At 64.4% G+C, this 55,917-nt stretch carries 50 protein-coding genes, 1 tRNA gene and 1 pseudogene (1 of these 52 only partly in view); 21 read left to right on the plus strand and 31 right to left on the minus strand.

Annotation, left to right across the window (positions count from 1 at the left end; genetic code table 11):
• Positions 1 to 343: 343 nt before the first annotated feature.
• Both ccrA and B6V76_RS17120 read right to left on the minus strand, forming a co-directional pair.
• Positions 344 to 1,636, minus strand: coding sequence for a crotonyl-CoA carboxylase/reductase (ccrA, locus tag B6V76_RS17115; protein WP_075773779.1), 1,293 nt, complete (start codon positions 1,634 to 1,636; stop codon positions 344 to 346).
• A gap of 148 nt (positions 1,637 to 1,784) precedes the next feature.
• Positions 1,785 to 2,090 carry a hypothetical protein gene (locus tag B6V76_RS17120; protein ID WP_088719433.1) on the minus strand — a complete coding sequence of 102 codons (306 nt, stop codon included), beginning with the start codon at positions 2,088 to 2,090 and terminating at the stop codon, positions 1,785 to 1,787.
• 163 nt (positions 2,091 to 2,253) lie between these two features.
• Here B6V76_RS17120 and B6V76_RS17125 point away from each other — a divergent pair, with 163 nt between their 5' ends.
• The 3 genes from B6V76_RS17125 to B6V76_RS17135 all read left to right on the plus strand — a co-directional run bounded on the left by B6V76_RS17125 (position 2,254) and on the right by B6V76_RS17135 (position 6,693).
• Positions 2,254 to 4,236, plus strand: coding sequence for a protein meaA (locus tag B6V76_RS17125; protein WP_276206141.1), 1,983 nt, complete (start codon positions 2,254 to 2,256; stop codon positions 4,234 to 4,236).
• Between the two features lie 145 nt (positions 4,237 to 4,381).
• Entirely contained in the window at positions 4,382 to 5,926 is a 1,545-nt protein-coding gene (locus tag B6V76_RS17130) for an AAA family ATPase (protein WP_088719434.1), read from the plus strand.
• 50 nt (positions 5,927 to 5,976) lie between these two features.
• Entirely contained in the window at positions 5,977 to 6,693 is a 717-nt protein-coding gene (locus tag B6V76_RS17135) for an SDR family oxidoreductase (protein ID WP_088728017.1), read from the plus strand.
• Here B6V76_RS17135 and B6V76_RS17140 read toward each other — a convergent pair.
• The 13 genes from B6V76_RS17140 to B6V76_RS17200 form a co-directional block, all read right to left on the minus strand.
• Positions 6,690 to 7,514 (minus strand): TIGR02186 family protein, encoded by an 825-nt coding sequence (locus tag B6V76_RS17140; RefSeq protein ID WP_166504624.1) that lies wholly within the window; start codon positions 7,512 to 7,514, stop codon positions 6,690 to 6,692. The two genes, B6V76_RS17135 and B6V76_RS17140, sit on opposite strands and share 4 nt — an antisense overlap.
• The gene (locus tag B6V76_RS17145; RefSeq protein WP_075773784.1) at positions 7,514 to 8,431 is read right to left on the minus strand and encodes a sulfite exporter TauE/SafE family protein; all 918 of its coding nucleotides are present in this window, start codon (positions 8,429 to 8,431) and stop codon (positions 7,514 to 7,516) included. Before B6V76_RS17145 ends, B6V76_RS17140 begins: the two co-directional genes overlap by 1 nt.
• A gap of 78 nt (positions 8,432 to 8,509) precedes the next feature.
• Positions 8,510 to 9,310: a purine-nucleoside phosphorylase gene (locus tag B6V76_RS17150; RefSeq protein ID WP_088728018.1), complete on the minus strand. Its 801-nt coding sequence runs from the start codon at positions 9,308 to 9,310 to the stop codon at positions 8,510 to 8,512.
• A complete protein-coding gene (locus B6V76_RS17155) occupies positions 9,294 to 10,259 on the minus strand; it encodes an ABC transporter permease (RefSeq protein WP_075773786.1) in 966 nt (321 codons plus the stop codon). The genes B6V76_RS17150 and B6V76_RS17155 overlap by 17 nt, the downstream gene beginning before the upstream one ends.
• 1 nt (position 10,260) lies before the next feature.
• Positions 10,261 to 11,358, minus strand: a complete 1,098-nt coding sequence (locus B6V76_RS17160) for an ABC transporter permease (RefSeq protein WP_088728019.1) — start codon at positions 11,356 to 11,358, stop codon at positions 10,261 to 10,263.
• Complete coding sequence (locus tag B6V76_RS17165; protein ID WP_088728020.1) at positions 11,358 to 13,040, minus strand: ABC transporter ATP-binding protein; 1,683 nt, start codon at positions 13,038 to 13,040, stop codon at positions 11,358 to 11,360. The genes B6V76_RS17160 and B6V76_RS17165 overlap by 1 nt, the downstream gene beginning before the upstream one ends.
• A complete protein-coding gene (locus B6V76_RS17170) occupies positions 13,040 to 14,029 on the minus strand; it encodes a BMP family ABC transporter substrate-binding protein (RefSeq protein ID WP_075773788.1) in 990 nt (329 codons plus the stop codon). Before B6V76_RS17170 ends, B6V76_RS17165 begins: the two co-directional genes overlap by 1 nt.
• A gap of 153 nt (positions 14,030 to 14,182) precedes the next feature.
• On the minus strand, positions 14,183 to 14,608 hold the full coding sequence (rimI, locus tag B6V76_RS17175; RefSeq protein WP_088719439.1) for a ribosomal protein S18-alanine N-acetyltransferase: 426 nt from the start codon (positions 14,606 to 14,608) through the stop codon (positions 14,183 to 14,185).
• The gene (gene tsaB, locus B6V76_RS17180) at positions 14,608 to 15,258 is read right to left on the minus strand and encodes a tRNA (adenosine(37)-N6)-threonylcarbamoyltransferase complex dimerization subunit type 1 TsaB (protein WP_075773790.1); all 651 of its coding nucleotides are present in this window, start codon (positions 15,256 to 15,258) and stop codon (positions 14,608 to 14,610) included. Before tsaB ends, rimI begins: the two co-directional genes overlap by 1 nt.
• Entirely contained in the window at positions 15,251 to 15,811 is a 561-nt protein-coding gene (locus B6V76_RS17185; RefSeq protein WP_088728021.1) for a NifU family protein, read from the minus strand. The genes tsaB and B6V76_RS17185 overlap by 8 nt, the downstream gene beginning before the upstream one ends.
• Before the next feature lie 70 nt (positions 15,812 to 15,881).
• Positions 15,882 to 16,340, minus strand: coding sequence for a DUF2267 domain-containing protein (locus B6V76_RS17190; protein ID WP_088722214.1), 459 nt, complete (start codon positions 16,338 to 16,340; stop codon positions 15,882 to 15,884).
• Positions 16,341 to 16,343: 3 nt separating this feature from the next.
• On the minus strand, positions 16,344 to 16,799 hold the full coding sequence (locus tag B6V76_RS17195; protein WP_075773793.1) for a universal stress protein: 456 nt from the start codon (positions 16,797 to 16,799) through the stop codon (positions 16,344 to 16,346).
• Between the two features lie 74 nt (positions 16,800 to 16,873).
• Entirely contained in the window at positions 16,874 to 17,740 is an 867-nt protein-coding gene (locus tag B6V76_RS17200) for a branched-chain amino acid aminotransferase (RefSeq protein WP_075773794.1), read from the minus strand.
• A gap of 198 nt (positions 17,741 to 17,938) precedes the next feature.
• On the opposite strand from B6V76_RS17200, the gene B6V76_RS17205 reads away from it, so the two are divergent.
• Both B6V76_RS17205 and B6V76_RS20205 read left to right on the plus strand, forming a co-directional pair.
• Positions 17,939 to 18,556, plus strand: a complete 618-nt coding sequence (locus tag B6V76_RS17205; protein ID WP_075773795.1) for a sugar transferase — start codon at positions 17,939 to 17,941, stop codon at positions 18,554 to 18,556.
• An 854-nt stretch (positions 18,557 to 19,410) separates the two neighbouring features.
• A pseudogene (locus tag B6V76_RS20205) lies at positions 19,411 to 20,262 on the plus strand (polysaccharide biosynthesis protein); the annotation flags it as partial.
• Between the two features lie 367 nt (positions 20,263 to 20,629).
• Here B6V76_RS20205 and truA read toward each other — a convergent pair.
• Complete coding sequence (truA, locus tag B6V76_RS17215; protein ID WP_075773797.1) at positions 20,630 to 21,397, minus strand: tRNA pseudouridine(38-40) synthase TruA; 768 nt, start codon at positions 21,395 to 21,397, stop codon at positions 20,630 to 20,632.
• 332 nt (positions 21,398 to 21,729) lie between these two features.
• On the opposite strand from truA, the gene B6V76_RS17220 reads away from it, so the two are divergent.
• Complete coding sequence (locus tag B6V76_RS17220; protein WP_088728023.1) at positions 21,730 to 22,566, plus strand: DMT family transporter; 837 nt, start codon at positions 21,730 to 21,732, stop codon at positions 22,564 to 22,566.
• Between the two features lie 4 nt (positions 22,567 to 22,570).
• Here the strand turns inward: B6V76_RS17220 and B6V76_RS17225 are convergent, their stop codons facing one another.
• The 5 genes from B6V76_RS17225 to fsa form a co-directional block, all read right to left on the minus strand.
• Positions 22,571 to 23,053, minus strand: coding sequence for a hypothetical protein (locus tag B6V76_RS17225; RefSeq protein WP_088728024.1), 483 nt, complete (start codon positions 23,051 to 23,053; stop codon positions 22,571 to 22,573).
• Between the two features lie 50 nt (positions 23,054 to 23,103).
• Complete coding sequence (locus tag B6V76_RS17230; protein ID WP_088719445.1) at positions 23,104 to 23,796, minus strand: CDP-alcohol phosphatidyltransferase family protein; 693 nt, start codon at positions 23,794 to 23,796, stop codon at positions 23,104 to 23,106.
• 42 nt (positions 23,797 to 23,838) lie between these two features.
• Positions 23,839 to 24,759, minus strand: coding sequence for a tyrosine recombinase XerC (locus B6V76_RS17235; protein ID WP_088728025.1), 921 nt, complete (start codon positions 24,757 to 24,759; stop codon positions 23,839 to 23,841).
• A complete protein-coding gene (locus B6V76_RS17240; protein ID WP_240497676.1) occupies positions 24,759 to 25,481 on the minus strand; it encodes a DUF484 family protein in 723 nt (240 codons plus the stop codon). Before B6V76_RS17240 ends, B6V76_RS17235 begins: the two co-directional genes overlap by 1 nt.
• A gap of 124 nt (positions 25,482 to 25,605) precedes the next feature.
• The gene (gene fsa / locus B6V76_RS17245; RefSeq protein WP_088719447.1) at positions 25,606 to 26,256 is read right to left on the minus strand and encodes a fructose-6-phosphate aldolase; all 651 of its coding nucleotides are present in this window, start codon (positions 26,254 to 26,256) and stop codon (positions 25,606 to 25,608) included.
• A 137-nt stretch (positions 26,257 to 26,393) separates the two neighbouring features.
• Between fsa and B6V76_RS17250 the strand changes: the two genes are divergently transcribed.
• The gene (locus tag B6V76_RS17250; protein ID WP_088719749.1) at positions 26,394 to 28,583 is read left to right on the plus strand and encodes a primosomal protein N'; all 2,190 of its coding nucleotides are present in this window, start codon (positions 26,394 to 26,396) and stop codon (positions 28,581 to 28,583) included.
• Between the two features lie 63 nt (positions 28,584 to 28,646).
• On the opposite strand, the gene B6V76_RS17255 is transcribed toward B6V76_RS17250, so the two are convergent.
• From B6V76_RS17255 to B6V76_RS17270, 4 genes are all read right to left on the minus strand, one after another.
• Positions 28,647 to 29,219 (minus strand): cob(I)yrinic acid a,c-diamide adenosyltransferase, encoded by a 573-nt coding sequence (locus B6V76_RS17255; protein ID WP_075773804.1) that lies wholly within the window; start codon positions 29,217 to 29,219, stop codon positions 28,647 to 28,649.
• Positions 29,219 to 29,422 carry a twin transmembrane helix small protein gene (locus tag B6V76_RS17260; protein WP_075773805.1) on the minus strand — a complete coding sequence of 68 codons (204 nt, stop codon included), beginning with the start codon at positions 29,420 to 29,422 and terminating at the stop codon, positions 29,219 to 29,221. The genes B6V76_RS17255 and B6V76_RS17260 overlap by 1 nt, the downstream gene beginning before the upstream one ends.
• A gap of 61 nt (positions 29,423 to 29,483) precedes the next feature.
• Positions 29,484 to 30,323, minus strand: coding sequence for an SDR family NAD(P)-dependent oxidoreductase (locus tag B6V76_RS17265; RefSeq protein WP_088728026.1), 840 nt, complete (start codon positions 30,321 to 30,323; stop codon positions 29,484 to 29,486).
• Between the two features lie 121 nt (positions 30,324 to 30,444).
• Positions 30,445 to 30,972, minus strand: a complete 528-nt coding sequence (locus B6V76_RS17270) for an SH3 domain-containing protein (RefSeq protein WP_088719450.1) — start codon at positions 30,970 to 30,972, stop codon at positions 30,445 to 30,447.
• A 169-nt stretch (positions 30,973 to 31,141) separates the two neighbouring features.
• Between B6V76_RS17270 and parC the strand changes: the two genes are divergently transcribed.
• Positions 31,142 to 33,370 carry a DNA topoisomerase IV subunit A gene (parC, locus tag B6V76_RS17275; RefSeq protein ID WP_075773808.1) on the plus strand — a complete coding sequence of 743 codons (2,229 nt, stop codon included), beginning with the start codon at positions 31,142 to 31,144 and terminating at the stop codon, positions 33,368 to 33,370.
• 132 nt (positions 33,371 to 33,502) lie between these two features.
• Here parC and B6V76_RS17280 read toward each other — a convergent pair whose 3' ends face one another.
• Complete coding sequence (locus B6V76_RS17280; RefSeq protein WP_088719451.1) at positions 33,503 to 34,876, minus strand: cytochrome P450; 1,374 nt, start codon at positions 34,874 to 34,876, stop codon at positions 33,503 to 33,505.
• A 167-nt stretch (positions 34,877 to 35,043) separates the two neighbouring features.
• Here B6V76_RS17280 and tuf point away from each other — a divergent pair, with 167 nt between their 5' ends.
• The 4 genes from tuf to B6V76_RS17300 all read left to right on the plus strand — a co-directional run bounded on the left by tuf (position 35,044) and on the right by B6V76_RS17300 (position 39,087).
• Positions 35,044 to 36,219, plus strand: a complete 1,176-nt coding sequence (tuf, locus tag B6V76_RS17285; protein WP_077701325.1) for an elongation factor Tu — start codon at positions 35,044 to 35,046, stop codon at positions 36,217 to 36,219.
• Positions 36,220 to 36,362: 143 nt separating this feature from the next.
• Complete coding sequence (locus B6V76_RS17290) at positions 36,363 to 37,238, plus strand: alpha/beta fold hydrolase (RefSeq protein ID WP_088728027.1); 876 nt, start codon at positions 36,363 to 36,365, stop codon at positions 37,236 to 37,238.
• Positions 37,239 to 37,361: 123 nt separating this feature from the next.
• Positions 37,362 to 38,030, plus strand: coding sequence for a CatB-related O-acetyltransferase (locus B6V76_RS17295; protein WP_088728028.1), 669 nt, complete (start codon positions 37,362 to 37,364; stop codon positions 38,028 to 38,030).
• A 70-nt stretch (positions 38,031 to 38,100) separates the two neighbouring features.
• Positions 38,101 to 39,087: a zinc transporter ZntB gene (locus tag B6V76_RS17300; RefSeq protein ID WP_075773813.1), complete on the plus strand. Its 987-nt coding sequence runs from the start codon at positions 38,101 to 38,103 to the stop codon at positions 39,085 to 39,087.
• Positions 39,088 to 39,096: 9 nt separating this feature from the next.
• Here B6V76_RS17300 and B6V76_RS17305 read toward each other — a convergent pair whose 3' ends face one another.
• Positions 39,097 to 39,657 (minus strand): type 1 glutamine amidotransferase domain-containing protein, encoded by a 561-nt coding sequence (locus tag B6V76_RS17305; protein ID WP_075773814.1) that lies wholly within the window; start codon positions 39,655 to 39,657, stop codon positions 39,097 to 39,099.
• 162 nt (positions 39,658 to 39,819) lie between these two features.
• Here B6V76_RS17305 and B6V76_RS17310 point away from each other — a divergent pair.
• From B6V76_RS17310 to B6V76_RS17320, 3 genes are all read left to right on the plus strand, one after another.
• A tRNA-Trp gene (locus B6V76_RS17310) sits at positions 39,820 to 39,895 on the plus strand.
• Between the two features lie 269 nt (positions 39,896 to 40,164).
• Positions 40,165 to 42,495 (plus strand): glycosyltransferase, encoded by a 2,331-nt coding sequence (locus tag B6V76_RS17315; RefSeq protein WP_141104936.1) that lies wholly within the window; start codon positions 40,165 to 40,167, stop codon positions 42,493 to 42,495.
• Positions 42,492 to 43,652, plus strand: coding sequence for a hypothetical protein (locus B6V76_RS17320; protein WP_141104937.1), 1,161 nt, complete (start codon positions 42,492 to 42,494; stop codon positions 43,650 to 43,652). The genes B6V76_RS17315 and B6V76_RS17320 overlap by 4 nt, the downstream gene beginning before the upstream one ends.
• On the opposite strand, the gene B6V76_RS17325 is transcribed toward B6V76_RS17320, so the two are convergent.
• Positions 43,618 to 44,415, minus strand: a complete 798-nt coding sequence (locus B6V76_RS17325) for an ABC transporter permease (RefSeq protein WP_088719457.1) — start codon at positions 44,413 to 44,415, stop codon at positions 43,618 to 43,620. The genes B6V76_RS17320 and B6V76_RS17325 overlap by 35 nt on opposite strands.
• Positions 44,416 to 44,490: 75 nt before the next feature.
• Between B6V76_RS17325 and B6V76_RS17330 the strand changes: the two genes are divergently transcribed.
• The 3 genes from B6V76_RS17330 (at position 44,491) to B6V76_RS17340 (ending at position 49,240) form a co-directional block, all read left to right on the plus strand.
• Positions 44,491 to 45,720 carry a hypothetical protein gene (locus B6V76_RS17330; protein WP_141104938.1) on the plus strand — a complete coding sequence of 410 codons (1,230 nt, stop codon included), beginning with the start codon at positions 44,491 to 44,493 and terminating at the stop codon, positions 45,718 to 45,720.
• A gap of 5 nt (positions 45,721 to 45,725) precedes the next feature.
• Positions 45,726 to 46,379, plus strand: coding sequence for an ABC transporter ATP-binding protein (locus B6V76_RS17335; protein ID WP_075773817.1), 654 nt, complete (start codon positions 45,726 to 45,728; stop codon positions 46,377 to 46,379).
• Positions 46,380 to 46,564: 185 nt separating this feature from the next.
• Positions 46,565 to 49,240, plus strand: a complete 2,676-nt coding sequence (locus tag B6V76_RS17340) for a DUF4214 domain-containing protein (RefSeq protein ID WP_141104939.1) — start codon at positions 46,565 to 46,567, stop codon at positions 49,238 to 49,240.
• On the opposite strand, the gene B6V76_RS17345 is transcribed toward B6V76_RS17340, so the two are convergent.
• Complete coding sequence (locus B6V76_RS17345) at positions 49,237 to 50,634, minus strand: phosphomannomutase (protein ID WP_088728033.1); 1,398 nt, start codon at positions 50,632 to 50,634, stop codon at positions 49,237 to 49,239. The two genes, B6V76_RS17340 and B6V76_RS17345, sit on opposite strands and share 4 nt — an antisense overlap.
• 141 nt (positions 50,635 to 50,775) lie before the next feature.
• On the opposite strand from B6V76_RS17345, the gene B6V76_RS17350 reads away from it, so the two are divergent.
• Positions 50,776 to 51,843 (plus strand): DUF2793 domain-containing protein, encoded by a 1,068-nt coding sequence (locus B6V76_RS17350; RefSeq protein WP_088728034.1) that lies wholly within the window; start codon positions 50,776 to 50,778, stop codon positions 51,841 to 51,843.
• Between the two features lie 3 nt (positions 51,844 to 51,846).
• On the opposite strand, the gene B6V76_RS17355 is transcribed toward B6V76_RS17350, so the two are convergent.
• Positions 51,847 to 54,216 (minus strand): glycosyltransferase, encoded by a 2,370-nt coding sequence (locus B6V76_RS17355; RefSeq protein WP_166504625.1) that lies wholly within the window; start codon positions 54,214 to 54,216, stop codon positions 51,847 to 51,849.
• Positions 54,217 to 54,332: 116 nt separating this feature from the next.
• Positions 54,333 to 54,824: a DUF4405 domain-containing protein gene (locus B6V76_RS17360; RefSeq protein ID WP_088722238.1), complete on the minus strand. Its 492-nt coding sequence runs from the start codon at positions 54,822 to 54,824 to the stop codon at positions 54,333 to 54,335.
• Between the two features lie 240 nt (positions 54,825 to 55,064).
• Here B6V76_RS17360 and secE point away from each other — a divergent pair, with 240 nt between their 5' ends.
• Together secE and nusG are read left to right on the plus strand one after the other, a co-directional pair.
• Positions 55,065 to 55,250: a preprotein translocase subunit SecE gene (gene secE, locus B6V76_RS17365; RefSeq protein ID WP_075773824.1), complete on the plus strand. Its 186-nt coding sequence runs from the start codon at positions 55,065 to 55,067 to the stop codon at positions 55,248 to 55,250.
• Between the two features lie 243 nt (positions 55,251 to 55,493).
• Positions 55,494 to 55,917: the 5' portion of a transcription termination/antitermination protein NusG gene (nusG, locus tag B6V76_RS17370; protein WP_075773825.1), read on the plus strand. 116 nt of this gene lie beyond the right edge of the window; only the first 424 of its 540 coding nucleotides appear in the window; the start codon lies at positions 55,494 to 55,496; its stop codon lies beyond the right edge, outside the window.

Here is a 55,917-nt window from a genome sequence, read left to right on the forward strand (position 1 = left end):
GCCGTCGCCTTCATGACCGGCGCCAAAACCCCCGACGGCGCGACAGAGGCGGCCTGAGCGATGAGCACGACCGAGGCGCCCGGTCGGAATGGCCGGGCGTTTTCATTTGGGGTTGCGTCCTTGGCTTGGGGCGACCATCCCGGGCCTCGCCTGCCCCTTCTCCGGGAGGGCGCATTGGCGAGGACAGAGCGGACACGAGTGACCAACGGGCTTGCAAGATAAAGCGCCCGGGCACCGGCCGGACGAAGCGCCCACTCAAGGCTCTGACGCACCCGGAAGCCTCCACACCAGAACACCCGCGCCCCTCGCGAGCGCGGGTTTCTCGTGAAACATAAATGGGTCGTCAGTCGCGGCGGCCCGCTTCCAGCGCATCCTCGAAGGTGCGCAAACCGGTTCTCGGAGCCTGAACCAGCACCGCCATATTGCCCGGCTTATGCTCGTTGCGCAGCATCTTGGTATGGGCCTGCGGGATCTGATCCCACGGGAAGACTTCGGACATGCAGGGGTCCAGACGCCGCTCTACCATCAGCTTGTTGGCCGAGGCCGCCTGCTTGAGGTTAGCGAAGTGCGAGCCCTGCAGACGCTTCTGGTGCATCCACATGTAACGCACGTCGAAGGTGCAGTTGAAGCCGGAGGTGCCGGCGCAGATCACGACCATGCCGCCCTTCTTCACCACCAGCGTCGAGACCGGGAAGGTCGCCTCGCCAGGGTGTTCGAAGACCATGTCCACGTTCACGCCCTTGCCGGTGATGTCCCAGATCGCCTTGCCGAACTTGCGAGCCTCTTTCAGCCATTCGTTATATTCCGGCGTGTTGACCGTGGGCAGCTGCCCCCAGCAATTGAACTCCTTGCGGTTGATCACGCCCTTGGCGCCCTGATCCATCACGAACTGGCGCTTGCTCTCGTCCGAGATCACGCCGATCGCATTTGCGCCCGCGGTGTTCGCGAGCTGGATCGCATAGGAGCCGAGACCGCCAGAGGCACCCCAGACCAACACGTTCTGGCCGGGCTTGAGCTCATGCGGGTGGTGACCGAACAGCATCCGGTAGGCGGTGGCCAGCGTCAGCGTGTAGCAGGCGGCCTCTTCCCAGGTCAGGTGTTTCGGGCGCGGCATCAGCTGTTGCGCCTGCACGCGGGTGAATTGCGAGAACGAGCCGTCATGCGTCTCGTAGCCCCAGATCCGCTGGCTGGGCGAGAACATCGGATCGCCACCGTTGCATTCCTCGTCGTCGCCGTCGTCCTGGTTGCAGTGAATCACGACCTCGTCGCCGACCTTCCAGCGTTTGACCTTGTCGCCCACCTTCCAGACGATGCCCGAAGCGTCCGAGCCCGCGATGTGATAGGGCTGCTTGTGCCCGTCGAAGGGCGAGATCGGCACGCCGAGGCCTGCCCAGACGCCGTTATAGTTCACGCCAGCGGCCATCACGAGCACCAGCACTTCGTGGCTGTCGATCTCCCAGGTGTCGACGACTTCCTGCTGGAACGACTGCTCGGGCTCGCCATGGCGTTCGCGGCGGATCGCCCACGCGTACATTTTCGGGGGGACGTAGCCGAGGGGCGGCATCTCGCCGATCTCGTAAAGGTCCTTCTCCGGCGCGTCGTAGGGCGCGATCCCGGTTTCCTGATCAAGGGCCATGGCTCTCTCCTGTCAAAATCTCGCCGCGCCGCAGAATCGGGGCGGGTTGAGTAGGAGAGTTACGCATGGCCGAGTAACTTTGCAATAGTTGTAATGCATAGTTTTGAAATAATATGTCCCTGCCGTTTCGCGCGGCGCGGATCATAGATCAAAGTTCGGGGCAGCTGTAACTCCCGTCCTTGGCTCTTTTCGCTTTGACGAAACTGCCATCGCCGACGCTGCAGAGAAGCGCCCCGTCGGGGAAAGCTTCGCCTTCCTGGTTGCGCGCGTTCCTCACTGCGCCATAGGCTGCCTTGCCCCCTTCATAGCCAAGGTTTGTTGCTCCAACGGCGGTGTTGACCACCACCCGACCGCCGAGCTTGGCAGCATCCACGGAGTTGTCGGTGACCTGCTCTCGGGTGCAGGCGGGCAGAGTGGCAGCAAGGGCGAGGGCGGGAACGATCAGCAGTTTCAAAGGGCTCTCCTAAGGTGGTCTCCCCGTCAAAACCCCGCCCTGCTACGATGCGTTCCCTTGGGGCCGCCGCCTCGCCGCGACGCAGCGAATTGACAGGATCACAAAATTGAATTTAAACCATCCCAACGCGCAACAATATTGCGCAAGCAAGATTCGCACCCCGATGGAGGCCGCAATGACCGACACGATGCCCGCCAAAGACCGCCCCTGGCTGTTTCGCACCTATGCGGGCCATTCCACGGCTGCCGCCTCGAACGCGCTCTATCGCAACAACCTCGCCAAAGGACAGACGGGGCTCTCCGTGGCTTTCGATCTGCCGACCCAGACCGGCTACGACAGCGACCATGTCCTGTCGCGCGGCGAGGTGGGCAAGGTCGGTGTGCCGGTCTGCCATCTGGGCGACATGCGCGCGCTGTTCGATGAGATCCCTCTCGAGCAGATGAACACCTCGATGACGATCAACGCGACCGCGCCTTGGCTCTTGTCGCTCTATATCGCTGTGGCCGAGGAGCAGGGCGCGGATGTCTCGAAGCTGCAGGGCACGGTGCAGAACGATCTGGTGAAGGAATACCTGTCGCGCGGCACCTATATCTGCCCGCCGAAGCCGAGCCTCGCGATGATCACCGATGTCGCGGCCTATACCCGCGAGCACTTGCCGAAATGGAACCCGATGAATGTGTGTTCCTACCACCTGCAGGAAGCCGGGGCGACGCCGCAGCAGGAACTGGCCTTCGCGCTGGCGACGGCGATTGCAGTGCTCGACGATCTGAAAACCAAAGTACCGGAAGAGGCCTTCCCGGCGATGGTCGGCCGCATCTCCTTCTTCGTGAATGCGGGCATCCGCTTTGTCACCGAGATGTGCAAAATGCGCGCATTCACAGAGCTTTGGGACGAAATCTGCCGTGACCGCTACGGCGTCGAGGATGAGAAATTCCGCCGTTTCCGCTATGGTGTGCAGGTGAACTCCCTGGGCCTGACGGAGCAGCAGCCGGAGAACAACGTCTACCGTATCCTGATCGAGATGCTGGCCGTGACGCTGTCGAAGAACGCGCGCGCCCGCGCGGTGCAGTTGCCTGCGTGGAACGAGGCGCTGGGTCTACCGCGCCCGTGGGATCAGCAATGGTCGCTCAGGATGCAGCAGATCATGGCCTATGAGACCGACCTGCTGGAATATGGCGACCTCTTCGACGGTAATCCGGCGGTGACCGCCAAGGTCGAGGCACTGAAAGATGGCGCCCGCGCCGAACTCGAAACGCTCGACGGGATGGGCGGGGCGATCGCCGCGATCGACTACATGAAGTCGCGTCTGGTGGAATCGAACGCCGCCCGGATCAACCGCATCGAGGCCGAGGAGACCATCGTCGTCGGCGTGAACCGCTGGCAGCAGGGCGAGCCCTCTCCGCTGACCGCAGGCGATGGCGGGATCATGGTCGTCGACCCGGCGGTGGAGCAGGAGCAGATCGACCGGCTGAACGCATGGCGGGCCGAGCGCGACGAGGCTGCGGTGCAGGCTGCGCTGGCCCAGCTCAAGGCGGACGCGAAAGCCGGCAAGAACGTCATGGAAGCCTCGATTGCTGCCGCGAAAGCGGGCGCGACTACCGGCGAATGGGCGGGCGTGATGCGTGCGGTTCACGGCGAGTATCGCGGTCCGACGGGCGTCTCGCGTTCGCCCTCGAACCAGACCGAAGGGCTCGACGATATCCGCGAAGCCGTGGACGCGGTCAGCTCGCAGCTGGGCCGCCGCCTGAAATTCCTCGTCGGCAAGCCGGGCCTCGACGGCCACTCGAACGGCGCCGAGCAGATCGCCTTCCGTGCCCGCGATTGCGGTATGGACATCACCTATGACGGCATCCGCCTGACGCCGGAACAGATCGTCGCGAAAGCCATCGAGGACGAGGCGCATGTGGTGGGGCTGTCGATCCTGTCCGGCTCGCATATGCCGCTGATCGAGGAACTGATGGAGCGGATGCGCGCGGCGGGCCTCGACCATGTCCCGGTCGTCGTGGGCGGGATCATCCCGGATGAGGACGCGAAGAAGCTACTCAGCTTCGGCGTCGCCCGCGTCTACACGCCCAAAGATTTCGAGCTGAACCGGATCATGATGGATATCGTGACGCTCGCGACCCCGGCCGAGAAGGCGGCCTGAACGCGCAAGCCAATTGGGATCGGGAAGGGGCAGGCGTCTTCTTCTCGACCCAAATATCCCCGCCGGAGGCTCCCGGTGGCGGACCCCGCGAAAACCGCGCCCTTTCTCCCTTCCGCCCGCCAATATGCGCGGGTAAGGTCGCGCCATGACGACCCCCATGATCCAGTTTTCCGAGGACCAGGCCGAGGCTTGGGATGCCGTTGCTTCCGCGCTCGAGGCGGCGGGGGTCGATATTCTCGAAGGCGCGATGACGCCTGAAAGCGGCAGCAAACGCGTGCTGTCGGTGATCGGCAAGGCGGGGTCGGGCAAGACGCTGCTTCTGGCGGAACTCTACAAGGCGCTGGAGGCGGCAGGGGTCGATCTGGTCTCAGGCGATTTCGAGGGCAAGCGGCGCAAGGAGAAGCGCACGCTGGCGATCCTCGCGCCGACGAACAAGGCGGCGAGCGTGTTGCGCTCGCGCGGGGTGCCCGCGACGACGATCCACCGCATTCTCTACACCCCCGTCTACGACCCGGAATACGAACGGATCGCGGAATGGCTCACCGGTCAGGGCGAGCGTCCGAAGCCTGAATTGCTGATCGAGATGGGGCTCACCGAAGAGACGCTCGACCGGGCGAAGGCCTTCTACGATCTGCACAAATCGATCCCGGCGGCGCTGGCTTCGGCGGGGTTGCGCGGCTCGGATTTCATCAATGGCTGGAAACGTCGCGAAGACCCGCTCGATATCGGTTTTGTCGATGAAGCCTCGATGCTCGACGAGCGGCAGTTCGACGATCTGCGCGAGATTTTCCCGACGCTGGTTCTGTTCGGCGACCCGGCGCAGCTCGCTCCGGTGAACCAGTCGGGCGAGATGGTGTTCGAACGGCTGCCCGACGAGCGCAAACACATTCTGCACCGCATCCACCGGCAGGCCGAGGATAACCCGATCCTCGATCTGGCGCATATGCTGGGCGACGACAGCCTGACCTTCGAGCAGTTCGAGCGCGAGATCGAGAAGGCGGCGGCGAAGGATGACCGCGTCGTCTGGGCCGAGCGGGTGGAGAGCGATCTGATGGCGCGCTCGCCGGTACTTGTCTGGCGCAACGCGACGCGCATCCGGTTGATCCATGCCTTTCGTGCGGCCCATTCCGCGCCCGCCGACATGATGCTGCCGGGCGAGCCCTTGATCTGCGACGGGATCGAACTGCCGGTAAAGCACCGCAAGAAGCGGATTGATCTGGAAGCGCGCGGGCTGATCAAGGGCGCGCAGGTGATCTATCTCGGCCCCGGCAAGAAGCCCGGTTTCTCGCGGCTACATGTGATGGGGGCGGAAGATCCGCGGCTTTCGGCGGCCTCGATCGTGAAGATCGAGATGCCGGACGAGGAAGAGCCGTTCATTCCGTTCGCGGCCCGGATGGGCGCCACCTTCCTGCATGGGGCGGCAGTGACCATCCACAAGGCGCAAGGCTCGCAATGGGAGGATGTGCAGGTTTTCGCGCCAGATATCTACGCGGCTTACAGGGCAGGGCGCATCGAGGCGGGTATCCCGCTGTGGAAGCGGCTGGCCTATGTCGCGATCACCCGGGCGCAGCATCGCCTGCTCTGGGTGGTGCGGGCGCGGCTGGCACGGCCCTCGGCGCCGCTGACCATTGACGACCTGCCGAAAGGCGGCGGTAAGCTGGAACTGAAAGCCGAACCGCAGAACGGATAGGGCCGGAGCCTCCGGCGGGGATATTTGAGCCAAGGCGAAGGAGGGGCGAGATGGGCGTGATGGTGGTGACCGGGGCGAGTGCCGGGATCGGGCGCGCGGTGGCAGAGGCCGCGCTGGCCGAGGGCTGGCAGGTCGCCTGTCTGGCACGTTCGGAAGACAAGTTGGCGGAGGTCGCTGCGAAGGGCGACGGGCTGGCGGTGGTCTGCGACGTGAGCGATGCGGCAGCGGTGGAGCGCGCCTTCGCCGAGGTGGTCGCCAGGTTCGGCCGGATCGACGTGCTGTTCAACAATGCTGGGATGTTCCCGCCTGCGGCCTTGCCCGACGAGGTTACGCTCGAGGATTGGGATGCCTGTATCGCGGTGAACCTGACGGGGATGTTTCTCTGCGCCCGGGCCGCTTTCGCGCAGATGCGCAGGCAGGCCCCGCGCGGCGGACGGATCATCAATAACGGCTCGATCTCGGGGCAGGTGCCGCGCGCGAAATCGCTCGCCTATACGACCACGAAACACGCGATCAACGGCATGACCAAGCAGATCGCGCTGGACGGGCGCGATTTCGACATCGCCTGCGGGCAGATCGACGTGGGCAACGCGCGCACCGGGCTTCTGGCGAATATGGATGCGGCGGCGGCGAAGACGGCGGAGCCTACGATGGATGTGGCGAATGTCGCGCGCTCGGTGCTGTACATGGCGTCGCTGCCGCTGGATGCGAATGTGCTCAACATGACGGTGATGGCGAGCGGAATGCCCTTCGTCGGGCGTGGTTAACGCACGAAGCGGAAGATCGCAGCGGCGGCCCAGCCAGCGAAGACCGCAAGCGCCAGTGACAAAAGCCCGTAGAGCGGCGCGTTCTCATGGGCGAGCGAGTAGAGCCACCGCTCAAGCCCGACTTTGCGCACTTCGATCGCCGATTGGTATTTGTCCACCAGCTTGCCGCCGCGCAGTAGGAAGATGCGGGTCTTGTAATCGCCCTCGATGAGGTTCGCCGGCAGCGCGAAGTCGGCGCGGAACAGTGTGTCGTCGACGATATGCACGCCGCCCGACTCCATCTTGTAGAGGCCTTGCTGCTTGCGGATATCGACCATCGCCTCGGTGAATGGGATCGAATCCTCGACCGTGATCGGCCCGGAGAAGGCCCGCATCGCGAGCGGGATCGAGATGCGCTGCTGGATATCGGTGCGCCGCGAGAGGATGTCCTCCATCGGACCGGAGGTGGCGACGGCGTAATAACTGGGCGCGGCGGCCACGCCGACGGAGGCCGTGTTCACCCAGATGCCGAATTCGCGCGATTTGCGGCGGATCGTGACCGGGCCGAGCGGACCTTCCAGCGTCACGATCACCGCGAGTTTCTGCCCGTCGGGCTGCGGGGCCTCGCGCTTGATGGCGCCATAGATCAGGATTTGTGACCCATCGAAGGACGTTGTGATGCCGATGTTGTCACGGCTCAGCCCCGCGACGATCTGCTCGTCTGGCTCGGGGCGATTGGTGATCGGCATCCCGGGGCGCGCGGGGAGTACCTGCCGGGTCTGCGCCAAAGCGGGCAGGGCGGCTGCGCAAAGGCCGAGGACGAGAAGAGCGGCACGGATCATCATTCGCCCCCCGATGCGATGGAGTAGAGATTGGCCGGATGCAGCACGAGGTCGAGGCCGAGCTTGCCTGCGACGATGATCACGAGAAGCGCCAGCAAAATACGAAGCTGTTCCGCCTTCAGCCGCGCGCCCAGACGCGAGCCGATCTGTGCGCCGATCACGCCGCCGACGATCAGCAGCAGCGCCAGCATCACGTCGACCGTCTGATTGGTGATCGCGTGCATCAGCGTCGTGAAGGCCGAGACGAATAGAATCTGGAACAGCGAGGTGCCGATCACGACCTTGGTCGGCATGTTCAGCAGGTAGATCATCGCCGGAACCATGATGAAACCGCCGCCGACGCCCATGATCGCCGCGAGAATCCCGACCAAGGTGCCGACCAGCAGCGGCGGGATCACCGAGATATACAGGCCCGAGGCCCGGAACTTGAACTTGAAGGGCAGCTTGTGGACCCAGGTGTGCTGCACGCGTTTCTTGCGCGCGCCACCGCCCTTGCGCTGCTTTTGCAGAGTGCGGATGCCCTCCTGCAGCATAAGTAGTCCGATCAGGCCGAGAAAGACGACGTAGCAAAGCTGTACCGCGAGGTCGATCTGGCCGAGCGCGGTGAGCAGGTTGAAGACGTAGATACCGCTTGCCGAGCCAAGAAGGCCGCCCACCAGCAGCACGAGCCCCATCGGGATGTCGACCGCCTTGCGTTTGAGCTGCGCAAGAACCCCCGAGACCGAGGAGGCGACGACCTGGTTGGCGCCGGTCGCCACCGCGACGGAAGGCGGGATGCCGATGAAGAACAGAAGCGGCGTGATCAGGAAGCCGCCGCCCACGCCGAACAGGCCTGAGAGCAGCCCCACGATGCCGCCGAGCCCCAGCAGGGTGAAGATATTGACCGAGACTTCGGCGATGGGCAGGTAGATCTGCATGGACTGCACCCGCTGAGGAGGTTGCATCGTTAGTGTCCCCGAAGGACAGGCGAAGTCAAACCCCGCCGTGCCGCAGGGTTACAACTGTTGCAGATATCGTCGCAAAACTTGCTCGAGCTTGGCTGCGCCCATGGGGGCGATCGCCTTGGTCTGCTCGTGGCTGATATTCTCCTGCGCCATGCCCGCCCCCATATTGGTGATGACGGAGACGGCGGCGACGCGCAGCCCGAGGAAACGCGCAAGGATCACTTCCGGCACGGTCGACATGCCCACCGCATCGGCGCCGAAGACCTTGGCGGCGCGGATTTCGGCGGGGGTCTCGAAGGTCGGGCCGGAGAACCAGCAATAGACGCCTTCGGGCAGTTCGATCCCTTCGGCCTGGGCCGCGGCTTTGAGCCCGGCACGGATGTTCGGGTCGTGCGCCTCGGTCAGCGGCACGAAACGCGCATCCGAAGGCTCGCCGATCAGGGGGTTGTTGCCCGAGAAGTTGATATGATCGTTCAGCATCATCAGCCCGCCGGGCTGGATGTCCTCACGCAGGCTTCCGGCCGCATTGGTCAGCAGCAGGCTTTCGCAACCGAGCTCCTTGAGGATCTCTAGCGGGAGGCGCATCTCGGCGGGGTTGCCGTGTTCATAATAGTGAACCCGACCGCCGAAGACCGCGACGCGGACGCCTTCGAGCGTGCCGATCACCAGCTTCGGATTGTGGCCCGAGACGCCCGCATGGGGAAAGCCCGGAAGCTCCGAATAGGGGATCGCGACACCCTCGACCTCCTCGGCCAGATGGCCGAGGCCGGAGCCGAGGATCAGGCCGAGGCGCGGGGCCTCGTCGCCCGCGCGTTCGCGGATCAGTTGCGCGAGTTCAGCGCTCTTTGACATAGGGCTGCCCCCCTGCACGCGGCGGGATCGCCTTGCCGATGAAGCCGGCGAGGATGATCACGGTGAGGATGTAGGGCACCGCCTGCATGAACTGGATCGGCAGCGTGATGACGCCCAGATCGATGTTCGGATAGCGGTTCGAGATCGCTTCCAGCAGGCCGAAGAGCATCGTCGCGCCAAGCGCCGGAACCGGCCGCCATTTCGCGAAAATCAGAGCCGCGAGAGCGATATAGCCGCGGCCGGCGGTCATTTCCTTCACGAAGCCAGCCGCCAGACCGGTTGCCAGATAGACGCCACCCAGCCCCGCCAGAACGCCGGTGATGGCGACGGCGGTGTAGCGCATCCGGATGACCGAGATGCCCGCGGTGTCGACCGATTCCGGGTTCTCGCCCACCGCGCGCAGGCGCAGGCCGAAGCGGGTGCGGAACAGCACCCACCAGGTGATCGGCACCATCGCGAAGGCGACATAGACGAGGATCGAGTGGCCCGAGATCAGGTTCGAGTAGATCGGCCCGAAGAAGGGAACATCCTTTATCGCGTCCGCACCGGGCAGCGTGATCGGATCGAAGCGCCCGTTGCCCGAAAGCTGCGGTGTGCGACCGCCCTGCTGGAACCAGCTTTGTGCGATCAGCACGGTAAAGCCCGAGGCAAGGAAGTTTACCGCGACGCCGGAGATCAGCTGATTGCCGCGGAAGGTGATCGAGGCGAGGCCGTGCACGAAGGCGAGGCTCATCGAGCCCGCGACACCCGCCAGAAGACCGAGCCACGCATTGCCCGTCACCGCCGCGACCGCGCCGGAGAAGAAGGCGGCCATCAGCATCTTGCCTTCAAGGCCGATGTCGAAGATGCCTGCGCGTTCCGAGAACAGGCCCGCGAGGCAGGCCAGCAGCAGCGGCGTGCCGAGACGAACGGCGCTATCGAGAATTTCGATGATCGTTCCGAAATCCATCTCAGGCCTCCTTCCGGGCGTTGGCGCGCGCGACGAAGAAGCTCTCGATCGGTGCGCGCAGCATGTTGTCGAAGGCCCCGGTGAACAGGATCACCAGCGCCTGGATCACGGTGATCAGCTCGCGCGGGATCGTGGTTTCCAGCGCCAGCTCGCCGCCGCCTTGGTAGAGAAAGCCGAAGAGAAGTGCTGCAAGGAACACGCCGAACGGGTGGTTGCGGCCCATCAGCGCGACGGCGATCCCGATGAAGCCTGCGCCCTCGACCGAATTCAGCACGAGACGATGCGCTTCGCCCATCACGTTGTTGATCGCCATCAGCCCGGCGAGGCCGCCCGAGATCAGCATCGCGGCCATCACGATCTTCACCGGCGAAATGCCTGCATAGCGCGCCGCGCTTTCCGACCGCCCGAAGGCGCGAATCTCGAAGCCCAGCTTCGTGCGCCAGATCAGTACCCAGACGAGGTAGCAGGCGAGGATCGCCACGAAGAACGACACGTTCGCCGGGACCGATTTCGAGAAGAACTGCCCGACGAGCGGGAAATCATGGAAGGTCGGCAGATGCGTCGCGGGCCCGAAGCGCGCGGTGGCCGGGTCCATCGAGCCGCGCGGACGCAGCACGTTGACCAGCATGTAGTTCAGCACCGCCGCGCCGATGAAGTTGAACATGATCGTGGTGATCACGATATGGCTGCCGCGCTTGGCCTGCAGATAGGCCGGGATCGCCGCCCAAGCCGCACCGAAGATCGCGCCGCCCGCCATCGCCGCGATCAGCGCGATGCTCCAATGTGGCCACGGGAAGGCCAGCAGTACCAGCGCCACGCCAAGCCCGCCGAGCGTCGCCTGGCCCTCGCCGCCAATGTTGAACTGGCTGGCGTGATAGGCGACCGCGACGGCGAGGCCGGTGAAAATGAAGTTCGTGGCGTAATACAGCGTGTAGCCCCAGCCATAGGGCGAGCCGAGCGCGCCCGAGACCATGACCTTGATCGCCTTGATCGGGTCTTCACCGATCAGCAGCACCACGATCCCCGAGATCACGAAGGCGATCAGCAGGTTGAGGAGCGGGATCAGGGCCACGTCGACCCATTTCGGTGTCTTTTCCATTATTGGCTCTCCTCGGGCGCGGCGATGGTCCAGCCGTCCATGCCGCGCACGTCCTCGCCGCCCATGCCCGCCATCAGGCAGCCCATGCCGGTCTGCGTGGCGGTCTCGACGGGGCCGATGCCCATGATCTGCCCGTCGAACATGACCGCGACCCGGTCCGAGAGCGCCCGGATCTCGTCAAGCTCGACCGAGACCAGCAGGATCGCAGCGCCTTGGTCGCGCAGTTCGATGATGCGTTTGTGGATGAATTCGATCGCGCCGATATCGACGCCGCGGGTCGGTTGCCCCACCAGCAGCAGGGCCGGATCTCTTTCGATCTCTCGCGCCAGCACGATTTTCTGCTGGTTGCCGCCCGAGAAGCTTTTTGCCGGCAGGGTCGGGATCGGCGGGCGCACGTCGAAACGCTCCATCGCCTCGGCGGTGTGGGCGACGATCCCCGTATTGTCCATCACGAAGCGGTTCTTCTGATAGGCCGGATCCGAGTGATAGCCGAAGATCATGTTCTCCCACGCGGAGAAATCGAGGATCAGCCCGAGACTGTGGCGATCTTCGGGAACGTGCGAGATGCCCCGACGCCGCCGCGACTGGCCGTCGCTATGCTTGCCGGTGAGGTCGATCTCTTCGCCGTTGATGCGGATGTTGCCGGTGCCCTTGGCGAAACCGCCGAGGATTTCCAGCAGTTCGGATTGGCCGTTGCCCGCCACGCCCGCAATGCCGAGAATCTCGCCCGCGCGGATTTCGAGATTGATGCCCTTGAGGCGTTCGATCCCGTCTTCGTCCTTCACGCGGAGGTTCTCGATCTCCAGTACGGTCTTGCCGGGTTGGGCTGCCGTCTTGTCGACGTTCAGCAGAACCTTGCGGCCCACCATCAGCTCGGCGAGTTGCTCTGGCGAGGTCTCGGCGGTCTTCACGGTCGCCGTCATCTCGCCGCGGCGCATCACAGAAACAGTGTCGGTGATCTCCATGATCTCGCGCAGCTTGTGCGTGATCAGAATGATCGTCTTTCCTTCCTTGCGCAGGAAATCGAGAATGCGGAACAGGTGGTCGGCCTCGGCGGGCGTCAGCACCCCGGTCGGCTCGTCGAGGATCAGGATATCCGCCTGACGATACAGCGCCTTGAGGATTTCCACGCGCTGCTGGTGGCCGACGGAAAGCTCTTCGATCTTCTCGTCGGGATCGACGTTGAGCTCGTATTCCTCGGCGAGGCGCTTGAGTTCCTTGCGCGCCTTCGACAGCGAGGGGCGCAGAAGCGCGCCATCCTCGGCGCCAAGGATGATGTTCTCGAGCACGGTGAAATTCTGCACCAGCTTGAAATGCTGGAAGACCATGCCGATGCCGGCGCTGATCGCAGCCTGGCTGTCGGGGATATGAGTGTGCTTGCCCTTGATCCAGATCTCGCCCGCATCCGCCTTGTAGAAGCCGTAGAGGATCGACATCAGCGTGGATTTCCCCGCGCCGTTCTCGCCGATGATGCCGTGGATCGTGCCGGGCATGACCCGGATCGAAATGTCCTTGTTGGCCTGCACCGTGCCGAAGGCTTTCGAGATGCCTTTCAGCTCGATCGCGGGCGCGCCCGTGGGCGTTGCGGCAGCATGGGCCGCCTCGGCCGCATCGCTGGCGTTTTCAGTGGCAAGGGCGGCAGTTGCCTGCCGCCCCGCGTTGTTCGACTCTGTTCCGTTCATCACTCGACCGGGCAGCTGTCATCCGACATGTAGTCATGCACTTCGATCTTGCCCGAAGCGATGTCGGCTTTCGCCTGCTCCACCGCTTTTTCCATCTCGGGGGTGACGAGCGACTTGTTGTTGTCGTCCATTGCGACGCCAACGCCGTTATCGGCGAGACCCATCACCTTAATGCCCGGCTTCAGATCGGGACCGGCCGAGAACGCGTCATAGACGGCGTTGTCGACGCGCTTGAGCATCGAGGTCAGAACCTTGCCCGGGTGCAGATAGTTCTGGTTGCTGTCCACGCCGATCGACAGGACGTCGGCGTCGGCAGCCGCTTGCAGAACACCGATGCCGGTGCCGCCGGCAGCGGCGTAGATCACGTCGGCGCCTTGGCTGATCTGGGCCTTGGCGATCTCGCCCCCCTTCACCGGGTCGTTCCAAGCCGCCGGGGTGGTGCCGGTCATGTTCTGGATGACTTTCGCGTCCGGATTGGCCGCTTTCACGCCCTGCACGTAGCCGCAGGCGAATTTGCGGATCAGCGGGATGTCCATGCCGCCGACGAAACCGACGGTACCGGTTTTCGAGGCCATGCCAGCCATCAGGCCGACGAGATACGAGCCTTGCTCTTCCTTGAAGACGATCGACTCGACATTGGGCTGGTCGACGACCATGTCGACAATCGCGAATTTCGTGTCGGGATAGTCGGGGGCGACGGTGTTGAGCGTGTCGCCGAAGGCGAAGCCGGTCATCACGATCGGATTGGCACCCGACTCGGCGAGTTTGCGCAGGGCCTGCTCACGCTGAGCTTCCGACTGCATTTCCAGTTCCTTGTAGGAGCCGCCGGTCTCTTCCGCCCAACGCTTCGCGCCGTTGAAGGCGGCTTCGTTGAAGCTCTTGTCGAACTTGCCGCCCAGATCATAAATGATCGCGGGATCGGCCAGCGCGGCCCCGGCGCTCAGCGCGAGCGCGGTCGCGGCGCCGAGGAACTTGGTGAAATAGGTCATGGATTACTCCCGAGTCGTTATGGCCCTGTTGGAAAAGCCTGTTGGCGCGCTCTGTTCGGCGCGCGGACACAGCGATTTGGGCAGAGCTTGCCGAGGGGGTCAAGCGTCAAGTTGCGGATGACGCGAGGTCGCGAGACAAATTTGATTGAACGGTCAGCTTCCCGCTCTAGAGAGTGGCAGCGTAAGAACCAGCGCGTCGATGCGTTCGCCCTCCGGACCGCGGTAATAGCCCTTGCGACGGCCTGATTCCTTCCAGCCGGTCGCTGCGTAAAGCGCGCGTGCGGCATCATTCTCGGCGGAGACTTCTAGGAAAGCGCTCTCGGCCCCCAGCTCTGCGGCTTCTTGCGCGAAACGCTCGACCAACGCGCGTCCCGTGCCGTTGCGGCGCGCTTTCGGGTCGACGGCGAGGGTCAGAAGCTCGGCTTCGCCCGCGATGACGCGTCCCAGCAGGAAGCCTCGGTTCTCGTTCAGCAGAAAGGTGCCGGGACCGCGCATCAGATCCCGGAACTCGGCTTCGTTCCAAGGGCGTGGCGTGGTGAAACAGGCGGCGTGCAGTTCGGCGAGAGCTTCGGCGCGCATCAGTCGAGGATCCTTGGCGGCGGATCGGAGGGCGGGGCGGCATCTGCGGCACGCAGGTAGAGCGGCGCGGGCCGTTCGCCGGCAACCACTTCGCGCTTCGCCGCGATGCGTGCGATCGCTTCGGCCGGCGAAAAAGCCGCAGGCGCGACAGCGGCGCCGATCCGTTGGGCGACCGCTTCGGCTGCGGAGCCGATGCACGTCAGCCCGGGTTCGGTCAGCCCTTCGGGCAGCGCGTCGAGATCGTGCAGATCGAGCGAAACGGGCCGGGCCATGCGGAATCCTTCGAGATAGACACGCTCGCGCGGGGCTGCGACCGCCGCAAGCACCGGGCCCTTACTACCGAATTGTGTGGCCTCGGTGATCGAGACGCCCAGAGCCGGGGCCCTCAGGCTCAGTGAAAGCCCGCGTGCGGCGGATACGGCGATACGGACGCCGGTGAAATTTCCCGGTCCGATCCCGACGCCGATTCGCGTCACGTCGCGCCAGCAAACGCCCGCCTCGGCGAGGAGTTCTTCCAGAAGCGGCACAAGCCGTTCCGCCTGACCACGTCCCATCTCTTCGTGGCGGGAAGCGAGGCAGTCTTCACCCGACAGCAAAGCGGCCGCGCAATGCGCGGCCGATGTGTCGAAGCCTAACGTCAGATCAGGCATTGACCGGACGCACCTCTGAAACCTCGGGGATGTAATGTCTGAGCAGGTTCTCGATCCCCATCTTGAGCGTCAGCGTCGACGACGGGCAGCCTGCGCAGGCGCCCTGCATGTGCAGGTAGACCACGCCTCGCTCGAAGCCGTGGAAGGTGATGTCGCCACCGTCCTGCGCCACGGCCGGGCGCACGCGGGTGTCGAGCAACTCCTTGATCTGCGAGACGATCGTACCGTCCTCGCCGTCATGCTCGGCATGGCCCGAAGGCGCAGCTTCGCCTTCGATCACCGGGGCGCCGGACTGGAAATGCTCCATGATCGCGCCGAGGATCGCCGGTTTCGCATGATCCCAGCTGGTCGTGTCATCCTTCGTCACGGTCACGAAATCCGAACCGAAGAACACTCCGGTCACGCCGGGTACTGCGAAAACGCGCTTGGCCAGCGGCGATTTGGCCGCCGTCTCGGCGGAGGGGAAATCAGCGGTGCCGGTCTCCAGCACGGTCTGGCCGGGCAGGAATTTCAGCGTCGCGGGGTTCGGGGTCGTCTCGGTCTGAATAAACATCGCGTGCCTCCTTGGCTTGCCGCTGATATGCGCCTTCCGACTGAATTAATCAAGTAATCGCGGCTATGCGCTAGATGATGCGCGGCGCGATCTCGGCGGGATCGGCCACCTCCGGGCGCCAGAATGCTTCCGCTTCCGGCCCGATCCGCGCGAGAGCGGCCCCGAAGTCACGATGATTGACATGGCGCCAGAGCGCAAAGGCGGTGGCCTCGATGGCGTTATCGGGGGTCAGGTTGTGATGTGGGCGCAACGCCTGCGCTTCGCGCGTCATCTCGGTCCGGCTGCCGAACGGGCGCGGCGCTGCCATCACATCCCAGTGATACAGGAAAACCGCACGTACCACCGCAGGCAGGCAATCGGCGAAGGCGATGGCCTCGACAGGGCGCAGCCGCGCGCGGAAGGTCACGAAAACCCCCTCGATCGCCGTGTAGGTCATGTTGTCGGAATCGAGGCCCATCCGATCGCGCGCATCTGCGAGGAAAGAGGCGAACTCCTTCTGCGCATGGCGATAGGTCCAGGGCATCGGCATCGGTCAGGTGATCTGTTCGAGCTTTTCCTTCGACATCTCGCCCGGCACGATCGTCAACGGGCAGGGCAGCGTCCCCGCCTGCTTGACCATCTGCGTCACTAGCGGACCCGCGCCGCCCTTGCCTGAGCCCGCGCCGAGTACCAGAACGCCGATCTCGGGATGCTCGTCCATCACGGCGATGATCTCGGGCACCGGCTCGCCTTCGCGGATCACCAGTTCCGGCTCTACGCCCTGCCGGTCGCGCATCCATTTCGCGAAAACCTCGAAATGCGCCTCGATCCGCTCGCGGGCTTCGTCGCGCATGATCTCGGCTACGCCGATCCAATGCTGATACTCGTCGGGTGGAATCACCGAAAGGATGATCACGCCGCCGCCGGTATGGTTCGCGCGCATCGCCGCGAACCGCATCGCGTTGAGGCATTCGCGGGTATCGTCGAGCACAACCAGAAACTTGCGCATGGCTCCTCCGGGACGGGGTGTCTGCGGATCATCGCCCGGCGAGGGGCCTTTGGCAACCGCAGGGGTGTCGAGGCTCAAAGCGGCGAGCCTTGCGCCCAGTCCATATAGGCTTCGCGCGCGCGCTGTGTGCCCTTGCCGGGCGTGTAGCTGACATCGTCGAAGCCCGCGACCGGGGTGACCTTTGCGAAGTTGCCGGTCAGGAAGACCTCGTCGGCATTGCGGAAATCGTCGAGCGTCAGCACCGCTTCATGCACCGTCTCGCCGCCCTCGCGCAGAAGGCCCATGATCCGCTTGCGCGTGAGGCCTGCGAGGAAGGTGCCGTTCGGCATCGGCGTGAAATACTCGCCATCCTTTACCATCCAGACATTCGCGGTCGCGCTTTCGGCGACGTTACCCATGGCGTCCTGCACCAGCGCATTGCCGAAGCCCTTGCGCTGCGCCTCGACCAGCATTCGGGCGTTGTTCGGATAGAGGCAGCCCGCCTTCGCGTCGGTGACGTTGTCGGCAAGAACGGGACGGCGGAACTGCGTCGTGGTCAGCGTCGTCGACTTGCCGGGGTCGGGCATTGCCACCTCTTCGAGGCACAGCGCGAATCCGGTTTCGCCGGGCTTCGGTGCGACGCCCAGATCCGAGCCCGCGATCGCCCAGTACATAGGGCGCACGTAGACAGCAGCACCCTTGTCATATTTCCGTAGCCCCTCGCGCGCGATTTCGACCATCTCCTCGGGTGCGATGGTCGGCGTGATCATCAGCGCCTCGGCGGAGCGGTTGGTGCGTGCGCAATGCAGGTCTAGATCGGGCACGACCCCGTCGAAAAGTCGCGCCCCGTCAAAGACCGAGCTGCCCTGCCAAAGCCCGTGATCGGCGGCGCGCATCACGGCGATATCGCCCTCGTGCCATGCGCCTTCGAACCATGTGCGGATGTTTTTGCCGAATGCCATCGGTGCCTCCTTCGTATCGGGCGCGATCCAACCACTGGCGTCCGGCGAAGTCCATACAGCCGATTGTATCGGTGTCAGGTGCCGTGAGGTCCGGTCACATCTCGTGACCTGGCGGCGTTAACCGCATCGCAACTGGAAGAGGCATAGGCTCGCGAAGGTTTCGTTTCTTCGGTGATGATCCATAGCAGGAGAATTGGCATGACCCAGGTCCGGCGCAGGCGCAAACGTCTCTTCGATCTGACGCTGGCGATGCTCGCGCTACCCATGGTGGTGCCGCTGATCGCGCTGGTCTGGCTGGTCATCGCGATGGTGCAGGGGCGACCGTGGTTCCACGGGGGTGAACGGATGCACAGTCCCACGCGTAGCTTCCGCATGTGGAAGTTTCGCACGATGGCGGCGGATCCCGGCGATTACGGCGTCTCCGGCGGACATAAAGCCGGACGGATTACGCCGCTTGGCCGGCTGTTGCGCCGCTGCCACGCGGATGAATTGCCGCAAATATGGAACGTGCTGCGCGGCGACATGAGCTTCGTCGGACCGCGCCCGCCGCTGCGCGAGGTGGTGGAGCGATTCCCCGCGCTTTACGCACAGGTGCTTACAAGTCCGCCGGGGATCACCGGGCTTGCGAGCGTACAGTTCGCCGCGAAAGAGGCGCGGCTGATGGCATCTTGTCGTTCCGCGGAGGAGGCGCGGCGGATCTATGACCGCGTCTGCGTTCCACAGAAAGCGCGGCTTGATCTGCTGTACCAACGTCGGGCCTCGTGCTGGCTCGATCTCGCGCTGATCTGGCAAACCCTGCGCGGAGCGCGCGCATGAGTTCGGTGCTCACCGACAAGATCGCGACGCGGCTGATCGCATTGTCGCGCCCGCGAAAGGCGGCTGTCATCGCGGCGCTCGATGCGCTTCTGGCGATAGGATGCCTTGCCGCAGCAATGCATTTCGCAACCACGTCGCCGGGATGGAGCCTTGGGCTCCCTTCGCCGATCTTTCTGACGGTGGGGGGTATCGTCGCCGCATCAGTGAGCCTCGGCACCGGTCTTGCCCGCTTGCCCCTGAAGGACTTCGCAAGGGACGGGGCGGGGAAGGCATTGGGTGTCTCCTGCCTTCTGGTATTTGCCCTCTGGATCAGTCCTGGATGGCGAGGTGGCGCGATCGCATTCTTCTTCGGGGGCGCGTTCCTGTCTGGCCTCGTGGCTCAACGCTGGGCTCTTCTGGGGCTGACCGCAGTGCTGTATCGCCGCTCGTACGTCGTCTCGCGCATCGCAATCTACGGCGCGACCCCGGAGGGGCTCGCGCTGGCACGGGCGTTGCGCGATCGATCCGGTTTCTTGACCTGCGCGTTTCTCGATGACAGCCCGGTTCTGCGCGGTGCGACCTTGGACGGGGTTCCGGTTCTCGGCCACGTGACGCGCGAGGCGTTGATCCGCAAGTTCAACGTCGATCGCGTCGTTCTCGCCGACCCGCTCCTGCCCACGCCGCGCAAGGCCGCGCTGGCGCGAGACCTCTCGGCCCTCGGACTGCGCTGCGAGGCATTGCCGGATTTCGCGCTTCTGGTCGGTGGCGCCGATCTCGCCGCGCGGCTGCAGCCGGTGCGCTCCGAACGGTGGCTTGGTCGCTCAGAGATCACGGAAGACGATCCGCCCGACGCGGAGTTCTACTGCGGCAAAACCATGCTCATCTCGGGGGCGGGCGGTTCCATCGGGGCGGAGCTTTGCCACCAGATACTCGCCTGTCGTCCGGCGAAACTGGTCCTTCTCGAGCTATCGGAAACGGCGCTCTTCACAATCCTCTCCGACCTGAGCCCGCTGGCGGAGCGCGCGGGCACCGAACTTGTCACGCGGCTCGGCTCTGCAGCGGATGCGGCGCTGGTGCATGAGATATTCGCGCGCGAAACGATCGACGTCGTATTCCACGCCGCCGCCTACAAACATGTCGTTCTGGTCGAGCAGAATCCCTTCTCGGGATGCGCGAATAACGTCGCCGCCACGGTCTGTCTCGCGCGCGCCGCCCGCGCCGCGAAAGTTGCGCGTTTCGTGCTGATTTCGAGCGACAAGGCGATCGCGCCCCGCTCGGTCATGGGGGCGTCTAAACGAATGGCCGAATTGGTCGTGCAGGATCTTGCGCGCCGTGCGGGCGCGACCGTCTTCTCCATCGTGCGCTTCGGGAATGTGCTCGGCTCATCCGGGTCGGTCGTGCCGATATTCGAGCAACAGATCGCGCAGGGCGGGCCGATCACGCTCACCGATCCCGAGGCCACGCGCTACTTCATGACGATCGCCGAGGCCGCGCGGCTTGTGCTGATCGCAGGGCGTTGGGAGGGCGCAGGACGGGTCTATGCACTCGACATGGGCGCGCCGATCCGGATCGGCGATCTCGCCCGGCAGATGGTCGAAGCGCGCGGGTTGCGCCTTCGCGGACCGGACTGTCCAGAAGGCGATATCGAGCTTTTGCCTATCGGCCTGCGTCCGGGCGAGAAATTGCATGAAGCTCCGGTGACCGGCGCGCGTAGCCAAGCGACCGCACATCCGAAGATTCGAGATGTCCCCGTGCCTCATCTCTCGAGACGCGAGACCGCCATGTTTCTGCGCTATCTCGACGCTGCCTTGGGGCAGCGTTGCGCGGCGCGGCTGGATGAGATCATCTCGCGTCTGCAACGGTTGGAGGGCGACGACCCTGCTTCGCCTGTCGTTCAGGTGCCCGGAGGGCCTGACGCTGATATTCAAAAAGCGCGGAATTTCGAGATCACGCCGCGCAGGCGAAGCGGAGCAATGGCAAGCCAGGTCACGCGCGATGAAGGAAAGTCGGAGCTTCGCCCCGATGGAAAAGCGCAAGACCTCGTTTCCAACTCAGCTGCCGATGCCGCGCGCCCCGGCCGGGGGCCAGACCGTGTCAGCCGAAGGGATCGCGGGGATAGCCGACGGCGCTTAGATAGAGGCCCTGCGGCGGACAGACCGGGCCGCATGCGGCGCGGTCGCGGGCGGCGAGCGCTTCGGCGACGCGCTCGGCCGGCCAGGAGCCAGCACCGACCCGCTCCAGCGTGCCGACGATCGAACGGACCTGGTTGTGCAGGAAGCTGCGAGCGCGCAAATGAAACCGCACCTCGCGCCCATGTAGAATGTCATGTTCTTCGATCCGGATCTCGTCGAGCGTTTTGACCGGCGATTTCGATTGGCACATGGTCGAACGAAACGTCGTGAAATCATGGTGCCCGATCAGATGCGACGCGCCTTCGCGCATCGCCTCCACGTCCAGCGGGTTCTGCACGCGCCAGACCAGACCGCGGTCATGGGTCGTCGGCGCACGACGTTGCACGAGCCGGAACAGGTAGCGCCGCTCCTGCGCCGAGAACCGGGCGTGGAACTCGTCGTCGACCCTGGCACAGGCGAGTATCGCCACCGGCGCGGGGCGGAGATGATAATTCAGCGCTTCCGAAAGTCGGAACGGGTCCCAGTCCTTCTTCAGATCGGCATGGGCCACCTGCCCGGTCGCATGAACGCCCGCATCGGTGCGTCCCGCCGCGGCGATCGTGTGGGGGCCGGGTTCGAGCTTCGCCAAAGCGTCCTCGACCGCGCCTTGCACCGAAGGCTGATCGGCCTGACGTTGCCACCCGGCAAAGGGGCCCCCGTCATATTCGATTTTCAAGGCGTATCTGGGCATGGATCGCCCATAGCCCGAGTGCGCTGCGTTCCGCAATCCCTTCGCGCGCCCCTTCTTGCAACCTGGGAGTTCGGCGGACGGCACCGCTTTCCAGACCCGCGGCGGGGTTGCCGCCTTGGGACGAAGTTTCCGATTCACTGTATCATTCGGTCGCATTCCTCGCATGTCGGTTGACTCGAGAGCGCCGTAGCCCCTTCCCCAGTTTCTTCGTGCGCCCCGCGCGGAGAGAAGCCGTTGCGGCGAGGCCAGACATCTCAGCACGGTGCGAGGCCGCTTGCCCTTGTCGTGGCCCGGAGCTACCGATTGTCGGTCGGGCAGGGAAGGGCGCGGAAATGAGTTTGACGATCATGGCGGCGGTGCTGGGCGCGGCCTTTCTGCACGCCCTGTGGAACGCGCTGATCCGGCTTGGTGGCTCGAAAATCCGTGCGATGGTGATGCTGTCGATTGCCGAGGCGGTGATCGGCCTGGCGGTCGCCCTTTCGCGACCGCTGCCGGACAGTGCCGCGCTGGGCTGGATCCTCGCCGCGGGCGTCATCCATTTCGGCTACAAGTTCTTCCTCGCCCATGCCTATGAGCAGGGCGACCTGAGCCGGGTCTATCCGATCGCGCGTGGAACCGCGCCGATGATGGTGGCGGTCGTCTCCGCCGCCTTGGCGATCGACGCGATGAGCGGGCTCGAATATGCCGGGATCGCTGTGCTGGGCCTCGGCATCGCCTTGATGGCGCGCGGCGTGTTCACCGATGGCGAGAGTCGCCGTCTGCTGCCCTACGCGATGGGCTCGGCACTCGCGACTGCGGCCTACACGCTGGTCGACGGGATGGGCGCGCGCATATCGGGCGAGCCGGTGGGCTACGTCGGGTGGATCATGGTGTTGGGTGGCGTGCTCTTCGCCTCAGGTATGCTGGCGCAGCGCGGCACCGCGATGCTGCGCGCCGTGCCGCGCGAATGGGGAATCGCGACGCTCGGGGCTGCGGCGTCTTACGGGGCTTACGCGATCTCGATCTGGGCGATGACCCGCGCGCCGATCGCGCTGGTCGCGACCCTGCGCGAGACCTCGATCCTGTTCGCGGTGCTGATCGGTTGGCTCGTATTCGGCGAGAAGATGCGGGTTACGAAGGCGCTTGCCGCGCTGCTGATCGTCTCGGGCGTGGTGCTGACGCGGGTCTGAGTGCTTAGAACCGCGGCCGACCGTCGGCGTCGCAGCTTGCGGGCATGGCCTCGTCCGAAGATCGCGCCACGAGGTGCCCGTCCGTGATCTGCAGCGGCGTGAAGGGCGGTTCCTGGATCGCGGGTTGAATCTGGCGCACCACGTAACAGCCCCCGAAGCTCTCGGTCTTTCCGTCACGCGTCCGGGCGGTCACCGTCACCGCGAGAGTCGTGTAGATAGAGCCGGCCGCGCCTTCCGACGTCATGGGGCCGACCGTGACCGAGGCCTCCGCCGTGTCGGCGTAGCCTCTCGCGAAATCCGCATAATCGCCATCCTCTTCCGGATCGGCGTAATAGCTCCAGGCGCGGGCGTATTGATGCAGCGAGATCGCGTTATAGAGCGAGCGGACCAGCGCAGCGGGGGTGGAGCGGTCGTCAAGATAGTCCGGCGCGGCGATGGCCGACTGCGCCGAGAACACGACGGCAATGAGCGCGAAAGTGTGACGCATTAGGCCTCCTGAAAACTGTTGCCGCGGACCGCCGGAGCGGCCGTCGCAGGTCAACGCCGTTCAGGGACGATTTGTTGCACGATGCCGACGAGCAGCAGGTAGAACGAGGTCACGACCAGCCCCCAATGCGCCCAGCTCGCCGGGTCGAAATCGACCCATGCGGCCCAGCCCGCGAAGAAGGTCCACAGTAGCGCCACAGGCAGAGAGACCACGCGCCAGCGCTTCGTGCGCACGGGGTGGATGAACTTCAGCGGCAGGAACATCGCGATGGCAAGTGCCACGACCACCACGAGGATCGTCCAATAGCCGGGCTTCAGCGCGAACAGCACCAGCACCAGCATGTTCCACGCGCCCGGAAAACCCTGAAACGAGTTGTCCTTCGTCTTCATCCGGGTGTCGGAGAAATAGACCACGCTGCCATAGGTGATCGCGATGATCGCGAGCCAGCCCGTCCATCCCGGTAGCAGGCTCGACTGGAACAGCGCGAAGGCAGGGATGAAGACATAGGTCAGGTAGTCGATGATCAGGTCCATCAGGACACCGTCATAGAGCGGAAAATTCGCCTTCACATCGTAGCGCCGCGCGAGCGGACCATCGATCCCGTCAACGAAGAACGCGGTGACGAGCCAAAGGAACATCATCGACCATTGGCCTTCCGCAGCCGCGAGAAGCGCGAGCATCGACAACACCGCGCCGGTGGCGGTCAGAAGGTGGACGAAAAGGGCTTTGATGCGGATATCCATTTGTCCGTGATGCCGGATTTGCGACGCAGGGGCAAGCGAACTTCAGGCGCGCGGATGGCTCTTGTCGTAGATTTCCATAAGTCGCGCCGCGTCGACGGCAGTGTAAATCTGGGTGGTGCCGAGGCTCGCATGGCCCAGCAGTTCCTGAATGGCGCGCAGATCGCCGCCAGCGGCCAGCAAATGCGTGGCAAAGCTGTGGCGCATCGCATGCGGCGTCGCGGTCGAAGGCAGGCCAAGCGACATGCGCGCCCGCTCCATCGCCTTGGAAATCATCCGCGGATTGAGCGGCTTTCCGCGTGCGCCGTAGAACAAGGGGGCGTCCGGCTCGGCCGGGTAGGGGCACAGGCGTATGTATTCGGCCACCGCCTCGCGGGCGGCGGGGACGACCGGGACCAGCCGTTCTTTGTCGCCCTTGCCCCGGATGCGCAGCACCTCGGGCAGCGGGTGGGCGTCGGCGCGCAGCGCGAGCGCCTCGGATATCCGCAGCCCGCAGCCATAAAGCAGCGTCAGCACGGCGGCATCGCGCGCGGCGATCCACGGCTCCATCGCTTGCGTGTCGACCTGTTCGATCATCTCGGCGGCGGCGTTTTCGTTCAGCGGTCGCGGCAGCTTGCGTTGATATTTCGGGCTGCGGGTCGAGAGGATATGGCTCGCGTCGAACCCGTCGCGATCGGCGAGCCAGCGGATGAAGCTTTTGACCGAGGACAGAGCGCGGGCGAGCGAGCGCGACGAGACCTCGCGCGACCGCTCATGCGCCATCCATGCCCGCATGTCGGAAGGGCCGAGCTGCGCGATCCGGGCGGTGCCGAGGCTCTCGCCATGATGATTTTGCAGAAATCCTAGGAAGCCCGCCACGTCGCGCCGATAGGCGGTGATCGTATGCTCGGACGCGTCGCGTAAACCGCGCAGATGGCTCAGCCACTCGGCGAGCGCGTCTTGCAGCCCTGCGGACGGCTCCGCCATTAATCCAGCCAGCGGCGCATCGTGCGTTCGAATACGCCTGCGAAGAAGGCCAGAAGATCGGTGCCCTGCGAGGGTTTGAACTGATGCGGATCCTCGGCGGCCATGACCAGCATGCCCGGCAGCCGGCCCTCGCCCAGATCGAGCTGCATCAGCGCCTCGGAGCGCACCCAGTTCGCGGCCTCGCCGAAGATCGCCTCGGAGCCGGGAACGGTCTGGCGCAGCACGACCTGTCGCGGCTGCCCGCCGCGCCCGCCGCGCATGTATTCGGTGATGAAGCCGGGTTCGGCCACGCAAAGCACCTCGCCCAGCTGGCGAAGCGCCGGGTCGTCCTCGTTCTGGTGGCTCTCGAGCACCAGACGCACCGCATCGACGCGCAGGATCTCGGCCACTTCGGAAGCCAAATTCGACAGGAAGGACTGAAAGTCATGCGGGTCGAGCATCCGCAGAACCGCGCGGTGAATCTGGTTGGTACCTGCGAGGTTCTCATAGGCGGCGGCGATGACAGACCGATGGGTGTCTTCCAGCCGGTCGAGCCGCGCCTCCAGCCGGGACATGGCCGCGCCGCGCAGATCGACGATATTGCCGCCCATCGCCGCTTCGTTCGCGGCGATCAGCGCCCGCATCAGGTCGCGGTCCTCGAGAATCACGTCAGGGTCGGAAATGATCTTGTCGCGGAGTTGCTCCACGAGGGCCGGTTCGGTCATGCCTGTCTCGTCGCTCATCGATGCGTCATTTTTTCCGAGCATACACGATGCGCATCGCGACGCAGTCCAAAAATCAGCCCCCGCGACGAAAAAGGCCCGCCGGATAGGCGGGCCTGTGCCGTTTCGGACTCACGCCGGAAGATCAGATCTTCTGGCCGGTCGCTTCCCAATCCTTGAGGAACTGGGCCAGACCCTTGTCGGTCAGCGGATGGTTCGCCATCGACTTGATAACCGCCGGCGGGGCGGTGATCACGTCGGCGCCGATGCGCGCGGCGTCGCTGATGTGGTTCACCGAGCGGATCGAGGCGGCGAGGATCTGGGTCGAGAAATCGTAGTTGTCATAGACCGTGCGGATGTCTTCGATCAGATCCATCCCATCGAGGTTGATGTCGTCGAGGCGGCCGATGAAGGGCGAGATGAAGGTCGCGCCCGCCTTTGCGGCGAGGATCGCCTGCGCGGTCGAGAAGCACAGCGTGACATTGACCATGTGGCCTTCGGATGCGAAAGCCTTGCAAGCGGTCAGGCCGTCCCAGGTCAGCGGCACCTTGATCGCGATATTGGGGGCGATCTTGGCGAGCTTCATACCTTCTTCGATCATGTCCTTGGCTTCGGTGGCCACGACTTCGGCCGAGACCGGCCCGTGGACCATGTCGCAGATTTCCTTGGTGACTTCGAGAATGTTGCGGCCCGATTTCAGGATCAGCGACGGGTTGGTGGTCACGCCATCGACCATACCCAGATCGTTGAGTTCCTTGATCGCGGCGGTGTCAGCGGTATCGACGAAGAATTTCATGGCAGCTCTCCTTGGCGGCAGTCGCGAGCGTGTTAGCGCAAAAGCGGCGAGGGTGAAAGAGGTCGCAACGCCAGAGGGGCTCAGCCCCGCGGCTTCGCCGCTCCCGGGAATATTTAGTGCAGTTGGAAGGCATGGCGATGTCTGAACCCGGTTGGTTCGAAGAGGGCGCGCGGGTCGCGGTGCTGACAGCGGAGCCGATCGGGCGGCCGCTCGATTACCGCGCGCCGGAGGGCGGCTGCTACAACGGCGCTTTCGTCGAGGTGCCGCTGGGGCCGCGCAAGGTGCTGGGTGTGGTCTGGGGGGCGGGCGAGGGCGGTTTCGACGCGGCCAAGCTGCGCGCGGTGAACCGGGTCTTCGATGTGCCGCCGATGCGCGACGAGCTGCGCGTCTTTCTCGAGCGGATGGCGGAGTACACGATGACGCCCCTGCCGCAGGTTTTGCGCCTCGCGACGCGGGCGCCGGGCTTGGGCGATCCGCCGGGGATGCGCAAGATCTACCGCTTGGGCGATCGTGAGCCGTCGCGGATGACCGATGCGCGGGCGCGGGTGCTCGAGGTGCTGGAAGAGCATGGCGGCGCAGGGTTTTACCTGAGCGAGTTGGCGCATCTGGCGGGGGTGACGACGCAGGTGGTGAAAGGGCTGGTGAAGACCGGTGCGCTGATCGAGGCGGAGGTCCCGCGCGATCAGCCCTTCCCGCGGCTCGATCCGGCGCGGCCCGGCAAGGCGCTGTCGGAGGCGCAGACCGCCGCGGCGGCGGCGTTGCGGACAGGCTCCGGCGCGTATTCGACGACGCTGCTTAAGGGCGTGACCGGATCGGGCAAGACGGAGGTCTATCTCGAGGCCGTCGCGGAATGTCTGCGCAAGGGGCGGCAGGCCTTGGTGCTGTTGCCCGAGATCGCTCTGAGTTCCGAGTTCCTTTCGCGGGTCGAGGCGCGGTTCGGCGCGCGCCCCGGCGAGTGGCATTCCGGCGTCACGCAGAGCGAGCGGCGCAGGCTGTGGAAGGCCTGCGGCGCGGGCGAGGTGCAGCTTGTCGTCGGCGCGCGCTCGGCGCTGTTCCTGCCGTTTCGCGATCTGGGGCTGATCGTCGTCGATGAGGAGCATGACAGCTCCTACAAGCAGGAGGAGGGCGTTCTCTATAATGCGCGCGACATGGCGGTGCTGCGCGCCTCGGGTTGTTCGGCGCAGGTGGTGCTGGCCTCGGCGACGCCCAGTCTCGAGACATGGGCGAACGCGGAGGCGGGGAAGTATCAGCGGCTTGATCTGGGCGCACGGTTCGGCACGGCGGAACTGCCCGAGATGGGCACGATCGACATGCGTGACGAGGCGATCGAGAGCGCGCATTGGATCGGGCCGACGCTGGTGAAGGAGGTGCTGGCGCGGGTGGCCGAGGGGCAGCAGGCGATGCTGTTTCTCAACCGTCGCGGCTATGCGCCGGTCACGATCTGCCGCGCCTGCGGGCATCAGATCGGCTGCGATCATTGCGACGCGCGGATGGTCGAGCACCGTTTCCTGAAGCGCCTCGTCTGCCACCAATGCGGCGAGACGAAGCCGATCCCGGTGAAATGCCCGAGTTGCGAAGTGGAAGGGAAGCTCGCGCCGGTCGGGCCGGGGGTCGAGCGGCTGGCCGAGGAGGTTGCGGAGCGCTTCCCCGACGCGCGCCTGGCGGTGCTGTCTTCCGACCTGTTCGGTTCAGCCCGCGCGCTGAAGGAGAAGATCGCCGAGATCGCACAGGGCGAGGCGGATATCATCATCGGCACCCAGATCGTGGCGAAGGGGCATAACTTCCCACGGCTGACCTTGGTGGGCGTGATCGACGCCGATCTGGGCCTGCAGGGCTCGGACCTGCGCGCGGCGGAGAAGACATTCCAACTGATGCGGCAGGTGGCGGGCCGGGCGGGCCGCGCTGAGGAGAAGGGCGCGGCGCTGTTGCAGACCTATCAGCCCGAGCACCCGGTGATCCGGGCGATTCTGGGCGGCGACGAGGAGGCGTTCTGGGCGCAGGAGGCGGCCGCGCGGCAGGCCCAGGGGGTACCGCCTTACGGGCGGATGGCCGGGATCATCCTGTCGGGGCCGGATCTGCAGCCGCTTTTCGAGATCGGCAATCACCTGGCGCGCAACGACGCCGCGCTGCGCCGGATCGGCGCGCAGGTCTTCGGGCCCGCGCCTGCGCCGATCGCGCGGGTGCGCGGGCGGCATCGGGTGCGGATGCTGGTGAAGGCAGAGAAAAGCGCGCCGCTGCAGGGCGCGCTCAAGGCTTGGCTCAAGGGGCTGAAGCTGCCGACGAATGCGCGGCTCGCAGTCGATATCGATCCGCAGAGCTTCCTTTGAGCGCGCCTAGCGGCTGCCTCTTCCCTTCGCCGGTGGTTTCTGGAAGCTCCGTCACTGACTTCGTTAGCGGTTCGCTCCGGGAACCCATAACACATCATCCTTGCCATCGTCATTCGCGATCCGGGCTGCGACGAAGAACCAGTCGGACAGGCGGTTTAGATATTTCACTGCCCATTCGTTGACGCCTTCGATCGCGGCGAGGGACACGGCTTCGCGCTCGGCACGACGCGCGACGGTGCGCGACATGTGAAGGTGCGCCGCGAGCGCTGTGCCGCCCGGCAGGATGAAGCTGCGCAGCGGCTCGAGCTTCTTGTTCATCGCGTCGATCTCGGTCTCGAGCCGGGTCACTTGGGACTCGACCATGCGCAGGACCGGGTAGCCCGCCTCGTCGTCATGTTCCATGTCCGGGCGCGCCAGATCGGCGCCCAGATCGAAGAGGTCGTTCTGGATCACGGAAAGCTGCTTTTGCAGCGCCTCGTCGGCATGCAGGCGTGCGATACCCACGGTCGCGTTCAGCTCGTCCACGGTGCCATAGGCGGTCACGCGCGCGGAATGTTTGGCGACGCGCACCCCGTTCGAGAGCGCGGTTTCCCCGGCGTCGCCGGTGCGCGTGTAGATGCGATTGAGAACGACCATCAGCCACCCTTTCTGAGATAAACGAACAACAGGATCAGCGCGATCGCGACCGCCTGGGCGGCAATGCGCAACCGCATCAGCTTGTTGGCATGTTTCTTGTTGAAATCGCCCCCGCGTCCGAAGCCCGCGATGCCGATCATCAAGATCACCAGAACCGCCAGACTTGCCACGGCGACGATGTAGAATAACGGGTCGTTGCGCATGTAGTCTCTCTCCCTCTGGGCTCAAGACATAGCTGGAGATCACGAAAATGCGAAAGGATTTTCAGCCCTTGGCCAGCACCCAGTCGAGCATCCGGTCCGGCAGGAAGCGGCGCACGACACTGATCGTCTTCGTGGGCGTGGTGATCTTGTAGCGCGGCTTCGGGTTCGGGGCCTCGAGCGCCTTGAGGATCGCCTTCGTCACTTCGGAGGGCGGCAGTTCGAACGTGTCGGGCTTGCCGCGGCCTTGGTAGAGACGCTTTAGCAAGCTGCCCTCGTATTGCGCGCGGCGGGCGGAGTTCTTCCAATCCACCCATTTCTCGAAAGGCGGGATCGAATTGACCCGGATTTTCGAGGTGATAGGGCCCGGCTGGATCAGCACGATCTTGATGTCCGTATCTGCCATCTCGAGCCGCATCACGTCGGTCAGCCCTTCCAGCGCGAATTTCGTCGAGGCGTAGGCTGCGCGCCATTTCAGACCGACGAAGCCCAGCACCGAGGAGCATTGCAGGATGCGTCCTTCGCCGTTGTCGCCCTGTGCGCGCATCACCTTGATCGCGCGGGTCGTCAGGTCGTGCAGGCCAAACAGGTTGGTCTCGAAAATCTCGCGCAGCGCGCCGGGCGGAATGTCCTCGGCAGCGCCGGGGCAGGCGAAGGCGGCGTTGTTGTAGAGCGCATCAAGCCGGCCATGCCCGCGCGCGAGCGCCTCGTTGAAGCCAGCCTCGATACTTTCGGGATCGGCCACGTCGAGTTGGAACGAGACCAAGCCCTCGGAGCGCAGACGTTCGCAATCCTCTTCGCGGCGGCAGGTGGCGAAGACTTTCCAGCCCGCGGCCTTCAGCCCGTGGGCCGCGTCGTAGCCGATGCCCGAGGAGCATCCGGTGATCAGAATCGTCTTGGCCATGCGCGCGCCTTCCCTCTGATCCGGCGAGGCAAAGAAAAACCCGCCGGAGATATGCCTCCGGCGGGAATATTTTGACCCGGGTGGAAAAACAAGAATTTAGCGGTGCACCGCCTGTGAAAGCTCAGTTCGCCGGGCGCAGATATTTCTTCGAGACCCAGCCTTCGGTGCCGCCGCCTTCGATCTTCACATGCGCCCAACCGCCGCTCTCGGCCACAACGAGCACTTGATCGCCTTTGCGGACGCTGTCGATCGCGGCATTGCTGGTCGAGGGGCCCGAGCGCACGTTGAGGGCATTGGCCGAGACGCTCCAGAGCGTGCCGCCGTCGACTTCCGGCGCAGCGGTCTTGCGATGTTCGGGCGAGGGTTTGAGCTCAGGGCCCGGCATCCGCGTGTTCGGCGTGATGCGCGTGATCAGCGACGCCTTCTCGATTTTCGGCGTATCGGTCGGCGATGTGGCGGCCGCCTTCGCGACAATTTGAGGCGCTTCGCTGGCCGAAAGTTCTTGACTGTCGGTCGCGGCGCGTGACACCTGTACCGTGTCATTTGACGTAGCCGCAGAGGCCTGTTCGACGTCCCCGGGGACGTCGCGACCGGCGATGGCCATAACGGCGTAAATACCCGCCAAAGTGGTCAGCAACAACTTACCCATGTTCAACCCCCTGATTCCGAATTGGCAGCTGGGGAATCATTGAAATGTTAACACGATTCCGCCTGCTCTACGTCGGTGAAATTCCGCCGACGGGGGAAAAGTTCCTTGGAAATTCTTATTCCTGCTTTTCCCGCTGGACCGGGATCGGGCTCGGCTTTAGTAAATCGGCATGAGCAGTGACGAAGAAAATCCCCTCTCCACCAGTTCCGAACCGCTGAGCCGCGCGATTGGCGAGCGCTATCTGACCTATGCGCTCTCGACGATCATGCACCGGGCGCTGCCCGATGCGCGCGACGGGTTGAAGCCGGTGCATCGGCGCATCCTCTTCGCGATGCGCGAACTGAAGCTGTCGCCCACGGGCGGCTTTCGGAAATCCGCGAAGATCTCGGGTGACGTGATGGGGAACTACCACCCCCATGGCGACGCCGCGATCTACGACGCGATGGCGCGTCTCGCGCAGGATTTCGCGATGCGCTACAAGCTCGTCGACGGGCAGGGCAACTTCGGCAATATCGACGGCGATAACCCGGCAGCCTCGCGTTACACCGAGGCACGTCTGGCCTCACCGTCCGAGTCGCTTCTGGAAGGTCTGGCCGAGAACGCGGTCGATTACCGCCCGAACTACGACGGCACGCTGACCGAGCCGGTCGTGCTGCCCGCCGCCTTTCCGAACCTGCTGGCCAATGGCGCGAGCGGCATCGCGGTCGGCATGGCGACGAACATCCCCCCGCATAACCTCGGTGAGTTGGTCGAGGCGCTCTTGGAGATGATCAAGCGCCCCGCCATCACTGATGACGAGCTGGTCGAGCATATTCCCGGCCCCGACTTCCCGACCGGCGGCGTGCTGGTCGAGCCGCCCGAGAATATCCGCGACGCCTATCGCACCGGGCGCGGTGCGTTCCGTCTGCGGGCGCGCTGGGAGAAAGAGGATCTCGGCCGCGGTCAGTGGCAGATCGTCGTCACCGAGATTCCGTATCAGGTGCAGAAATCGAAGCTGATCGAGCGTCTGGCCGAGGTCATCCAGACCCGCAAAGTGCCCGCGCTGGCCGATGTGCGCGACGAGAGCGCCGACGATATCCGCATCGTGCTGGAGCCGAAATCGCGCACCGTCGAGCCCGAGATGCTGATGGGGATGCTGTTCAAGAACTCCGATCTTGAGGTCCGCTTCTCTCTCAACATGAACGTGCTGATCGACGGGCGGGTGCCGAAGGTCTGCTCGCTCAAGGAGGTGCTGCGCGCCTTCCTCGATCACCGGCGCGAGGTGCTGCTGCGCCGTTCGCAGCATCGGATGGACAAGATCGACGCGCGTCTGGAAGTGCTCGAAGGCTACATTATCGCCTTCCTGAACCTCGACCGGGTGATCGAGATCATTCGCTACGAGGACGAACCCAAAGCGATGCTGATGGCCGAGTTCGAGCTGTCGGACGTGCAGGCCGAAGCGATCCTAAACATGCGCCTGCGCAGTCTGCGCAAGCTCGAGGAGATGGAGCTCAAGCGCGAGCGTGATGCACTGATCGAAGAGCGCTCGGGACTGGAAGACCTTCTCGCCTCCGAAAAGCTGCAATGGAAGACGATCGGCGGTGAGCTGAAAGAGATCGACAAGAAATTCGGCCGCAACGCCGAGGGCGGCGCGCGACGCACCGGCTTCGCCGAGGCTGGTGAGGTCGAGGAAGTGCCGATCGAGGCGATGATCGAACGCGAACCGATTACCGTGATCCTGTCGAAGATGGGCTGGATCCGGGCGATGAAGGGCCACAACGCGCTCGACGCCGAGGTGAAGTTCAAGGATGGCGACGGGCCGATGTTCGCCATGCATGCCGAGACCACGGACCGGATCGTCGCGATGGGCTCCAACGGGCGCGCCTATACGGTGCTCGGGGCGAATCTGCCCGGCGGGCGCGGCATGGGCGAGCCGCTGCGGCTGATGGTCGACCTGCCCAACGAGGCGGAGGTGACGCATCTGCTGCTGCCGAAGGCGGGCGAGAAATACCTGCTGGCCTCGTCGGATGGCGACGGGTTCGTCTGCCCGGGCGAAGAGCTCGTGGCGCAGACCAAATCGGGCAAGCAGGTTCTGAACATGAAGGGGGCGGCGAAAACCACCGTCTGTTCGAAGATCGACGGCGACACGGTCGCCTGCGTCGGTCAGAACCGCAAGCTGCTGGTCTTCCCGCTGGAAGAGCTGCCCGAGATGGCGCGCGGCAAAGGCGTCCGTTTGCAGAAATACAAGGATGGTGGGCTGAGCGACGCCAAGACCTTCACCTTGGCCGATGGTCTGAGCTGGAAGGATCCGGCGGGCCGCACGCGGACCGAGACCGACCTCGCCGAATGGACCGGAAAGCGCGCCTCGGCGGGCCGCATGGCCCCGCGTGGCTTCCCGCGGGACAACAGGTTCACCTGAGGCTTTGCCTGAGGGATCGTCCGGACAGGCCCGGGCGATCCGGCAGGGGGCGCCGCCCCCTCTTGCCCTGTCGGGCAATTCACCCCCGGGATATTTTCGCCAAGGCGAAGCATGAATGTTCGCTCTCGCCCGTCACGCGCGCTCTACTGTCAGCCAGATGCCGCCCTTTGGGCGTGTGGTCAGGATCATCTCCGGCACAGGCTCGCGCCCCGGAACGGCGGTGAAGCGGAACCGGGCGAGGAGCGTGGCGAGGATGATCTGTGCTTCCTGCATCGCGAAGCCCGCGCCGATGCAAATCCGCGGCCCGGCCCCGAAGGGCAGGAAGGCGAAGCGGTCATGCGTCGGATCGGCGAAACGATCCGGGCGGAAGGCATGCGGGTCGTCCCACAGCGCGTGGTGACGGTGGAGCGCGTAGATCGGCAGCATCACCGTGTCGCCTGCGCGCACCTCGCGCCCCAGAAGCGTGTCGGGTTTGCGCGCCGTGCGCGACAGGAAGCCCGCAGGCGGGTAGAGGCGCAGGCTTTCGTTCACGATCTGCGCGACGAGGGGCATCTTTGGCAGGTCATCGACGGTCGCCGCATGCGCGCCGAGCGCGGCCTGCGCCTCGCTGCGGGCGGCCTCCTGCACCGCCGGGTCGAAGGCGCAGAGATAGAGCGCCCAGGCGAGCGTCAGGGCGGTGGTCTCATGGCCTGCGACAATGAAGGTCAGCAGGTTGTCGCGTAGCTCGGCCGGGCTCATCTCGCGGCCGGTTTCGGGGTCCTGCGCGCCGTCGAGCAGGTCCAGAAGGTCGGGCACCGCCTTCGCCTCGCTCGCGCGCCGGGCCTCGATCGCGCGGTCCGCATGGCGCTTGAGGTCGCGCACGACGCCCGAGGAGATCACCCGATGCGGGCGCGGCACCCAAGCGGGCAGCGCGAAGAGATCCAGCAGCGAGACCTTTGCCGTCTGCGCGATATAGGCGTCGATCGCCCGATGGATCGCGGCGCGGTCGAAGCCCTCGTCGCCCGAGAAGGTCACGTCCGAGATCACCTCGAAGGTCGCAGCCACCATTTCCTGATGCAGATCCACCGCGCGACCGGTATCGGCGGCGGTGCTGATGCGCGCGGCAGAGGCCTCCGCTGCGGCCCCCATGACGGGGGCGAGCGCCTCCATGTTGCGCGCGGCGAAGACCGGAGAGGCGGCGCGGCGCTGCCAGCGCCATTCGGCCCCTTCGGCGACGAATAGCCCTTCCCCCACGGCAGGGCCGAGAATGAGCTTGGTCACCACCGATTTCGGATAATCCTCGACGCGCGTCTTGAGGATGTGACGCAGGCTGTCAGGGTCCATCACCATATGCCAGCGCGCGCCTGTATTGCCCGAGATGATCGGTGCATGGGTGGCCAGTTCCGGTATTATTTCCAATAGGTTGCGCCGCGCGGCCCGGAAGCTCGCGAGGATCCCCAGCGGGTGCTCGGCAAGCGGTGCGCGGGCGGGAAGGCGGTGGGTGTCGTCTGTCGCAGCGTAATCCATGACGGGATGGTAGTGCGGAGCGGGTCGCTGCCCAAGCGAAACCGCGAACACAGACAGGGGAAACCCTGCATTCCGGGCTTGATTTTTCCCCGCCAGGGCAATAGGTAGCGCGCGATATTGACTCGGGCTCGCTGCTAGCGGCCCCCTAACCAGAGGCGCCCCGCGAGATGGCAAAGGAAAAGTTTGAACGTAACAAACCGCACGTCAACATCGGCACGATTGGCCACGTTGACCACGGCAAGACGACGCTGACGGCTGCGATCACGAAGTATTTCGGTGATTTCCGCGCGTATGACCAGATCGACGGCGCGCCGGAAGAGAAAGCCCGCGGCATCACGATCTCGACCGCGCACGTGGAGTACGAGACCGAGTCGCGTCACTACGCGCACGTCGACTGCCCCGGCCACGCCGACTACGTGAAGAACATGATCACGGGTGCCGCGCAGATGGACGGCGCGATCCTGGTCGTGAACGCAGCTGACGGCCCGATGCCGCAGACGCGCGAGCACATCCTGCTCGGCCGTCAGGTCGGCATCCCGGCGATGGTCGTGTACCTGAACAAGGTTGACCAGGTCGACGACGAGGAGCTGCTCGAGCTCGTGGAAATGGAAGTTCGTGAACTTCTGTCGTCCTACGACTTCCCCGGCGACGATATCCCGATCATCAAGGGTTCGGCTCTGGCTGCGATGGAAGGCCGTGATCCGGAAATCGGCGAGAACTCGATCCGTGCGCTGATGGAAGCTGTCGACAGCTACATCCCGACGCCGGAGCGCGCCGTGGACCAGCCCTTCCTGATGCCGATCGAAGACGTGTTCTCGATCTCGGGCCGTGGTACGGTTGTGACCGGCCGCGTCGAGCGTGGCGTGATCAACGTCGGCGACGAACTGGAAATCGTGGGTATCCGCGACACCTCGAAGACGACCTGCACGGGCGTCGAGATGTTCCGCAAGCTGCTGGACCGTGGTGAAGCTGGCGACAACATCGGCGCGCTGCTGCGCGGCATCGACCGTGACGGCGTCGAGCGTGGTCAGGTTCTGTGCAAGCCGGGTTCGGTGAAGCCGCACACGAAGTTCGAAGCTGAAGCCTACATCCTCACCAAAGAGGAAGGTGGCCGTCACACCCCGTTCTTCGCGAACTACCGTCCGCAGTTCTACTTCCGCACGACGGACGTGACCGGCACCGTGACGCTGCCCGAGGGCACCGAGATGGTGATGCCGGGCGACAACTTGAAGTTCGAAGTCGAACTGATCGCTCCGATCGCGATGGAAGACGGTCTGCGCTTCGCAATCCGCGAAGGCGGCCGCACCGTCGGCGCCGGCGTGGTGTCGAAAATCATCGAGTGATCTTCGGATCATTTGGACTTGCGAAGGGCCGCCCGCTTGGGCGGCCCTTTTGCTTTGCGTGAAAGACGCGGTGCCGGTGGTCGCAATCGCGGGTGTCTCGCACTAGATCTTCTGCGCATTGGGGGCGTGGGAGGATGCAAGACATGGTGGAGACGAACGGTGCGCGGGAGCGGCGCTGGGACGTAGACGGGCTACGGATCGCCGGGCTCGAATGGGGCTCCGAGGAGGGGCTGCCGGTCTTGGCGCTGCATGGTTGGATGGATCATGCAGCGAGCTTTGCCGAGCTCGCGCCGCGGCTGAATGGCTGCCATGTCGTCGCGCTCGATTTGAGCGGGCAGGGGCTGAGCGGGCATCGCGCGGCCCATGCGAGCTACAATATCTGGGACGACTTGCCGCAGATCCTGCGGGTGCTCGACGCTCTGGGTTGGGAGGAGTGCGTGCTGCTGGGCCATTCGCGGGGTGCCAATATCGCGGCGCTGTTGGCGGCAGCGATGCCGGAGCGGGTGCGAGGTTTCATCGCGCTCGATTCGCTGGCCCCCGAGCCGGTGGCGCAGGACTTCGTCACAACCCTGCGCGCCTATCTGACCGAGGTGCCAACGCAGGCGGCGCGGCCTCCACGCAGTTTCCCGACGCGCGAAGCCTATATCGCGCGCCGCGCGGGGCAGGGCAACGCGCGCGCGGTGGCCGAGGCGCTGGCGGAGCGTGCGCTGAAAGACGGCCCGGAGAGCTGGCATCTGCGCGGCGACCGGCGGCTGTTCGCGAGTTCTGCAGCGAAACTCGATCGCGACGATGTGGAGGCGGTGCTGCGGGCGATCCGGGCACCGGTGCTCAATATCTGGGCTGCGGACGGGATTCGGGCGCGGCGCGAGGGCACGGCGGAGTTGGCGCGATGGGGGGCCGAGCTGATCGCCGATTATGAGAGCGTGGAGATCGCAGGCGACCACCATTTCCACCTCGACCCTGACGCGGCGGAGCAGATCGCGAAGGCGATGACGGAGTGGCGCGCGCGCAAGCTGTGACCGGACGGCTGGCGCGGACCCGTCGCTTGCGCTAGACTGGACGAGCACGCAATGGAGGCGCCGATGGACAAGACCCTTTTCTGATCCCGTTTCCCTGAAACTCTGATCGAGAGAGGTCTCTCCATGTCTGCCCATCCGCTGCCGCGGCGCTTTCCTGCGCCCGATACCCGCAATCCTGTACTGCTGCCCGATGGCATGCCGCATGAACCCACCGTGTTCCTGCAGGCGGTGATCGATCATCCCAATATCGAGGTCGGGCGCTATGCTTATTACAGTCCTCTCGTTCCCGTGCCGGACGCGGCGGCGGAGCTGGCGCCGTATCTGTTTCCCGGCTGCCCCGAGCGGCTGGTGATCGGCCCCTTCGCGCAGATCGCTCATGGGGTGCGCTTCATCACCGCCTCCGCAAATCACCCGATGGGCGGGATTACGACCTATCCGTTCCGGATTTTCGACATGGAGACAGCGGGGAAATATCTCGAGGAGAACGCCGCGACTGGGGACACTGTCATCGGGCCGGATGTCTGGCTTGGCTTCAACGCGATGGTGATGCCCGGCGTGACGATCAGCGCGGGGGCGATCGTGGCGGCTGGCTCGGTCGTGGCGCAGGACGTGCCGCCCTTTGCGATTGTTGCGGGCAATCCGGCGCGCGTGGTGCGGTCCCGGTTCAACCCCGATGAGATTGCACAATTGCTCGAACTGGCGTGGTGGGACTGGCCGGTGGAGGCCATACAGGCCGCGCTTCCGGCACTGGAAGCAGGCGATGTCGCCGCACTGGCCAGACACGCACCCTAAGCGAGAAGCTTGCCGCTGCGCGCAACGACGCTAGGCTCTGGGCAACGCTACGATTTCGCCCGGAGCCCGGATGACCAACAGCCCGATCCTCTTCTCGCATATCCTCTCGGGCGCGCCCGATCCTGACGGGCCTGCCGATATCGTCGAGGCGCTACGGGACGAACGGCTCGCCTGGGCGCATCTGGACGGGACGCACCCGCGGGCGCAGCGCTGGATTCGCGAGGAGCTGGATTACCTCGACCCGCAGGCGGTGGAGGCGTTGCTAGATGTCGATACGCGCCCGCGCATGAGCCAGATCGGCGAGGGGCTTCTGGTGATCCTGCGCGCGATCAACTTCAACGAGGGCGAAGACCCCGAGGATATGGTCTCGCTGCGGATGTATCTCGACCGGCAGCGCATCCTGACGATCTCGCGCAAGCGCGTGCGCGCGATCGAGCACATGAACGTAGCGATCCGCGACGGCCAAGGGCCCAGCGACGCGGGCAGCTTCCTCGTGCAACTCACCGAGGATATCGTCGGCAATATCGGAGTGTTCCAGAGCGAATTGGACGAACGCGCCGAAACGCTAGAGGATCAGGTCTATGGCGGGCACGCCGATCACATGCGCCGCGACGTTCTCGACCTGCGGCTGCAGGTGATCGCGGCGCGGCGTTACCTCGCGCCGCAACGCGAAGCCCTGATCCGTCTGACGCAGGCGGAGAGCCCGATCATCGACGAGGTTACGCGGCGCGAGATCGAGGAAGAAGCGTTGAAGATGACGCGGATTTCGGAAGATATGGACGAGCTGCGCGATCAGGCACAGGTGCTCCGCGAGGAACTCTCGAGCCAGCTGTCGGATCGGGTGAACCGCAACACCTTCGTGCTGTCGGTGGTCTCCACGATCTTCCTGCCGCTCGGGTTTCTCACCGGACTGTTCGGGGTCAACATCGGCGGGATGCCGGGGCTGAATTCCGACAATGCGTTCAATTATCTGGTGATCGTCTGCGTGGTCATCGTCGCCGTGCAGTTGATGGTCATGGGCCTCCTGCGCCTCTATTCGAAGCGCAGGAAGCGGTAATTCACGCGATCAGGCGGCGTCGCGCATGTGGCGACCTTCCTGCACCTCCTCGATGATCTTTGCGACGAAATCGTCGAGATCCTTCGGGTTGCGCGAGGTGACGACGCCATTGTCGGAAACCACGGATTCGTTGACCCATTCGCCACCGGCGTTTTCGACATCGGTGCGCACCGAGTGATACGAGGTCATCTTGCGCCCCTTGGCGATCCCGGTTTCGATCAGAAGCCAAGGTGCGTGGCAGACCGCGGCTACAACCTTCCCCTGGTCATAGAAATTGCGCAGCAGGTCCAGCGCGCTTTTCTCGACACGAAGAAGGTCGGGGTTGATCTGACCGCCGGGTAGAACGATCGCATCGTAATTCGACGCGTCGACATCGGAGATCTTGCGCTGCACCGAAACGGTTTCGCCCCAGTCGGTTTCGTCCCAACCGCGGATATCTTCGCCGTCGAGCGAGGCGATGTCGATCTGCGCGCCTGCTTCGATCAGCTTGTCGCGCGGAACGGTCAATTCGGCCTGCTCGAAACCATCGGTGGCCATGATCAGAATGCGGGCTTCGGTAATCTTGGGCATATGCTTTCCTTTCCAGAGGCGCAGCTTGCGCGGGTTCGGAGGAAAAACGATCTGTGCTCGGCTTGCGTTCCACGGCGATTTCTTCGGCGGGGAAATGCGAGAGATCGATGGAAAGGTACTTGATTTCGGTCGCGCGAGACTTTAGCACCCACGCCACGGCCTAGGGGTATAGCTCAGTTGGTAGAGCATCGGTCTCCAAAACCGAGGGTCGCGGGTTCGAGTCCCTCTGCCCCTGCCAGCCGTTTCCTGAAAATTTACGTTTGTTCGCGTAACGTTCCGAAAGATGGCGTCACCTGACGCCGATTTTGGACGCTATCGCGAGGAATCGTTGTGCTGGGCAGAATTTTCCGGGTCTTTCAGCGATATGCCGACGCGAACCTCCGAATCTCTCGGACTGTGGGCGGTTTGGGCGCGCGCGCGGAAGCTTGGGGCCTGCATGTCACGCGATATGAGTATAGCGGAAACCGTCTTCGGCTGGAGGGGCGAATCGCCGCTCCGGAGCTGGTCTTGCGGTTGGACAGCGTGACGCAAAGATGCGCCCTTGAACCCGACGCTTCAGGGGTGGCGAAATTCGCCTTCGATCTGCCGTTTTGGCCCGGTCGGGTAGAACTGGCCATTCCCGGTAAAGGAGCTGAAGGGCAAGGAAACGAAAGCTGGACCTTGCCGCCGATCGGACGCCTTCGTCTCACTTTCGGGCAGCTGCGTATTGCGCCGATATTTCTTTGGCGGCTCGCCTCTCATGCCGGCGACATCTGGCGATGGCGAAGCCGCGGCGACAGTTCCGCGGGGATGAGGGTGAAGTCGGCACTGGGGTTTGTGGCGCAATCGCGAGGTGCGCTTCTACCATCCGACTTGTTGCGCACCGGACCGCCTGACGAACCGCCGGCTTCCCCCGCGATCGTGATTGTCTTGCCAGTTTTCAACGCGCGGAATTTGCTGCGCGAGACGCTCGATCGCATCGTTCGGCATACGGATCTCGATTGGCACATGATCGTGGTCGAAGATCGCTCGACCGATCCCGAGATGCGGCCGTTTCTGCGCGATTGGTGTAAGGTCAAAGCCAACGTGACGCTTCTGGAAAATGCAGCGAATCTGGGCTTCGTCGCCTCCGTCAATCGCGGGTATGAGGAGGTCCTGAATCGCTTCCCAGACCGTCCCGTGGTCTTGCTGAATTCGGATGTCTTCGTGCCTGCGGGCTGGGCGTCGCGGCTTGTGGAGCCGCTCGCCGACCCTGAGGTGGCAAGCGTGACGCCAATGTCGAATGACGCGCAGATATTGTCGGTGCCGTTGCCTGGTACGCGGAGCGATCTGCCGCCCGGGGCCGTCGATCAGATCGATGCCATCGCCGCGAAGTTGGAACCTTCGCAAGCGCGCGCCGATCTGCCCACCGGGATCGGTTTTTGCATGGCGCTCGCACCCCGCTTTCTTTCCCAACTCCCGCGCTTCGATCCCGGATTCGGGCGCGGCTACGGAGAAGAGACGGATTGGTGCCAGAGGGTACGGCGGCTCGGGGGGCGCCATGTCGGGATAAGCTCGCTTTTCGTCGAGCATCGGGGCAGTGCCTCCTTCGGTCCGTCGGCGCGCCAGAAACTGGTGGAACGCAATCACGCGAAGATCGAGCGGCGCTATCCGAGCTATCCGCGCGCGGTCGATCGGTTTCTTAGCCGCGACCCGCTGGCAGCTCCTCGTTTTGTGCTTGCCTTGGCGCGTGCGGGCGCATTGCAGGCCGCGCCGCTCAAAATCTGGCTCGGGCATTCCCTTGGTGGCGGCGCCGAGATTCGGCTGCGTGAGGAAATCGCCGCGGAGCTTCGCGCCGGGCGGCGCGGCGTCGTTCTACGTGTCGGCGGTACGGCTCGCTGGTCCATCGAGCTTCACGACCCGCTCGGCCTATGCATCACAGAGACGGCGGATCGGGCAGCGATCCTTTCTCTGCTGCAGGTCCTTCCAGAACGCCACGTAATCTATTCCTGCGGCGTCGGTCATTCGGCGCCGCTCGAAATCCCCGAGCTGTTAGTCGATCTGTCCCGAGGGCACCAACTCGACATTCTTTTCCACGACTATTTCCCTCTCAGTGAGGCATACACCCTCCTGGAAGAGGGGCCCAGTCTGCGCGACATCCCGGTGCGTATCGATCTGCGCCCCGGATTCCGAAAGCCGCCTCGCGCGCATTCAAGCGGCGACCGATCGGAATGGGAAGCTGCATGGGGTGCCGCAATGACCGCGGCGACGCGCTTGCGCGTTTTCTCGCACAGTTCCGCTGGCATCGTTACGTCGGTTCGCCCCGACCTTGCGGATAAGATAGACTGCAAGCCGCATGACAGGAGGCGACCTGCACCTCTGACCTATCCGCATCACAGGCACCTGGCGAACTCCGGCACCTCCTCGAATGCTGACAGATCTGCGCAGCCCGTTATTGGCGTGCTTGGCCATATCGGCCTGCACAAGGGAGCCTCGGTCGTGGAAGCCGTAGGCGATGCGTGCATCGCTGACGGGCGCGCGCGGCTCGTGCTACTGGGGACTCTCGATCCGCGGTTTCATCTTGACGCGCCGAACCACATCCATGGGCCGTTCGAGCGGTCTGACTTGCCGATACTGGTTGCGCATCACGGAATCGATCGGTGGTTTATCCCGTCGCTCTGGCCGGAGACCTTTTCGTTCACGACGCACGAGGCCCTCGGCACCGGCCTGCCGGTGACCTGTTTCGATCTCGGCGCACAGGCTGAGGCGGTCAGGGCTGCGGGCAGACAGGGATGCGTTTTGCCACTGCCACGGTATCCATCGGATGTCGACATGGGTCGCCTGCTCGGACAGCCCGACTGCGAAAGGTGGGTGGCATGACATTCGAGGACAGTCTTGCTGTCTTCCACGTCGGCGCTCCGAAATGCGGCAGTTCGGCCCTTCAATCGGCATGGAGCGTACGCCCGGACAGGGCGTCACGCACCGGACATCGCGTGCGCTATATCGGCGCGGCGAAGGTCAGGGGATTGGTGATGCCGCTGCGCGGCAGGGCCGTGTCACATGCCGCGGCGCTTTCTCCTTACGGATATGTCTCGATGCCAGATCCGGGTCGCGAGGTCGGGGCAAGACCCTTCGCCGCTTTCTTCCAGAGAGAAATGGCGCGCGCCCACAGCTGCGGCTACATCCCGTTTTTCTCGAATGAGGGATGGATTCGGCGCCCCGAAATTTTTGCGTCGCTGCTCGCCGACCTTGGCCATCCGCCCGTCACCGTGTTGGCCTTCCTGCGGCCGCCTTTGACATGGATGAATGCGGCGTTCTGGCAGTGGGGCGTCTGGAGCCGTCCCTGCTTTGACGATTGGCTGCGCGCCTGGCGGTGTCCTTATAGCTTCGGTGCCGATCTCGCGGCTTGGGTGCGTATTCCCAATGTTCGCTTGCAGGTCGCCCCAGCAGGGCATGACGCGGTCGCTTGCACCGATGCTCTCTTTCAAACATCGAGCCAGCCGTCCCGGCAGCGTCACAGAACTGGCAGCGCGGCGCAGATTGGTTTCCTACTGCGCAATCGGCGCTTCCGCCCAGATACCCATCGCGCCGAAATCGAGTTCCTGTTGCAGAGGTGTTTGGCGGCGGGGCCTATGCTTCGCCGCGCGTGGGCAATCGCGCCGCATCATGTGGAGACGCTGCAGGAGATCGCGCAGACCCAGCGCCAAAAGCTCGAGCGCGTGTTACCCGCTACCCAGGCGGAGGCCATATGCGACGATCCGTTCTGGGCTTCACCCTATCCCTATCATCCCGAAATAGAGAAAGGTCCTGCACAGCTAGACGATCTCGACGAATTGCGCGTCTTTGCGGGGCGGCTCCTCTCTGGGTCATGGCCAGCGGACGCAACGCTTGGAGAACTCGATCGGTTGATCGCAAAGCGTCTCGATACCCTTCTGCACAAGGACCGTTGTGGTCGATGGCGCGCCGCGCTGTTCGGTGCGCCTTCGCGCCGGTCCGCAACGCTCACCTTGCGAGGAGATCCCGGTAACGCGTCCTGAGCGCCAGAAGGCCGATGGCCAGCGCCACGAGTGATACGCCGATGACCCAAGGCGCGGAAAGATGATCGGGCTCGTAGGTCGGGAAGAACCCGTGCCTCAGATAGCCGATGACATGTACGAGCGGGTTGAACCACAGGACGTCTGCGGCCCACGTCGGCAGGTGATCGGTGAGGAAAAACACACCGGATATCAGGAACATAGGCCGCATCAGGATCGACCATATCTGCTGCCAGACAGGGATACGCAGGAAGAGAAAACAGTTGAGCGTTCCGATGCCGAAGGACAACAGCACGGCAAGACTCGCCGCCTCGAATATCCGCAGCGGATCAGGGCTCGCGCGGGAGTCGAAGATCAGCAGGCAGCCCTGAAGAACTAGGTAAGAGACGATGAGTTTCGTGAGTGCATTCAAAACAAGTCGCGCGATGAGTGCATCGAGAAAGCTCACCGTCGGATAGGCCAGAAGGGCGCGCGAGTAGGTGAGCGCGTTGGCGACTTTCGATTGGACCTCCGAAAACAGCATGAAGGGCAGTAGCCCTGTCGCATAGAAAAGCGCGAAACTGGCTCCGAGCGGCGGAGCATGGAAGGTCAACGAAAAGAAAAGAGTGAGCAAGGCGATGCCGCCGACCGGCTCGAGGAGAGCCCAGAGATAGCCCCCCGGCGAGCGGCCGTAGCTGGCGGACATCTCGCGCAAGATGAGCGCGCCGATCGCACGAAGAGCCGGGAAAGACCGGTTGGGGGGACTGGGCGCATGTGAGAAAAACATTTCGAGCCTCGTTTACCGGTTTTCAATTCGGATCGTGTTCGCTGGGATCCGATGCGATCAATAGTGGAGCCAATTGTGAAACACGCGGTTAACGAGCCTGCGCGGGCCGCGCCCGTTCTTGCGACGGGGGCGGGGTTGCGCGACGTCTCCCAGCCGCTACGACCAGTGCCGAGCGCTTACGCCCCGCCTGCCCGCAAGGCGCGTTGGCGGCGGCGCCATCATGCGGTGGGGTTGAGCTTCGTGGCGCTGGTGGTCGCGCCGGTCCTGGCCGCTGCCTGTTTTCTTTACGCGCAGGCTGCAGATCAGTTCGTCTCCCGCGTCGGCTTTACGGTTCAGCGCAAGGAGGCCGGCCCGGCATTCGATATTTTCGGCGGGCTATCCAGCCTGTCGGGGGCGTCTTCGGACGATACGGATATTCTGTATGAGTTTATTCAAAGCCCCAGCCTTGTCGCCGAGATCGACGATGCGCTCGATTTGAGAGCGATTTGGTCGCGCAAGCGATCAGATCCGGTGTTCGGGCTGTCGACCGACGCCAATCTGGAGGATCTTGTCGCCTATTGGCGGCGCATGGTCCATGTGCGGCACGGCGCGGGTGCCGGGCTGCTCGACATCGAGGTGCGGGCTTTCGACCCGGTCTCGGCGCAGCGGATCGCGCAGACCTTGATGGCCCGCAGCTCGACGATGATTAATCGGCTCAGCAACGCGGCGCGCGAAGACGCGATCCGCCATGCGCGCGGCGAGTTGCGGCGCGCGGAGGGGCGACTGAAGGCGGCGCGCATGGCACTCACCACCTTCCGCAATCGCCATCAACTGATCAGCCCGGAGATGGATTTGCAAAGCCAAGCTGGGGTTCTGGGATCGCTGCTCGAGCAGCAGGCGCATGTGATGATCGAGAGCGATCTACTACGCGGCACCGTGCGCAGCGGTACGGATCCGCGGTTGAAGCAGGCCGAGCGGCGGCTGGCGGTGATCGAGAAACGGATCGTGGCGGAACGGCGCAAGCTTGGCATCGAGGGCGGCACGAAGGACGAAGCCTATGCAAGCATCGTGGGCGAATTCGAGCGGCTCATGACGGAGCGCGAATTCGCAGAGCGTGCCTATGCGGCAACGCGTGCGAGCTTTGAGGCGGCGGAGGCCGAGGCGCGCCGCAAGAGCCGTTTTCTCGCGACATTCATGGCGCCGACCCTCGCTGAGAGCGCCGAATATCCACGCCGCGAAACGCTTCTTGCGCTGATCGCGGGCAGCTTGATTTTGCTTTGGGCGATTGGCGTGCTGGCGGGCTATGCGATCCGGGACCGTCGGTAACGGCGATGATCCGGCTGCAAAATCTCGGCAAGAGCTTCCGCGTTCCCGGTGGCGAGAAAATCGTGGCGCTCGATATCTGCGCGAGCTTTCCCAGCGGGCGATCCGTCGCACTGCTGGGGCGCAACGGGGCGGGGAAATCAACGCTTCTGCAAATGATAGCGGGGACCGCACGGCCCGATCGGGGCCGGGTGATCACGCGGGGCAGCGTCTCTTTTCCTGTCGGCTTCGCAGGGTCGTTTCACAATGACCTGACAGGCGCGCAGAATTGCCGCTTCATCGCGAGGATCTACGGGGTGGATACGGATGAGATGGTGGCCTTCGTGGAGGAGACTGCAGAGCTCGGGCTGCATTTCCGAATGCCGCTGCGCAGCTATTCTTCCGGGATGCGCGCGCGATTGGCCTTTGCGGCGTCGATGGCGATCAGTTTTGACACCTATCTCGTCGACGAGATCACGGCGGTCGGCGATGCGGCGTTTCGCGAGAAGAGCGCAGCCCTGTTTCGCGACCGGCTGAAAGAAGCCGGAGCGATTGTGGTCAGCCACTCGATGAACCAGTTGCGCGAGATTTGCGATTGCGGCGCGGTGCTCGAGCGTGGACGGCTTGAGTTTTTCGACGATCTCAATGCCGCGATTGCCTGCCACGAACGCAATATGCTTTGAGTTGGGCGATGTCAGCCGTTGAATTCTATTAAAATATTGAGAAAAAACCATTTTCGGGCCGCTTTCCCTCCGCGCTCTGAGCCCAGCCGCGCCTCATCCTTGAGACAGTGAGAACGTTGAAAACGGAGGTGGCTATGCCTCAATTGACGCCGGTCGCGACCGTAACGAATGGTGCGGAAAATTTCATGACGTCGATCACCGACCTGCTTCTCGTGCAGGGTGAGACGGGGCCGACGCTTTACTCGATTTCCAATGCGCCAGGCGGCATCGCGCAGCTTCCGCTGAGCGCGCAGCTGAATTCGAGCGATCTGGCTTATCTGAGCGAAAGTGCGGGACTGGATGCAGCCGGGACGCTGACCGAGATCTCGATCGACGGCAGTCCTGCCTTGATGGCGACCGGTTCGGCATCGGGCGCGTTTCAAGCGGTCTGGCTAAACCAGAATGACGGTGGAATCAGCGATGTGTTTACGCTGCCGGGGGCGGTTGCGCCGGGTGCGGTGCTTGCGATCGCGCCGCTGCAACTCGACGCGCAGAGCTTTTTCGTCGGCGCCCTGGCGCATGGGAGCGGGCTGCATGTCTGGCAGATGGGTGCCGGAGGCCGGATGACAGAGATCGCGCAGGGCACTGCGGGCGCCGCTTGGTCAGCGAATGATGTCCATACTCTCGGCACGGTCGAGATCGACGGGGCGCAATACGTTCTGGCCGCCTCGGCTACGGATAATTCGCTGACCACGCTCGCGCTCGATACGCAGGGACAGCTGAAGATCGCCAGTCAGATCGATGCGCGCGACGGCCTCTTCATCAACACCCCTAATTCGATCGAGACGGTCCATGTGGGCGGTCAGGCTTATGCGCTTCTGGGAGCGGCGGGCACAAGCTCGATCTCTGTCGTGGCGCTCGGTCCGGGCGGGCGGATGGAGGTCACCGATCAGATCAATGACGACCTCGGCACGCGGTTCGAGGGCGTGACGACGCTCGAAACCGTGACGATGGGCGATCAGGTCTATGTGCTGGCCGGAGGCGCCGATGACGGGGTCAGCCTGCTTACGCTGCTGCCCGGCGGCAAACTGGTCCAGATCGGGACCTTGGCGGACGAGATCGAAACCGCGCTGACCGATCCGGCTGCGGCGGCGATGATCGCGGATGCGACCGGGCTCGATATTTTCGTGGCGGGCGACGTGTCAGCGAGCGCGAGCGATCAGGGAATGGGGATCAGCCATATCAAGGTGGAGTTGGGCCCTGCCGGTCTGGCGCTGAAGCTTGGCGATGGCGGCGAAACCGTGAAAGGTGGGGCGGAAAACGATCAGATTTCCGGCGGCGCAGGCGATGACGAAATCCACGGCGGGGCAGGGGCGGACATCCTGCAAGACGGCGGGGGTGTGGATACGCTTTGGGGGGGCGAAGGGGAGGACGTCTTCGTGCTCGATGCGGATGGGCGCACGGATTTCATCATGGATTACGAGCCCGGCATCGATCGGCTCGACCTCTCGAGCATGGCCTGGTTCTACACCAAGGAGGCTTTGGACATTACCCCGACCGCGACGGGGGCGGATATTCGGATCGGCGACGAACGGGTGATCGTGAATACCGCGAATGGCTCAAGCCTGAGCGCCGCGGATTTCGAAACCTCGGAGCTGCGCGATCTGTGGCATTCCGCGATCAACCCGCTCGAGGTCGGCGATATCCACAAAGAAGGTACAGCGCAGGGCGATATCATAGATGGGCGCGGCGGGGACGATCTGCTGGTCGGCAATGACGGGGCGGATATCCTGCAAGGCATGGGCGGGGATGATCTGCTCAATGGAGGGCGGATCGATCGCAGCTACGATCCGTTCGCGGCACAGGTGTTCCGGGTCTATCAGGCGACGCTTGACCGGTCGCCCGATGCGAACGGTCTGCACTATTGGACGGACCTTCTGTCGAGTGGCGCGATCGATTTGCAGGAAGTCGCGGACCGATTCATCAACTCGCCGGAATTCCAGTCGAACTACGCGCAGACGAGCGACGCGGAGTTTCTGACGCTGCTTTACCAGAACGTGCTGGATCGAAACCCCGATAGCGGGGGGCTGAGCTATTGGCTCGACCAGCTCGATCGGGGGGAACGAAGCCGGGAGGAGGTTGTCTTGGGATTTTCGGAAAGCCCGGAATTTAGGAAGGCCACGGAAGTCGACACGCTTCTCCTGAGCCAGGCCAGCACTCAGACGGATTTCACCGACGACGTGTTTCGCCTGTATCAGGCGACGCTCGGGCGCGAGCCGAATCTCGGCGGGATGATGTATTGGAGCGAGATGCAGGCCGACGGAATGGAGTTTCTCGACGTGGTCTCGGGCTTCGTCAACTCGCCGGAATTTACCGCAACTTACGGCAGTCTCGACGATGCCGGTTTCGTCTCGCTGCTCTATCAGAATGTCTTTGGGCGGGCGCCGGATAGCGAAGGGCTGACATGGTGGGTCGATCAACTCGCCAGCGGGGGCTACACTCGCGAGAAGGTCGTCGCCGCCTTCGCGCAAAGCCCCGAGATGATAACCCAGACGGCGCAGTCGCAGATCGATTGGTTCCGTTCTTTCGGCTTCGAGGATCAACTCGATGGCGGCGAGGGGTACAACCTGCTCCAGGGTGGCGTGATGGCGGATCAGTTCGTGTTCCGCGCTGATGAAGACGGGCATCACGTCATCATCGATATCGAACCCTGGGATGAGCTGAGCTTCGAGGGGTTCAACTACAGCTCTGCCGCAGAGGCCCGCCACCATATGATCGAGACCGGCTCCGGCGTGACGTTCTCGGATCAGGGCGTCACGGTCGAATTCATCGACACCGATCTCGGCCTGTTCTCCGACGGGATGTTCGACCTCTCGGGCTAGGTGAGTTCCGTTCGTAGTGCGGCGAGGTAGCTTGCGACAAGGCTCTCTGCGCGCTCGGGCGTCGCGGCTTCGGCGTAGCAGCGGCATTCAGGAGCGTTGCCAGAGGGCCGCAGATGGACGATCTCGCCCGAGGGGAAGGTTAGGCGCAGACCGTCGGTCTGGTCGATCCGCTCGGCCGGGTCGAAATCGCTGAAGAATTCCGTCCGTGCGACGGGATCGGCCGCGAGGCGATCAATGAAGGCGCGCGAGCGGTCGGTCGAGACTTCGGCGACCCGGTCGGCTGCGGTGAAGCGGGCGGGCAGCTGGGCGACAAGTCCGCTGAGGGCGGTGCCGGCCTTTTTCGCTGCGACCAGCGGAGCGACGATCGGTAGCAGACAATCGCGCGTTGCGAGCGGCGCGATCTGCCCGACAGGGCCCGTTGCGGTGAAGCCAAGAAGGAAGCCGCCATTGGGCTCATAGCCTACGACCTTCGCGGCTGGATCGGCAGCGCGGGCGGCCCCCATCGCGGCGATCACGAAGGGCGATCCGATCTTAGTGCGATGAATGCTGTCGAATTCTGGCATCGCGTCGACCATCGTATTGGCGGAGACCGGGGTGCAGAGGATTTTCGCCCCGAGAAGCCGCGCGGTCAGCGCCCCCAGCACGTCGCCGGGGATCAGCGTGCCGGACTCGTCGGTCAACATCGGGCGGTCGGCATCGCCATCGGTCGAGATCACCGCATCCAGCCGTTGCTCGGTGCACCAGCCTTGCAACGTTTCGCGAGTCTCGTGGGCGATCGCCTCGGTGTCGACGGGGATGAACTCGTCCGATCGGGCGAGCGGAACAGCGGTCGCGCCCATCGCCTCGATCGCGGTGACCAGGATGTCGCGAGCGACGGAGCTGTGTTGATAGACGCCGATGCGCAGGCCCTCGAGAGCCTCCGAGCCGAAGGCGTCGACATAGCGGGTGATGTAGTGCGCCGCGGTATCTGCCCCGGGGATTTCGGAGCCGCACTTCTCGGTCACGGGATGGTCCTGACCGAGCCGGTCGAGGATGGCGGCCTCGTCCTCTTTCGCGATCTCGCCATGCGGGACGTAGAATTTCAGCCCGTTGCGATCGGCGGGGATGTGGCTGCCGGTGACCATGATCGCGGCGTTGCCCGCCCCCATCGATGCGAGCGCGAGCGCGGGGGTAGGGAGCGCGCCCTCGCGGATCGCGGTGAGTCCGGCGTCGCGGATTGCGGCGATGACGGTCTCGGCGATCGCTGGGGAGGAAGGGCGCAAGTCCCAGCCCACATGGACGGCTCCGCCCTGCGGGCAGGCAGACAGGAACGCGCGGGTGTAATCGGTGACCAGCGCGTCGGTCAGTTCGGTGACAAGGCCGCGCAGCCCGCTGGTGCCAAATTTCGGTGCCATATGTCCTCGATTGTCGCGCCGTTGCAATCGCGTCGACCCTAGGGGGAGGGGTGGGGACAGGCAAGCACCGTGCGCCGCTCTCAGATACAGTTAACGCCAGATTCCTATCGTCGGTCATCGCAACCATCGCAGGAAATCCCGATGCCCGATCATACCGCCAATCTCGCGCTGCCGCTCATCCTTGGCAGCCAGGCCCAGAAACACGTCACCCATAACGAGGCGCTGCAACGGCTCGATACGCTTCTGCAGCTTGCGGTGATTTCGCGCAGTGAAAGCGAACCTCCGGCCGGTCCATCCGAGGGGGCGAGGTATCTCTTGCCTGCCGGTGCGCTGGGCGCATGGGCGGGGCAGGACGGCGCGCTTGCGATCTTCTCGGCCGGGGCTTGGCAACTTCTGAGCCCGCGTGAGGGCTGGCGCGCTTTCGTGCTGGATGAGGCGGTGGAACTGGTCTTCGCAGCAGGCGCCTGGGACGTGCCGCCGTTGCCGGAGTTGAGCCAACTCGACGGTGTCGGGATCATGACTGGCTATGATGCGGTGAACCGGTTTTCGGTTGCTGCAGAGGCTTCGCTGCTGAGCCATGCCGGGGCGGGTCATCAGCTCAAGCTGAACAAGGCAGCGGCGGCGGAGACGGCGAGCCTGCTGTTCCAGTCGAACTGGTCTGGCCGGGCCGAAATGGGACTGGCGGGCAGCGACGACTTCGCGATCAAGGCGAGTGCGGATGGCGCGACATGGTTCGAGGGTCTGCGCATCGACGCGGCCACCGGGCGCGCGACGATGTCGCAAGGCGCGGTGATCGACGGAGCGCTGACAGGCAGCGGCGTCGTCGGCACGGTCGCGCAGGTCGGCGGCGTATCGACGGGTGCCGTCATCGAGCAGGGCAGCACCGCCTCGGGCGATTACATCCGCTTTGCCGATGGCACGCAGATTTGTTCGGCGCAGCTGAGCCTTAGTTACGTCGCGGATTGGGCGCTCAAGGAGGACTGGGCTTATCCGGCGCAATTCGCGCAGGCGCCCTGTCTGAGTGTCGCGCTCGATGCGGACAGCCTCGCAGCGGGTAGTGCCATTAGTGCGGGTGCGCTCTCCTTCGCGGGAGTCGAGGCCATCACGAGTTCGGGCGCGCGCGCCGTGGTCTATGCCGCGAATGGCGCGAGTTTCCTCAGCGGTGAGAGTTGCGATCTGAGCGTCACCGCGATCGGGCGCTGGGTGTGACGCTTACTCGGCGGGGCGAGCGAGCGGTTTGTGCGCCCCGTCGAGTCGGATGAAAATCTCGGACAGGCGGTCACTGTAGCGCGCGGCGATCGCATCGGCGGAGAAATGGCGGCGCACGAAGGCTTCGGCCTGCGCCGCCTTTTTCTTGCGCGCATCCGGGTGGCTGCGCGCGGCTTGTAACTGGGCGACCGCGGCGGCGTGATCGGGCTCGCCCCAGAGCATCCCCGGTTCGACATAGAGATAGTCCTGCGGCGCGACTTCGACTTCGGTCGCAGGCACAAGCCACGCGGTCTCTTCGTTGCAGAATTCCAGATTGCCGGAATAACCCGTGCATAAGACCGGCACGCCAAGCACCATCGCCTCGAGCATACCGAACCCCCAGCCCTCGGAGCGATGCAGCGACACGTAGAGGTCCGCACCGGTCATCAGCTCCAGCACTTCCGCGTGATCGAGCGTCTCGTCGAGCAAAGAGATGCGCGGGTCCGCCGCCAGGAGCCGCTCGATTTCGGACCAAAGCATGGCTTGCGCCGGATCGCAGATACGGCCGCGATTCTGCGTCTTGATCAGTAGGCGCACCTCCGCATCCTCGGCAAAGGCCGCGCGGAAGGCGTGGATGGTGCCGAGCGGGTTCTTCCGTTGTACGAACGAGAAACTGTCGAAACTGGCGAGGCAGACGAAGCATTGCTCGGGCCAATCGTTGCGTCGGCGCAGGGCGCTGCGCGCGTGGCCCCGGTCGATGGCGGGCGGTTCAGGATAGCACATCCCGACATTCACCACCGGCTTATCGGTCGCCTTGCGGTAAATTTCGGCGCAATATTCCGAGGGCACCCAGACCTCGTCGATCAGATCGAGGGCGAGGCGATGGCAGGCAGGGGCGCGGGTCAATTCCCAGTGCATATAGGCGATATTGTAGGCGTCGGAATAACAGTCGGCGTCGAAGGAGAAGGCCGGGGGGATCGCGTCTGCATTCAGGTGCAGGAGGTTGATCCGCGCGGGGCGGGATACGGCGGTCTTGGCTCCGCCTTGCGCTGGCGTCGGATTGTCGCGCGCGCTTTCCACCGCGTTGAGCGTGACGTCGCAGCGGGACAAAATGTCATGCGAGAGCCGCGTCGATTGGCCCAGTCCGGAGGCTTTCGCGAAGGGGCCAAGGACTTGAACATCGACCGGGACGCCCTTCGGGGCAGGGCGGGTGGCAGCCGCGAGACGATGGCCGCCGGGTGCGCGCAGGAACGCCATGCTGTCGAGGTCGAACCCATTCTCGCGCAGCGCCGCTGCATAGTGCGCGCGGGTGATCGGCGGGCCGGGATGCAGCCGCGCGCAGACATCCGAGAGGCGACCGCCTTCGAGAAGCATCTTCGTTTCACTTCGACGCAGGAACAGCAAGATCTCGGGCCGTTCGGCCGCGAGGATCATCGCGAGCACATGCAGCATCCGGCGGTGGCGCTCGATTTTCGGCGAAAACTGCGCGAGCGGCGGGATGGCCTCGCGCAGGGCCAGAAGGCCGCGGGTCATCGGCCAGGGGCCGGGGGTTTCCGACTGGGACAAAGACTCGATCAGGCTGTCGGGGAGGAGGCAATCGGCGACGCCGAGCGACGGGGCCCCGCGAAGTGCCCATGCGGTCGCGGTGTCGCGATCGTCCCCGGTCTTGCCGAGGATATGCATCGCTCGGCTCGGGCCGCCGGGGTGGATCTCCGTATTGAGCCAGTCGATCGCGACGCGATTCAGCGGGATTTGCTGTGCCGGGTGCTGCGCGGCGTGGCTCTCTAGATACCAGCGGAGAATGTTCGATACCGCCCTGTCGCTGCCATCAAGAGGGAGCTGCTTCGCCATCCCCGCATGATGGCGCGCGTAGTCGATGTAGGAAAAGAGCGGTGCGGGCAGCGCCTCTTCCCCCGCGCGCGAGGTGAAAAGGGGGTGCTGCGCGCTCAGATGGGGAGTGCGGGCCCGCTCTGTCCCGGCGGAGCGTAGCGTGACGATCGGGCCAAGCATATGACGCCGCAGAGCGTCTCTCTCTTTCGGACACGGTGCCGCATCGGGGTCGAAGCGCAGCGAGGCGATCGGGCCGCCGCCGGGAAGGTGCAGGCTGATCGCACCGCCTGCGGCGTCCTTCAGGGCCGGCGAGAGAGGGAGCGCGAAGCCGTGGTTGCCCGCGCCGATGCCTGCCTGCACAAGATCGGCGCGAAACATTGCCGCGCGCCCCGACCCGAGCCGCCCAGCGTTACAGTGGATCTCGAAATCGAGCGAGGCGCTGTCGCCTGTCTTCGCGAGCCAACCGATTACCCTTCCGTTCTCGAGCCGCTCGAGCGCGCCGCGATAGCCGCGCAGGCGGTGGAGGAACGAGACGGCGGACGGGGGCGGGGCGAAAGTCGACATGCCAAAATTGTCTTCGAGAAAAGTCAATTTTTGATGGATAAGCCCCTGTCCATCGCCGGCGATAATCGCAACACTCCGCGCCACCCGGAAATTGGCGGGTGACGCGGCCGGCGTCATTACGGCTGCACCATCAATTGTTCGGCCAGCGCCGCGGCGGAGCTGTCCTGCGCCGTGGCGATCTCAGTCAGGCTTTGCGTCACGGTGGCTCCCAGTTTGGCGGCGGCATCCGTTCCCGACATTCCCAGCACCGGGGCGGCCTCGGACAGCGGTGCGTCGAACAGCGCTTGGGCGATCGCGAATTGCGGCGGACCCCGGCGCGCGCCGTTCTCCGGCCCGATGACGGAGGGAAGCGCGAAGGCGAGTGCCGCGACGAGGGAGAGGGCAAGCGCCAGCGCCATCGGCGCGCGCTTCAGGTAGCAGCTCATCGGTCGCCAGTTCTTCCAGATGTGCAGTCCGAAAGGCACGATCAAAACCATCGAGAGCCATTCGTGCATCCCGTGAAACCACGCGCTGCCCCAATGGAAGAAAAGGGCGATTCCCGAGACCAGCGATACGAGAAAAAGACCGGTGATGAGCGGCGTGGCGTAGCGGTTGAGGATTGCGGGCATTGAAGGCTCCTGTGAAACTGCGACCGCGTGCGTTTGCGGACATCAACTGCCACGCGGGGCGAGCAAATTTCCGTCCTCAAAGCCGCCTTGCAGCCCGCGCATGACGCTTGCGCGGGGGCAGGAAGGCGCAACAGCCTTGAAATCCGCGAGGGGAGCAAGTATCTGGCGGCAGTTGCGCCGAAAGCGGCGCGGTTTTTTCGGCTCAAGGGCGCCGCATTGGGCGCGTAAGGAACGACGACGATGGCAAACCCACTCCAGTTTCTCCAGCAGGTGCGCTCGGAAGCGGGCAAGGTGGCTTGGCCGAGCCGCCGCGAAGTTCTCCTGACGACCGGCATGGTGCTGGCGATGGCGGCACTGACGGCAATCTTCTTCTCGCTGGTGGACTGGGTGATCCGTCTCGGCGTGACGCAGGTGATCGGGAGCTGATAGGCCCCCGGGCGCTCGCCGCCAGACCTAATTCGCAGTTGCGGCAAGGAAGTGATCGCGCTCCAGCCTTACGCTCTTGAAATCACAGGGCTCCGGCGGTAAAGGGGCGGGACTTTCCCAGAGGCGGCGTGCATCGATTCGCGTGGTGCGCGCTGTTTTTTATTCTGGGAAGCGCGGGTAATCCCGTGAAATAACAGGAATTTTCGGCGCCCCGGCGTCGGCGGCAAGAGGCAAAGAATCGGCATGGCGAAGCGTTGGTATTCGGTAAGCGTTCTCTCGAACTTCGAGAAGAAAGTGGCCGAGCAAATCCGTCAGGCCGTGATCGATCAAGGTCTGGAAGACCAGATCGAAGAGGTTCTGGTGCCGACCGAAGAAGTGATCGAGGTGCGTCGCGGCAAGAAAGTGACCTCCGAACGTCGCTTCATGCCGGGCTACGTGCTGGTGCGGATGGAGATGACCGACAAGGGTTATCACCTGATCAACTCGACGAACCGGGTCACCGGGTTCCTCGGGCCGCAGGGTCGGCCGATGCCGATGGGCGATGCGGAAGTGAACCGCATCCTCAGCCGTGTCGACGAATCGGGTGAGCAGGCGGCACCGCGCAGTCTCATCACCTTCGAGGTCGGCGAGAACGTGAATGTGACCGACGGGCCCTTCGAGGGCTTCT

It is taken from the genome of Thioclava sp. IC9 (genome assembly GCF_002213225.1).
Taxonomy (GTDB): Bacteria; Pseudomonadota; Alphaproteobacteria; order Rhodobacterales; family Rhodobacteraceae; genus Thioclava; species Thioclava nitratireducens.

What these genes read in the sequence shown, in the direction of transcription:
- ccrA (WP_075773779.1), bottom strand. Translation starts at nt 1,636, where the DNA reads ATGGCCCTTGATCAGGAAACCGGGATCGCGCCCTACGACGCGCCGGAG.
- B6V76_RS17125 (WP_276206141.1), top strand. Translation starts at nt 2,254, where the DNA reads ATGGAGGCCGCAATGACCGACACGATGCCCGCCAAAGACCGCCCCTGG.
- B6V76_RS17130 (WP_088719434.1), top strand. Translation starts at nt 4,382, where the DNA reads ATGACGACCCCCATGATCCAGTTTTCCGAGGACCAGGCCGAGGCTTGG.
- B6V76_RS17135 (WP_088728017.1), top strand. Translation starts at nt 5,977, where the DNA reads ATGGGCGTGATGGTGGTGACCGGGGCGAGTGCCGGGATCGGGCGCGCG.
- B6V76_RS17140 (WP_166504624.1), bottom strand. Translation starts at nt 7,514, where the DNA reads ATGATCCGTGCCGCTCTTCTCGTCCTCGGCCTTTGCGCAGCCGCCCTG.
- B6V76_RS17145 (WP_075773784.1), bottom strand. Translation starts at nt 8,431, where the DNA reads ATGCAGATCTACCTGCCCATCGCCGAAGTCTCGGTCAATATCTTCACC.
- B6V76_RS17150 (WP_088728018.1), bottom strand. Translation starts at nt 9,310, where the DNA reads ATGTCAAAGAGCGCTGAACTCGCGCAACTGATCCGCGAACGCGCGGGC.
- B6V76_RS17155 (WP_075773786.1), bottom strand. Translation starts at nt 10,259, where the DNA reads ATGGATTTCGGAACGATCATCGAAATTCTCGATAGCGCCGTTCGTCTC.
- B6V76_RS17160 (WP_088728019.1), bottom strand. Translation starts at nt 11,358, where the DNA reads ATGGAAAAGACACCGAAATGGGTCGACGTGGCCCTGATCCCGCTCCTC.
- B6V76_RS17165 (WP_088728020.1), bottom strand. Translation starts at nt 13,040, where the DNA reads ATGAACGGAACAGAGTCGAACAACGCGGGGCGGCAGGCAACTGCCGCC.
- B6V76_RS17170 (WP_075773788.1), bottom strand. Translation starts at nt 14,029, where the DNA reads ATGACCTATTTCACCAAGTTCCTCGGCGCCGCGACCGCGCTCGCGCTG.
- rimI (WP_088719439.1), bottom strand. Translation starts at nt 14,608, where the DNA reads ATGCGCGCCGAAGCTCTCGCCGAACTGCACGCCGCCTGTTTCACCACG.
- tsaB (WP_075773790.1), bottom strand. Translation starts at nt 15,258, where the DNA reads ATGCCTGATCTGACGTTAGGCTTCGACACATCGGCCGCGCATTGCGCG.
- B6V76_RS17185 (WP_088728021.1), bottom strand. Translation starts at nt 15,811, where the DNA reads ATGTTTATTCAGACCGAGACGACCCCGAACCCCGCGACGCTGAAATTC.
- B6V76_RS17190 (WP_088722214.1), bottom strand. Translation starts at nt 16,340, where the DNA reads ATGCCGATGCCCTGGACCTATCGCCATGCGCAGAAGGAGTTCGCCTCT.
- B6V76_RS17195 (WP_075773793.1), bottom strand. Translation starts at nt 16,799, where the DNA reads ATGCGCAAGTTTCTGGTTGTGCTCGACGATACCCGCGAATGCCTCAAC.
- B6V76_RS17200 (WP_075773794.1), bottom strand. Translation starts at nt 17,740, where the DNA reads ATGGCATTCGGCAAAAACATCCGCACATGGTTCGAAGGCGCATGGCAC.
- B6V76_RS17205 (WP_075773795.1), top strand. Translation starts at nt 17,939, where the DNA reads ATGACCCAGGTCCGGCGCAGGCGCAAACGTCTCTTCGATCTGACGCTG.
- truA (WP_075773797.1), bottom strand. Translation starts at nt 21,397, where the DNA reads ATGCCCAGATACGCCTTGAAAATCGAATATGACGGGGGCCCCTTTGCC.
- B6V76_RS17220 (WP_088728023.1), top strand. Translation starts at nt 21,730, where the DNA reads ATGAGTTTGACGATCATGGCGGCGGTGCTGGGCGCGGCCTTTCTGCAC.
- B6V76_RS17225 (WP_088728024.1), bottom strand. Translation starts at nt 23,053, where the DNA reads ATGCGTCACACTTTCGCGCTCATTGCCGTCGTGTTCTCGGCGCAGTCG.
- B6V76_RS17230 (WP_088719445.1), bottom strand. Translation starts at nt 23,796, where the DNA reads ATGGATATCCGCATCAAAGCCCTTTTCGTCCACCTTCTGACCGCCACC.
- B6V76_RS17235 (WP_088728025.1), bottom strand. Translation starts at nt 24,759, where the DNA reads ATGGCGGAGCCGTCCGCAGGGCTGCAAGACGCGCTCGCCGAGTGGCTG.
- B6V76_RS17240 (WP_240497676.1), bottom strand. Translation starts at nt 25,481, where the DNA reads ATGAGCGACGAGACAGGCATGACCGAACCGGCCCTCGTGGAGCAACTC.
- fsa (WP_088719447.1), bottom strand. Translation starts at nt 26,256, where the DNA reads ATGAAATTCTTCGTCGATACCGCTGACACCGCCGCGATCAAGGAACTC.
- B6V76_RS17250 (WP_088719749.1), top strand. Translation starts at nt 26,394, where the DNA reads ATGTCTGAACCCGGTTGGTTCGAAGAGGGCGCGCGGGTCGCGGTGCTG.
- B6V76_RS17255 (WP_075773804.1), bottom strand. Translation starts at nt 29,219, where the DNA reads ATGGTCGTTCTCAATCGCATCTACACGCGCACCGGCGACGCCGGGGAA.
- B6V76_RS17260 (WP_075773805.1), bottom strand. Translation starts at nt 29,422, where the DNA reads ATGCGCAACGACCCGTTATTCTACATCGTCGCCGTGGCAAGTCTGGCG.
- B6V76_RS17265 (WP_088728026.1), bottom strand. Translation starts at nt 30,323, where the DNA reads ATGGCCAAGACGATTCTGATCACCGGATGCTCCTCGGGCATCGGCTAC.
- B6V76_RS17270 (WP_088719450.1), bottom strand. Translation starts at nt 30,972, where the DNA reads ATGGGTAAGTTGTTGCTGACCACTTTGGCGGGTATTTACGCCGTTATG.
- parC (WP_075773808.1), top strand. Translation starts at nt 31,142, where the DNA reads ATGAGCAGTGACGAAGAAAATCCCCTCTCCACCAGTTCCGAACCGCTG.
- B6V76_RS17280 (WP_088719451.1), bottom strand. Translation starts at nt 34,876, where the DNA reads ATGGATTACGCTGCGACAGACGACACCCACCGCCTTCCCGCCCGCGCA.
- tuf (WP_077701325.1), top strand. Translation starts at nt 35,044, where the DNA reads ATGGCAAAGGAAAAGTTTGAACGTAACAAACCGCACGTCAACATCGGC.
- B6V76_RS17290 (WP_088728027.1), top strand. Translation starts at nt 36,363, where the DNA reads ATGGTGGAGACGAACGGTGCGCGGGAGCGGCGCTGGGACGTAGACGGG.
- B6V76_RS17295 (WP_088728028.1), top strand. Translation starts at nt 37,362, where the DNA reads ATGTCTGCCCATCCGCTGCCGCGGCGCTTTCCTGCGCCCGATACCCGC.
- B6V76_RS17300 (WP_075773813.1), top strand. Translation starts at nt 38,101, where the DNA reads ATGACCAACAGCCCGATCCTCTTCTCGCATATCCTCTCGGGCGCGCCC.
- B6V76_RS17305 (WP_075773814.1), bottom strand. Translation starts at nt 39,657, where the DNA reads ATGCCCAAGATTACCGAAGCCCGCATTCTGATCATGGCCACCGATGGT.
- B6V76_RS17320 (WP_141104937.1), top strand. Translation starts at nt 42,492, where the DNA reads ATGACATTCGAGGACAGTCTTGCTGTCTTCCACGTCGGCGCTCCGAAA.
- B6V76_RS17325 (WP_088719457.1), bottom strand. Translation starts at nt 44,415, where the DNA reads ATGTTTTTCTCACATGCGCCCAGTCCCCCCAACCGGTCTTTCCCGGCT.
- B6V76_RS17335 (WP_075773817.1), top strand. Translation starts at nt 45,726, where the DNA reads ATGATCCGGCTGCAAAATCTCGGCAAGAGCTTCCGCGTTCCCGGTGGC.
- B6V76_RS17340 (WP_141104939.1), top strand. Translation starts at nt 46,565, where the DNA reads ATGACGTCGATCACCGACCTGCTTCTCGTGCAGGGTGAGACGGGGCCG.
- B6V76_RS17345 (WP_088728033.1), bottom strand. Translation starts at nt 50,634, where the DNA reads ATGGCACCGAAATTTGGCACCAGCGGGCTGCGCGGCCTTGTCACCGAA.
- B6V76_RS17350 (WP_088728034.1), top strand. Translation starts at nt 50,776, where the DNA reads ATGCCCGATCATACCGCCAATCTCGCGCTGCCGCTCATCCTTGGCAGC.
- B6V76_RS17355 (WP_166504625.1), bottom strand. Translation starts at nt 54,216, where the DNA reads ATGTCGACTTTCGCCCCGCCCCCGTCCGCCGTCTCGTTCCTCCACCGC.
- B6V76_RS17360 (WP_088722238.1), bottom strand. Translation starts at nt 54,824, where the DNA reads ATGCCCGCAATCCTCAACCGCTACGCCACGCCGCTCATCACCGGTCTT.
- secE (WP_075773824.1), top strand. Translation starts at nt 55,065, where the DNA reads ATGGCAAACCCACTCCAGTTTCTCCAGCAGGTGCGCTCGGAAGCGGGC.